The organism is Prochlorococcus sp. (assembly GCF_965655815.1).
Lineage (GTDB): Bacteria > Cyanobacteriota > Cyanobacteriia > PCC-6307 > Cyanobiaceae > Prochlorococcus_A > Prochlorococcus_A pastoris.
In genome coordinates, this window is record NZ_CBFHHZ010000006.1 from 1 (window position 1) to 57,148 (window position 57,148).

At 29.0% G+C, this 57,148-nt stretch carries 68 protein-coding genes and 3 tRNA genes (1 of these 71 cut by a window edge); 30 read left to right on the forward strand and 41 right to left on the reverse strand.

All coding sequences use genetic code 11. From position 1 onward, the window contains the following. Positions 1-320: 320 nt before the first annotated feature. Genes ACTF45_RS07595 through ACTF45_RS07610 form a run of 4 tightly spaced genes read right to left on the reverse strand, consistent with a single transcriptional unit; the run spans position 321 to position 1,165 of the window. Positions 321-473, reverse strand: a complete 153-nt coding sequence (locus ACTF45_RS07595; protein WP_438949695.1) for a hypothetical protein — start codon at positions 471-473, stop codon at positions 321-323. Continuing rightward, the gene (locus ACTF45_RS07600) at positions 463-603 is read right to left on the reverse strand and encodes a hypothetical protein (protein ID WP_438949696.1); all 141 of its coding nucleotides are present in this window, start codon (positions 601-603) and stop codon (positions 463-465) included. The genes ACTF45_RS07595 and ACTF45_RS07600 overlap by 11 nt, the downstream gene beginning before the upstream one ends. After that, positions 600-899 (reverse strand): DUF1651 domain-containing protein, encoded by a 300-nt coding sequence (locus ACTF45_RS07605; protein WP_438949697.1) that lies wholly within the window; start codon positions 897-899, stop codon positions 600-602. The genes ACTF45_RS07600 and ACTF45_RS07605 overlap by 4 nt, the downstream gene beginning before the upstream one ends. 59 nt (positions 900-958) lie before the next feature. Beyond that, positions 959-1,165 (reverse strand): hypothetical protein, encoded by a 207-nt coding sequence (locus ACTF45_RS07610; RefSeq protein ID WP_438949698.1) that lies wholly within the window; start codon positions 1,163-1,165, stop codon positions 959-961. Positions 1,166-2,140: 975 nt separating this feature from the next. Between ACTF45_RS07610 and ACTF45_RS07615 the strand changes: the two genes are divergently transcribed. Continuing rightward, positions 2,141-2,527 carry a hypothetical protein gene (locus ACTF45_RS07615; RefSeq protein WP_438949699.1) on the forward strand — a complete coding sequence of 129 codons (387 nt, stop codon included), beginning with the start codon at positions 2,141-2,143 and terminating at the stop codon, positions 2,525-2,527. A 384-nt stretch (positions 2,528-2,911) separates the two neighbouring features. Here the strand turns inward: ACTF45_RS07615 and ACTF45_RS07620 are convergent, their stop codons facing one another. The 6 genes from ACTF45_RS07620 to ACTF45_RS07645 all read right to left on the reverse strand — a co-directional run bounded on the left by ACTF45_RS07620 (position 2,912) and on the right by ACTF45_RS07645 (position 6,148). After that, positions 2,912-3,226: a hypothetical protein gene (locus ACTF45_RS07620; RefSeq protein WP_288348026.1), complete on the reverse strand. Its 315-nt coding sequence runs from the start codon at positions 3,224-3,226 to the stop codon at positions 2,912-2,914. Positions 3,227-3,582: 356 nt separating this feature from the next. Next, positions 3,583-3,659: transfer RNA gene (locus ACTF45_RS07625), tRNA-Met, on the reverse strand. 45 nt (positions 3,660-3,704) lie between these two features. Further along, positions 3,705-4,670 (reverse strand): asparaginase, encoded by a 966-nt coding sequence (locus ACTF45_RS07630; RefSeq protein WP_288348025.1) that lies wholly within the window; start codon positions 4,668-4,670, stop codon positions 3,705-3,707. A gap of 1 nt (position 4,671) precedes the next feature. Continuing rightward, complete coding sequence (locus ACTF45_RS07635) at positions 4,672-5,166, reverse strand: CGLD27 family protein (protein ID WP_288348024.1); 495 nt, start codon at positions 5,164-5,166, stop codon at positions 4,672-4,674. A 9-nt stretch (positions 5,167-5,175) separates the two neighbouring features. Then, entirely contained in the window at positions 5,176-5,520 is a 345-nt protein-coding gene (gene rsfS, locus ACTF45_RS07640) for a ribosome silencing factor (RefSeq protein ID WP_011132457.1), read from the reverse strand. Further along, positions 5,510-6,148 carry a DUF3318 domain-containing protein gene (locus tag ACTF45_RS07645; protein ID WP_288348023.1) on the reverse strand — a complete coding sequence of 213 codons (639 nt, stop codon included), beginning with the start codon at positions 6,146-6,148 and terminating at the stop codon, positions 5,510-5,512. Before ACTF45_RS07645 ends, rsfS begins: the two co-directional genes overlap by 11 nt. 108 nt (positions 6,149-6,256) lie before the next feature. Here ACTF45_RS07645 and carB point away from each other — a divergent pair, with 108 nt between their 5' ends. Further along, positions 6,257-9,556, forward strand: coding sequence for a carbamoyl-phosphate synthase large subunit (carB, locus tag ACTF45_RS07650; protein WP_438949700.1), 3,300 nt, complete (start codon positions 6,257-6,259; stop codon positions 9,554-9,556). Positions 9,557-9,562: 6 nt separating this feature from the next. Here carB and ACTF45_RS07655 read toward each other — a convergent pair whose 3' ends face one another. Together ACTF45_RS07655 and ACTF45_RS07660 are read right to left on the reverse strand one after the other, a co-directional pair. Then, positions 9,563-9,739 carry a DUF6447 family protein gene (locus ACTF45_RS07655; protein WP_353884902.1) on the reverse strand — a complete coding sequence of 59 codons (177 nt, stop codon included), beginning with the start codon at positions 9,737-9,739 and terminating at the stop codon, positions 9,563-9,565. 73 nt (positions 9,740-9,812) lie between these two features. Next, positions 9,813-11,519: an ABC transporter ATP-binding protein gene (locus ACTF45_RS07660; protein WP_288348027.1), complete on the reverse strand. Its 1,707-nt coding sequence runs from the start codon at positions 11,517-11,519 to the stop codon at positions 9,813-9,815. Between the two features lie 56 nt (positions 11,520-11,575). Here ACTF45_RS07660 and ACTF45_RS07665 point away from each other — a divergent pair, with 56 nt between their 5' ends. From ACTF45_RS07665 to folP, 3 genes are read left to right on the forward strand one after another with little or no spacing between them, the layout of a single operon-like run. Continuing rightward, positions 11,576-11,752, forward strand: a complete 177-nt coding sequence (locus tag ACTF45_RS07665) for an RNA-binding S4 domain-containing protein (RefSeq protein ID WP_288348021.1) — start codon at positions 11,576-11,578, stop codon at positions 11,750-11,752. Positions 11,753-11,803: 51 nt separating this feature from the next. Then, positions 11,804-12,529, forward strand: a complete 726-nt coding sequence (tpiA, locus tag ACTF45_RS07670; protein WP_288348020.1) for a triose-phosphate isomerase — start codon at positions 11,804-11,806, stop codon at positions 12,527-12,529. Beyond that, entirely contained in the window at positions 12,513-13,355 is an 843-nt protein-coding gene (gene folP, locus ACTF45_RS07675; RefSeq protein ID WP_438949701.1) for a dihydropteroate synthase, read from the forward strand. Before tpiA ends, folP begins: the two co-directional genes overlap by 17 nt. Before the next feature lie 15 nt (positions 13,356-13,370). Here the strand turns inward: folP and ACTF45_RS07680 are convergent, their stop codons facing one another. Then, positions 13,371-17,378, reverse strand: a complete 4,008-nt coding sequence (locus ACTF45_RS07680) for a magnesium chelatase subunit H (RefSeq protein ID WP_438949702.1) — start codon at positions 17,376-17,378, stop codon at positions 13,371-13,373. Positions 17,379-17,480: 102 nt separating this feature from the next. Here ACTF45_RS07680 and dapB point away from each other — a divergent pair, with 102 nt between their 5' ends. Genes dapB through ACTF45_RS07710 form a run of 6 tightly spaced genes read left to right on the forward strand, consistent with a single transcriptional unit; the run spans position 17,481 to position 21,541 of the window. Beyond that, on the forward strand, positions 17,481-18,329 hold the full coding sequence (gene dapB / locus ACTF45_RS07685; RefSeq protein ID WP_288347759.1) for a 4-hydroxy-tetrahydrodipicolinate reductase: 849 nt from the start codon (positions 17,481-17,483) through the stop codon (positions 18,327-18,329). After that, positions 18,329-18,973, forward strand: coding sequence for a hypothetical protein (locus tag ACTF45_RS07690; RefSeq protein WP_288347757.1), 645 nt, complete (start codon positions 18,329-18,331; stop codon positions 18,971-18,973). Before dapB ends, ACTF45_RS07690 begins: the two co-directional genes overlap by 1 nt. Before the next feature lie 23 nt (positions 18,974-18,996). Beyond that, positions 18,997-20,151: an FAD-dependent monooxygenase gene (locus tag ACTF45_RS07695; protein WP_438949703.1), complete on the forward strand. Its 1,155-nt coding sequence runs from the start codon at positions 18,997-18,999 to the stop codon at positions 20,149-20,151. Between the two features lie 5 nt (positions 20,152-20,156). Further along, positions 20,157-20,351: a DUF2949 domain-containing protein gene (locus ACTF45_RS07700; protein ID WP_288347753.1), complete on the forward strand. Its 195-nt coding sequence runs from the start codon at positions 20,157-20,159 to the stop codon at positions 20,349-20,351. Between the two features lie 31 nt (positions 20,352-20,382). Further along, positions 20,383-20,919 (forward strand): DUF3038 domain-containing protein, encoded by a 537-nt coding sequence (locus ACTF45_RS07705; protein ID WP_288347751.1) that lies wholly within the window; start codon positions 20,383-20,385, stop codon positions 20,917-20,919. A 1-nt stretch (position 20,920) separates the two neighbouring features. Further along, complete coding sequence (locus ACTF45_RS07710; RefSeq protein WP_438949704.1) at positions 20,921-21,541, forward strand: DUF4335 domain-containing protein; 621 nt, start codon at positions 20,921-20,923, stop codon at positions 21,539-21,541. Between the two features lie 416 nt (positions 21,542-21,957). Here ACTF45_RS07710 and ACTF45_RS07715 read toward each other — a convergent pair whose 3' ends face one another. Continuing rightward, the gene (locus ACTF45_RS07715) at positions 21,958-22,119 is read right to left on the reverse strand and encodes a hypothetical protein (RefSeq protein WP_173027988.1); all 162 of its coding nucleotides are present in this window, start codon (positions 22,117-22,119) and stop codon (positions 21,958-21,960) included. Positions 22,120-22,191: 72 nt separating this feature from the next. Next, positions 22,192-25,707, reverse strand: a complete 3,516-nt coding sequence (mfd, locus tag ACTF45_RS07720; protein ID WP_438949705.1) for a transcription-repair coupling factor — start codon at positions 25,705-25,707, stop codon at positions 22,192-22,194. Positions 25,708-25,781: 74 nt separating this feature from the next. Between mfd and ACTF45_RS07725 the strand changes: the two genes are divergently transcribed. After that, a complete protein-coding gene (locus ACTF45_RS07725; RefSeq protein WP_438949706.1) occupies positions 25,782-26,492 on the forward strand; it encodes a TerC family protein in 711 nt (236 codons plus the stop codon). On the opposite strand, the gene fmt is transcribed toward ACTF45_RS07725, so the two are convergent. From fmt to ACTF45_RS07775, 10 genes are all read right to left on the reverse strand, one after another. Next, positions 26,489-27,475 (reverse strand): methionyl-tRNA formyltransferase, encoded by a 987-nt coding sequence (gene fmt, locus ACTF45_RS07730; RefSeq protein WP_438949707.1) that lies wholly within the window; start codon positions 27,473-27,475, stop codon positions 26,489-26,491. The two genes, ACTF45_RS07725 and fmt, sit on opposite strands and share 4 nt — an antisense overlap. Further along, positions 27,472-28,824 (reverse strand): TldD/PmbA family protein, encoded by a 1,353-nt coding sequence (locus ACTF45_RS07735; protein WP_438949708.1) that lies wholly within the window; start codon positions 28,822-28,824, stop codon positions 27,472-27,474. Before ACTF45_RS07735 ends, fmt begins: the two co-directional genes overlap by 4 nt. A 2-nt stretch (positions 28,825-28,826) precedes the next feature. Continuing rightward, entirely contained in the window at positions 28,827-30,251 is a 1,425-nt protein-coding gene (locus ACTF45_RS07740) for a TldD/PmbA family protein (RefSeq protein ID WP_288347738.1), read from the reverse strand. A gap of 37 nt (positions 30,252-30,288) precedes the next feature. Further along, the gene (acsF, locus tag ACTF45_RS07745) at positions 30,289-31,461 is read right to left on the reverse strand and encodes a magnesium-protoporphyrin IX monomethyl ester (oxidative) cyclase (RefSeq protein ID WP_438949709.1); all 1,173 of its coding nucleotides are present in this window, start codon (positions 31,459-31,461) and stop codon (positions 30,289-30,291) included. An 83-nt stretch (positions 31,462-31,544) separates the two neighbouring features. Beyond that, entirely contained in the window at positions 31,545-32,096 is a 552-nt protein-coding gene (locus ACTF45_RS07750) for a DUF2996 domain-containing protein (RefSeq protein ID WP_438949710.1), read from the reverse strand. Positions 32,097-32,172: 76 nt separating this feature from the next. Continuing rightward, the gene (locus tag ACTF45_RS07755) at positions 32,173-32,628 is read right to left on the reverse strand and encodes a hypothetical protein (protein ID WP_438949711.1); all 456 of its coding nucleotides are present in this window, start codon (positions 32,626-32,628) and stop codon (positions 32,173-32,175) included. Positions 32,629-32,690: 62 nt separating this feature from the next. Beyond that, positions 32,691-34,910, reverse strand: coding sequence for an RNB domain-containing ribonuclease (locus ACTF45_RS07760; protein WP_438949712.1), 2,220 nt, complete (start codon positions 34,908-34,910; stop codon positions 32,691-32,693). A 73-nt stretch (positions 34,911-34,983) separates the two neighbouring features. After that, complete coding sequence (locus ACTF45_RS07765) at positions 34,984-35,283, reverse strand: TMEM165/GDT1 family protein (RefSeq protein WP_438949713.1); 300 nt, start codon at positions 35,281-35,283, stop codon at positions 34,984-34,986. Next, positions 35,284-35,610: a TMEM165/GDT1 family protein gene (locus ACTF45_RS07770; RefSeq protein ID WP_438949714.1), complete on the reverse strand. Its 327-nt coding sequence runs from the start codon at positions 35,608-35,610 to the stop codon at positions 35,284-35,286. After that, positions 35,607-35,954 (reverse strand): YkgJ family cysteine cluster protein, encoded by a 348-nt coding sequence (locus tag ACTF45_RS07775; RefSeq protein WP_438949715.1) that lies wholly within the window; start codon positions 35,952-35,954, stop codon positions 35,607-35,609. The genes ACTF45_RS07770 and ACTF45_RS07775 overlap by 4 nt, the downstream gene beginning before the upstream one ends. Before the next feature lie 180 nt (positions 35,955-36,134). On the opposite strand from ACTF45_RS07775, the gene ACTF45_RS07780 reads away from it, so the two are divergent. After that, positions 36,135-36,884, forward strand: coding sequence for an HAD-IA family hydrolase (locus ACTF45_RS07780; protein WP_438949716.1), 750 nt, complete (start codon positions 36,135-36,137; stop codon positions 36,882-36,884). Between the two features lies 1 nt (position 36,885). Continuing rightward, positions 36,886-37,212, forward strand: a complete 327-nt coding sequence (locus tag ACTF45_RS07785; RefSeq protein WP_438949717.1) for a DUF565 domain-containing protein — start codon at positions 36,886-36,888, stop codon at positions 37,210-37,212. A 5-nt stretch (positions 37,213-37,217) separates the two neighbouring features. Here ACTF45_RS07785 and rpmF read toward each other — a convergent pair whose 3' ends face one another. Continuing rightward, entirely contained in the window at positions 37,218-37,394 is a 177-nt protein-coding gene (gene rpmF / locus ACTF45_RS07790; protein WP_011132487.1) for a 50S ribosomal protein L32, read from the reverse strand. Positions 37,395-37,529: 135 nt separating this feature from the next. On the opposite strand from rpmF, the gene ftsH reads away from it, so the two are divergent. Then, positions 37,530-39,284, forward strand: coding sequence for an ATP-dependent zinc metalloprotease FtsH (gene ftsH / locus ACTF45_RS07795; RefSeq protein ID WP_438949718.1), 1,755 nt, complete (start codon positions 37,530-37,532; stop codon positions 39,282-39,284). A gap of 823 nt (positions 39,285-40,107) precedes the next feature. On the opposite strand, the gene ACTF45_RS07800 is transcribed toward ftsH, so the two are convergent. Then, on the reverse strand, positions 40,108-40,692 hold the full coding sequence (locus ACTF45_RS07800; protein WP_011132490.1) for a peroxiredoxin: 585 nt from the start codon (positions 40,690-40,692) through the stop codon (positions 40,108-40,110). Between the two features lie 318 nt (positions 40,693-41,010). On the opposite strand from ACTF45_RS07800, the gene ACTF45_RS07805 reads away from it, so the two are divergent. Continuing rightward, complete coding sequence (locus ACTF45_RS07805; RefSeq protein WP_173027990.1) at positions 41,011-41,169, forward strand: hypothetical protein; 159 nt, start codon at positions 41,011-41,013, stop codon at positions 41,167-41,169. Between the two features lie 6 nt (positions 41,170-41,175). On the opposite strand, the gene ACTF45_RS07810 is transcribed toward ACTF45_RS07805, so the two are convergent. Then, complete coding sequence (locus ACTF45_RS07810; RefSeq protein ID WP_438949719.1) at positions 41,176-41,394, reverse strand: hypothetical protein; 219 nt, start codon at positions 41,392-41,394, stop codon at positions 41,176-41,178. Positions 41,395-41,456: 62 nt separating this feature from the next. After that, positions 41,457-41,627 (reverse strand): hypothetical protein, encoded by a 171-nt coding sequence (locus ACTF45_RS07815; RefSeq protein WP_173027992.1) that lies wholly within the window; start codon positions 41,625-41,627, stop codon positions 41,457-41,459. Between the two features lie 232 nt (positions 41,628-41,859). Here ACTF45_RS07815 and ACTF45_RS07820 point away from each other — a divergent pair, with 232 nt between their 5' ends. Continuing rightward, positions 41,860-42,027: a hypothetical protein gene (locus ACTF45_RS07820; protein WP_438949720.1), complete on the forward strand. Its 168-nt coding sequence runs from the start codon at positions 41,860-41,862 to the stop codon at positions 42,025-42,027. A 68-nt stretch (positions 42,028-42,095) separates the two neighbouring features. Next, the gene (locus ACTF45_RS07825) at positions 42,096-42,251 is read left to right on the forward strand and encodes a hypothetical protein (protein ID WP_438949721.1); all 156 of its coding nucleotides are present in this window, start codon (positions 42,096-42,098) and stop codon (positions 42,249-42,251) included. 400 nt (positions 42,252-42,651) lie between these two features. Here ACTF45_RS07825 and ACTF45_RS07830 read toward each other — a convergent pair whose 3' ends face one another. Beyond that, a complete protein-coding gene (locus ACTF45_RS07830) occupies positions 42,652-42,804 on the reverse strand; it encodes a hypothetical protein (RefSeq protein ID WP_438949722.1) in 153 nt (50 codons plus the stop codon). Between the two features lie 72 nt (positions 42,805-42,876). On the opposite strand from ACTF45_RS07830, the gene ACTF45_RS07835 reads away from it, so the two are divergent. The 7 genes from ACTF45_RS07835 to ACTF45_RS07865 all read left to right on the forward strand — a co-directional run bounded on the left by ACTF45_RS07835 (position 42,877) and on the right by ACTF45_RS07865 (position 45,411). Then, positions 42,877-43,245, forward strand: coding sequence for a hypothetical protein (locus tag ACTF45_RS07835; protein WP_438949723.1), 369 nt, complete (start codon positions 42,877-42,879; stop codon positions 43,243-43,245). A gap of 369 nt (positions 43,246-43,614) precedes the next feature. Beyond that, positions 43,615-43,755, forward strand: coding sequence for a hypothetical protein (locus tag ACTF45_RS07840; RefSeq protein ID WP_438949724.1), 141 nt, complete (start codon positions 43,615-43,617; stop codon positions 43,753-43,755). After that, complete coding sequence (locus tag ACTF45_RS07845; RefSeq protein WP_438949725.1) at positions 43,755-43,991, forward strand: DUF1651 domain-containing protein; 237 nt, start codon at positions 43,755-43,757, stop codon at positions 43,989-43,991. The genes ACTF45_RS07840 and ACTF45_RS07845 overlap by 1 nt, the downstream gene beginning before the upstream one ends. 218 nt (positions 43,992-44,209) lie before the next feature. Beyond that, positions 44,210-44,359 (forward strand): hypothetical protein, encoded by a 150-nt coding sequence (locus ACTF45_RS07850; protein WP_173027997.1) that lies wholly within the window; start codon positions 44,210-44,212, stop codon positions 44,357-44,359. A 212-nt stretch (positions 44,360-44,571) separates the two neighbouring features. Then, positions 44,572-44,736 carry a hypothetical protein gene (locus ACTF45_RS07855; protein WP_348660233.1) on the forward strand — a complete coding sequence of 55 codons (165 nt, stop codon included), beginning with the start codon at positions 44,572-44,574 and terminating at the stop codon, positions 44,734-44,736. 202 nt (positions 44,737-44,938) lie between these two features. Continuing rightward, on the forward strand, positions 44,939-45,088 hold the full coding sequence (locus ACTF45_RS07860; RefSeq protein WP_193741253.1) for a hypothetical protein: 150 nt from the start codon (positions 44,939-44,941) through the stop codon (positions 45,086-45,088). 251 nt (positions 45,089-45,339) lie between these two features. After that, positions 45,340-45,411: transfer RNA gene (locus ACTF45_RS07865), tRNA-Thr, on the forward strand. Positions 45,412-45,645: 234 nt separating this feature from the next. Here ACTF45_RS07865 and ACTF45_RS07870 read toward each other — a convergent pair. Continuing rightward, complete coding sequence (locus tag ACTF45_RS07870; RefSeq protein WP_438949726.1) at positions 45,646-45,894, reverse strand: DUF1651 domain-containing protein; 249 nt, start codon at positions 45,892-45,894, stop codon at positions 45,646-45,648. A 265-nt stretch (positions 45,895-46,159) separates the two neighbouring features. Between ACTF45_RS07870 and ACTF45_RS07875 the strand changes: the two genes are divergently transcribed. Further along, on the forward strand, positions 46,160-46,345 hold the full coding sequence (locus tag ACTF45_RS07875) for a hypothetical protein (protein WP_438949727.1): 186 nt from the start codon (positions 46,160-46,162) through the stop codon (positions 46,343-46,345). Between the two features lie 7 nt (positions 46,346-46,352). After that, the gene (locus ACTF45_RS07880; protein ID WP_438949728.1) at positions 46,353-46,541 is read left to right on the forward strand and encodes a virion host shutoff-like protein; all 189 of its coding nucleotides are present in this window, start codon (positions 46,353-46,355) and stop codon (positions 46,539-46,541) included. 479 nt (positions 46,542-47,020) lie between these two features. Here the strand turns inward: ACTF45_RS07880 and ACTF45_RS07885 are convergent. The 4 genes from ACTF45_RS07885 to ACTF45_RS07900 all read right to left on the reverse strand — a co-directional run bounded on the left by ACTF45_RS07885 (position 47,021) and on the right by ACTF45_RS07900 (position 48,968). Beyond that, positions 47,021-47,094: transfer RNA gene (locus ACTF45_RS07885), tRNA-Met, on the reverse strand. A gap of 515 nt (positions 47,095-47,609) precedes the next feature. Beyond that, the gene (locus tag ACTF45_RS07890; RefSeq protein ID WP_438949729.1) at positions 47,610-48,092 is read right to left on the reverse strand and encodes a tRNA (cytidine(34)-2'-O)-methyltransferase; all 483 of its coding nucleotides are present in this window, start codon (positions 48,090-48,092) and stop codon (positions 47,610-47,612) included. 3 nt (positions 48,093-48,095) lie between these two features. After that, positions 48,096-48,644, reverse strand: coding sequence for a bifunctional adenosylcobinamide kinase/adenosylcobinamide-phosphate guanylyltransferase (locus ACTF45_RS07895; RefSeq protein ID WP_438949730.1), 549 nt, complete (start codon positions 48,642-48,644; stop codon positions 48,096-48,098). A gap of 9 nt (positions 48,645-48,653) precedes the next feature. Next, complete coding sequence (locus ACTF45_RS07900) at positions 48,654-48,968, reverse strand: fusion glycoprotein F0 (protein WP_288346909.1); 315 nt, start codon at positions 48,966-48,968, stop codon at positions 48,654-48,656. Between the two features lie 111 nt (positions 48,969-49,079). On the opposite strand from ACTF45_RS07900, the gene ACTF45_RS07905 reads away from it, so the two are divergent. After that, on the forward strand, positions 49,080-49,706 hold the full coding sequence (locus ACTF45_RS07905) for a cofactor assembly of complex C subunit B (protein ID WP_288346908.1): 627 nt from the start codon (positions 49,080-49,082) through the stop codon (positions 49,704-49,706). Here ACTF45_RS07905 and lptC read toward each other — a convergent pair. From lptC to rpmG, 5 genes are read right to left on the reverse strand one after another with little or no spacing between them, the layout of a single operon-like run. Then, complete coding sequence (gene lptC, locus ACTF45_RS07910; RefSeq protein WP_438949731.1) at positions 49,703-50,329, reverse strand: LPS export ABC transporter periplasmic protein LptC; 627 nt, start codon at positions 50,327-50,329, stop codon at positions 49,703-49,705. The genes ACTF45_RS07905 and lptC overlap by 4 nt on opposite strands. Beyond that, on the reverse strand, positions 50,322-51,857 hold the full coding sequence (metG, locus tag ACTF45_RS07915) for a methionine--tRNA ligase (RefSeq protein ID WP_438949732.1): 1,536 nt from the start codon (positions 51,855-51,857) through the stop codon (positions 50,322-50,324). The genes lptC and metG overlap by 8 nt, the downstream gene beginning before the upstream one ends. Before the next feature lie 60 nt (positions 51,858-51,917). Beyond that, positions 51,918-53,102, reverse strand: coding sequence for a ribonuclease catalytic domain-containing protein (locus ACTF45_RS07920; RefSeq protein WP_438949733.1), 1,185 nt, complete (start codon positions 53,100-53,102; stop codon positions 51,918-51,920). A gap of 39 nt (positions 53,103-53,141) precedes the next feature. Then, positions 53,142-53,363: a 30S ribosomal protein S18 gene (gene rpsR, locus ACTF45_RS07925; RefSeq protein ID WP_002806014.1), complete on the reverse strand. Its 222-nt coding sequence runs from the start codon at positions 53,361-53,363 to the stop codon at positions 53,142-53,144. A gap of 8 nt (positions 53,364-53,371) precedes the next feature. Continuing rightward, positions 53,372-53,566 carry a 50S ribosomal protein L33 gene (rpmG, locus tag ACTF45_RS07930; RefSeq protein ID WP_011132503.1) on the reverse strand — a complete coding sequence of 65 codons (195 nt, stop codon included), beginning with the start codon at positions 53,564-53,566 and terminating at the stop codon, positions 53,372-53,374. A gap of 101 nt (positions 53,567-53,667) precedes the next feature. On the opposite strand from rpmG, the gene pheT reads away from it, so the two are divergent. Together pheT and ACTF45_RS07940 are read left to right on the forward strand one after the other, a co-directional pair. Next, positions 53,668-56,133, forward strand: coding sequence for a phenylalanine--tRNA ligase subunit beta (gene pheT, locus ACTF45_RS07935; RefSeq protein ID WP_288346904.1), 2,466 nt, complete (start codon positions 53,668-53,670; stop codon positions 56,131-56,133). 105 nt (positions 56,134-56,238) lie between these two features. Continuing rightward, positions 56,239-56,487 carry a hypothetical protein gene (locus tag ACTF45_RS07940; RefSeq protein ID WP_288346903.1) on the forward strand — a complete coding sequence of 83 codons (249 nt, stop codon included), beginning with the start codon at positions 56,239-56,241 and terminating at the stop codon, positions 56,485-56,487. A 436-nt stretch (positions 56,488-56,923) separates the two neighbouring features. Here the strand turns inward: ACTF45_RS07940 and ACTF45_RS07945 are convergent, their stop codons facing one another. Beyond that, a protein-coding gene (locus ACTF45_RS07945) for a molecular chaperone DnaJ (protein ID WP_438949734.1) crosses the window boundary here: on the reverse strand, positions 56,924-57,148 show its 3' end. Its footprint extends 789 nt past the window's final position; the window shows 225 of its 1,014 coding nt (coding positions 790-1,014); its start codon lies off the right edge, out of view; the stop codon is at positions 56,924-56,926.

Here is a 57,148-nt window from a genome sequence, read left to right on the forward strand (position 1 = left end):
TAAACAAATATAACACAACTATTAATAAATGTAAAGAAACTGAACTCAATTAACGTGTAAACAATATTTTCTATACATTAGTGATACATTTATGTATACATACAAGTAACTTTTATCTTTGTTGGTTTTTAAAACAAGTTTTATGATTCAAAATAATACTCCATAAAAAATCTCTAACAAAATGAATTTAAATCATAAGACTTTATTTTGTTTCAAATTAAGGAGGTTGAAAATATTAGCATTTATCTGTGACATTCGCTCGGGACTATAAAATTATTAAATAATGATCTAAAGGGAAAAGGAATCTGATTCTTTTTTTATTAAGCATCTTCTTTAAGTATCAACTTAAGTTGATTACTATCTAATTTCTCTAAATAATTTCTCATTGCAAGCCATGATCTTTCGCTTTGTATCTTTCCACTTTGTTTAATTAAATTTGCGGAAACTTGATCTACTAATTCTTTATGAGTCATATGCATATGCTTCGTCATTCTTTATTACAACACCATTAAAAAATTCTGCTAATAATTTTGATGGATCTTGGACAGATATATTCCTGTCTTCTTTGGATAGTTTCTTTTTAATTAAATTTACTTTCTTCATGCTGATTCAGGCAATTCTAGTTCTTCAAAAGTCCAACCTTCTAATTGAAGGTCATGCCATTTATCCCAGGCATTGTCCAAATGCATTTGACTTGATGATTTAATTGCTGAGGGCTCACCAATGTCATTTGCATAATATGTATGGGCATAAATCCTAATATTATTACTGTTAGATTTTTTATTTCTTGTAAATAAAATTAGTCTGCTGCGGTCGGGGTTAAGAAGCCAACCACTTGGGGACTCATTACGATAACCATAAGAAAAATTAGACCAAACATTAGCTCCTCCTAGAGTCATTGCTTAACAATACATGTGTACTACTAATATAAACCAAGGGTAATTAAATCGTCAAGTATTTAATTATTAACTTTGCGGTTCTCTCTTAATTCTGGAAAGCAGTTAGCAATATGGATTAACTCATAAACCTCTTCACTCTCATATTTTTTATCTGGAACTCCACTTCCTACTTCTATTCCTTTAGCTTTCATCTTTTTTAGGATCAATTCTTGTCTTTGCTCTGTTGTCAAAGATTTAAACATTTTTATTCTTGCTTCTTTTTTCATGAGAATTTAATTGATTCTATTAATTTTAACTTCTCAGAAAGTCTTTGGAAGGAAGAGCAATTTGAGCTTTCTTATTTGGAGTTAACCTATATTATTTTTTAATAAATTCCCATGAGCTAAGGAATTGAGTTGGATGAATTCATTGAGGTTGAGTCACTTTAAGTAGTCAACCTCTCTCTTTGCTCTAGTTGAGTTTAAAAATAAGGAGTATATGGAACTTCAGAATTTAGTGAGTCGCCATAATAGCTTTCTGCTGACTTCACTAATAACCAGTACAAGAAATTAACAAATGGTTTCTGCATAAGAATCTATAATACTTAATTCATTCAAATTCAGATTTCGAATTTAAACAACGTAAAAAATACTTATTTAGAAAAAGATCGAATTGAATTAGAAGGAACTTTTACTGGAACCAAAGATTCACCGTAGTGTGATTCGGCTGATCTCATCAGCAACCAGTAAAAGAAATTTACTAAAGCTTTCTCCACGAGGATTTAGTAACTGACCTAAGAAACCTTATTCGAAGTGTATTAGTAATATACAAAACCTTTATATCCACTTATCAAGAAATTTGTATCAATATGAACAGTTTATGAATGTCTTATAAAAACTTATACACACTCATTAATGAACTAAAAGGAACTTGAAGAAGAACAAAGACTAAGAGCAGAACTACAACTAAAATCCCTTTCGGAGCGGACTAAATCCTCGTGGAGTTTACAGACTTTAGTCCGCTTTATATCTATAGCAAAGGAAATTTAGAGCGGCAACACAGGTCTAGTTTGAGACAGCCAAGAGAAATTGGAAAGTATTTTTATGTCTCTTTCTCACTATCAGTTTTAGGATTTTATACATTGAGAAATTTAGTTGCTAATCCTTTATCCGTATATGGTAGTATCTCAAACCGTACATTTATATTAGTCGGATTATTAGTCTGCCTCTTTAGTACGTAGTAGTAGCAGTCATGAGTTCAAAATGTCTTCAACGCCAATCAAATCTTGTAAAAAATATGTACTTAGTTACAAAGATTCATCAAAAAGTACACATCAATTAGTTTTCTATGCTCGCGATGCTTACGATTGTTTGATGCTTGCAAAGGAATTTAATTCTTACGTCCATGATCATCCAGGATCTGTGGTCAGAATCCAACAAAAATTTGAGGTTATCAAGAATTTAAAAACATCACCATTCGCAATTCAAGATAAGAAACTAAGGGATCTTGATCTTGCAAAAGAATATCCGACTATTAAAGATTTAATGAAAGATCAAGGAGTATCAACAGACCTATCTGATTATTTGGATAAAGAATGTGAATTAAATCCATCCAACTCACGTTGTCTGGTATATGAAGGTTATTTTTGAGTATACTGTTATTACTTATGTTTTGTGATTTCAATAGATTCAGTACATTTACTTATTGATATTTATCAATTTGCGGAGTTATATTGATTTTCTAAATTTGTAATAGGTTTACTAATAGATGATTAGATTATTTAAAATACTTAAAAGAAGAATTGATATTTATAGAGCAGAGACTCAATTGAAATTTATTTTAGAAAGTCAAGAATGCTAGATAGATATGCAATTTAATTCTCAAACTTTAAGCTTGTTGTTAAACATAGCTTTCTGTTTTTTGGTATTTGTTATTTAGTTATTATTGTTGATGCTCTTGTATCTTCTTGAGTCTTTCGTATTCAACGTGAAGAACAACATATCTGATACTGCTTAATCTATGACAAATATAGGTTAATCCTTTTTCATATCTTTCTTTTTCTTCTTCTTCTTATCTTTCTTTTTCTTTTTTACCTTTTCATAAACCTCATCTGCCTTTTCTTCAATATTATCCAACTTATTTGAGAGTTCCTTTATCGTTTTTTCTTTCTCTTCTTTAACAATAGTATCTTTTACTTCAATAATTTTAACTGTCTCTTCTTTAACTACAGTATTTTTTACTTCTTCAGGTTTAACTTCAAACTTACCTTTAATGAAATTAGCTATAAAAATAAGTATAGGAACATGGATTAAACCACCCATTACTATTCTTGTTTCTGAATAACCCATTTATTAATTAAAAGAACTGAGATATTTAAGCATAAATTTAATTTTTACAATCCTTTTATGAAGCCAATAAACATTAGTGGTTTTTATTAGTTGGGTTATTTATCCAACGCTTTCTAAGAAATAATGAATAAAAAATTTTACCTGTCGCTGCATAAATACCAAGAACTATGGCAATAATCTTGAGTGACATTTACAACCTTACACTGATATTTGTCACTTAAAAGGTCACTTATAAGGGTGTATATGTACGGCAAAAGAGGTCTCATCATGTCTCACCTAGTCATCTTAACTAATATTACTGAATCTTCAGATCATTTGCTGTCATTAAAAAACCCGCAAATGGCGGGCTTTCTCATTGGTGGCGGGGAGAAGATTTGAACTTCCGACCTTCGGGTTATGAGCCCGACGAGCTACCAGACTGCTCTACCCCGCGATACATACATAGCATACATCTGAACGGGTTCTTTTTTATATTTTTTTAGGATTCTTGGAATTTTAATTGACCTTTTACTTCAATTTGAACCCCTTCAGGTAATTTTATGATCTTGTCCTCTATATCTTGTATTCTTAATTCGGAAATCCATTCTAGTTGTTTCAAAATATGTAGACCCACAGATTGTTTTGCTCTTTTTGATCCATCTTCAACCTTTAAAGCTAAACCCATTCCTTCATTTACTTTACAAAAACACTGTATTCCTTCAGCTCCTCCCTTGCTTATTACATGCCCATGTGATGCCTGTATAACCTCCGTATCAAATCTATTATGGTCGCTTATCATTGTTGGATTAGTTGTCATCGCTCTACTTATTTGCTCTAATTCAGCATTATCTGAACTGCTTAATAATGAATATAATTTTGCCATTTCGAGTATCTTCATATAAAGAGTTGGAGCTCCACAGTCATCTCTCTCTGCATATATCTGCTCCAATGGGATTTCTAGAAGTTCCGATATTATCCTAAAGATTTCTACTTGTAGAGGATGATCTCCCTTTAAATAAGTTTCCAAAGGCCAATTTAATTTTTTACATGTTGCAAGAAATGCTGCATGCTTACCAGAACAATTATGTTCTAAGGGACTTGTTTTTTTTAAGGGACATTTGAGATTATGTATGTCTATATTATATTCCCACAAAATTTTAAAAGCTTCTCTTGCATGTAATTTAGATCCACTATGAGATCCACAGGATAAGGCAATTGACTTTGATGAATTCTTGATTTTCGATGAAGCTCCACTACTCACAAATGGAATTGCTTGAAAAGGCTTTAAGGCAGATCTTATGAAGCTTCTATATTCTGGATTACCAGCACACATTAACACTCTTCCTTTTTTATCACTAATTACTGCATGTACTTTGTGAATCGATTCTAATTTTGAACCTCTCATTAATATCATCTCTAATGGAGGATTATTTGATGTATATAAATTTTTAAAATTAGTACTCATTTTAGAAATTATTGTTTTGGAATATTAAAATTCCAATTAAAGCAACGATAATAATAATAGATAAAATTTGAATTAAATTTTTTAAAATTGGTTTTACTTCTAATGATGCTATTAATGATTCTTTTTCCTTTAATTTAATTGGTTTGATCCATATTTGTCCGTCATACCACCCTGATTCTTCATATTCCACTTTTTCAGAAGTTAATCTTTTGAATATATGATTCCAACCTAGATATAACCTTATAGAGAAAAGAAATGGTAAAGATAAACTACTAAAAAAGCTTAATAAAATATACCTTAATGTAGAAGTTTCAAAATATACACTCCCTGAAGAAATTAAAACAAATATAAAAAATGTTCCTATCCAAAACTTCAGTAAAATAAATGAAAAAGCTTTCTTCGATTTTGGCCAAGTAAATATTTTAGATTTTGATAATTCTATAAATTCATTTGTAGGCTGTTGATCTTTAGGAACTGGGCAGTTAAATTGATTCATCAATATTTATTATGGAAAATTGAGGTCATCTCCATTACTCCAAAATGATTCAAGGTCGTAGAACTTTCTTATTTCGGGTTGAAAAATATTTACTATTAAGTCACCATAATCAAGTAGTGCCCATTTTGCTTCGCTAACTCCCTCTTTTCTAATTGGTTCAATCTTTGCTTTTTCTCTAAGTTCTATCTCGACAGAATTAGTAATTGATCTAACTTGAACGTCTGATAAACCTTCAGCAATAAGTATCCACTCACTAATATATGAAACTTTGTCAATTTTAATCAATTTTATCTCTTGAGCCTTTTTTATATCACAGGCTTTGGCCGCCATTAAAACTAACAATTTATTGTCCATAAACGTTTTCACTTGAAACTGATTTGTCTGAACCCTCTTGTTGTGATAATTCTGACCTAGCTTTTTCAGCACTTTTTCTTAATGCTTCTAATCTATCTTCAAATATTATTCTTTTTTTCTTTTTTCTAGTTTTATCTATTAGCTCTTTTAAAGCCCCGCCAAGGCTTTTATAAGCATTTGGGATACTATACCCAAATCTACAGGCAAGGTCTATGGCTCTTTCATCTGCAAAAATAGCATCTTGTAATCTTTTCTCAGAATTATTTTTTATGTAAAGTCTATATCCTGCAAAACCTGATAAGCCAAGAGCAAGTATTAAAAGTAATCCATCTTGTACCCATAGTTCACCTATCGCTCCACCAAGGCCTATTGCTAAAGCTGCCATTTCCCATCCGTCCCGTGGAATTGCATCATTTTGAATCTTTCCTACTTCATGCCAAAACAATAAATTTCTGTGATCAATTGCATAATTATCCCATTCTTCTAAATCTATTTGAATTTCAACTTCGTCACGACCAATTTCTTCTAATGTAATCAATGGAGGATCAATGGCAGCGGCAGCTTCAATAAAAACCCAACTTTCATTCTCTGGAGGCAACAAACTTTTAAGTCGCTGAAGTTCGCTCATAAATTATGTTTTATTATCAATACTATAGAAACAAATGTTGCTTTTCAAGTAACTTGATTAACAACTGATGATTTGTAAGTAGCATTAAATAAATGAATTTTTCTAATTATGCCTCAAAGAGGTGATCTTAAAAGAATCCTAATTCTTGGTTCAGGTCCAATCGTTATAGGACAAGCATGTGAATTTGATTATTCAGGTACTCAAGCTTGTAAGGCTTTAAGAAAAGCTGGATATGAAATTATTTTAATTAATTCTAATCCAGCTTCAATAATGACTGATCCTGAAATTGCAAATAAAACCTATATTGAACCATTGACTCCAGAAATAATTTCTCAAATAATTTTAAAGGAAAAACCTGATGCGATTCTTCCTACAATGGGTGGTCAGACTGCCTTGAATCTGGCTGTAAAACTTTCTGAATCTGATTTTCTGAAAAATAATAATGTTGAATTGATAGGAGCTGATTTAAAAGCTATTAACAAGGCTGAAGATAGAAAGCTATTCAAAGAATCGATGGAAAATATAAATGTAAATGTATGTCCTTCAGGAATCGCTTCTGATTTATTCGAAGCAAGAGAAGTATCTAAGCAAATAAATTCGTACCCGTTAATCATAAGACCAGCTTTTACTTTAGGTGGAGTTGGAGGGGGAATAGCATACAACCTTGAAGAATTTAATGATCTTTGTAAATCTGGTTTAGATGAAAGTCCTAGTAATCAAATCTTAATTGAAAAATCTTTAATAGGTTGGAAAGAGTTTGAATTAGAAGTTATGAGAGATACCGCTGATAATGTTGTTATAATCTGCAGTATTGAAAATTTAGACCCTATGGGTGTTCACACTGGGGACTCAATTACAGTGGCGCCTGCTCAAACGTTAACTGACAGAGAATACCAAAGACTTAGAGATTTATCTTTAAAAATAATAAGAGAGGTAGGTGTTGAAACAGGAGGAAGTAATATACAATTTGCGGTAAATCCAAAAAATGGTGATGTAATAGTTATCGAGATGAACCCAAGGGTAAGTAGATCCTCTGCTTTGGCTAGTAAAGCTACAGGCTTCCCCATAGCTAAGATTGCGGCTTTGTTATCTGTTGGGTACACACTTGATGAAATTATTAATGATATTACTAAAAAAACGCCTGCATGCTTTGAACCCTCAATTGATTACGTAGTAACAAAGGTACCAAGATTTGCTTTTGAAAAGTTTAAAGGTTCTTCAAACATTTTAAATACATCAATGAAATCTGTTGGGGAATCAATGGCAATTGGCCGATCCTTTGAAGAATCTTTTCAAAAAGCTTTGAGATCTTTAGAAATTGGTATTTTCGGTTGGGAATGTGATTCTATTGAAGATTTTAATAACGATAATGATTTAAAGAATAATTTACGAAACCCAACTGCTGAAAGGATATTAATAGTTAAAAAAGCAATGGAATCTGGTAAGACTAATTCATATATTAATGAAATAACGAATATAGATTTGTGGTTTATTGAGAAGTTACGAAATATTTTTAATTTTGAGAATGAATTTTTAAAAGGGAATGAACTTACTCGAATTGATAGAGATTTAATGTTAAGTGCAAAGCAATTGGGCTTTTCAGATCAACAAATTGCAAAATTAACTAACTCTGAATTTTTTGAAGTAAGAAATTATCGAAAAAAATTGAAAGTTTTACCACTTTACAAAACTGTAGATACTTGCTCAGCTGAGTTTTCATCTGAAACTCCTTACCATTATTCAAGTTACGAAGAAGCTTTTTTAGATAATAATTTAAATATAAATGATAATGAAATTTATTCCGATAACGATAAATATTTAAAAAAAATTATGATATTGGGAGGTGGACCTAATAGAATTGGCCAGGGTATTGAATTTGATTACTGTTGCTGTCATGCCTCGTATCAAGCTTCAAGTAATGGTTATCAAACGATAATGGTTAATAGTAATCCTGAAACTGTTTCAACCGATTATGATACGAGCGATATATTATATTTTGAGCCTGTTACTTTGGAAGATGTTCTCAATATAATTGAAGCTGAAAATCCATATGGATTGATAGTTCAATTTGGAGGACAGACACCTCTTAAGTTGTCTTTACCTTTATCTAATTGGTTGGAGTCTAATGAAGGTATTAAATGTAAATCAAAAATTCTTGGAACATCTCCTCATTCAATTGACATAGCTGAAGATAGAGAAGAATTCACAAAGATTCTAGAAGAATTAAATATAAGACAACCGCTCAATGGAATAGCACGTGATGAAAAAGAGGCAATTTTTGTTGCAAATAATATAGGATTCCCTTTAGTCGTAAGGCCCTCTTATGTCTTGGGTGGAAGGGCTATGGAAATAGTTAAAGATAAAAATGATTTATCTCGATATATAAAAGAGGCCGTTAAAGTTTCACCAGATCATCCGATTCTTTTGGATCAATATTTAAGTAATGCAATAGAAATTGATGTTGATGCGTTATGTGATAAAACCGGTTCGGTTGTTATCGCAGGTCTTATGGAGCATGTAGAACCTGCTGGAATCCATTCTGGTGATTCTGCTTGTTGCCTACCTTCAATTTCTTTATCCCAACAAACAATAGATACTGTTAAAAAGTGGACAAAATTAATTGCAAATAGATTAAATGTTGTTGGCTTAATTAATTTGCAATTTGCAATTAGAAATCATAGTAATAAAGAAAATCAATTATTTATTCTTGAGGCTAATCCACGAGCATCAAGAACTATACCTTTTGTTTCCAAAGCTATCGGTAAACCTGTTGCGAAATTGGCGACTCAATTAATGCAAGGATCCTCTTTAAAAGATATAAATTTTACTGAGGAACTAATACCTAAATATCAAGCGGTTAAGGAAGCTGTTTTACCTTTTAAAAGGTTCCCTGGCTCTGATGCTTTACTTGGCCCTGAGATGCGTTCAACAGGTGAAGTAATGGGATTGGCCGATAATTTTGGTTTGGCATATGCAAAATCTGAATTGGCTGCTGGAAATGGTGTCCCTTCTGAGGGTGTTGCTTTTTTATCTACTAATGATTTAGATAAAGAGAAATTAGAGTACATAGCAAGAGAACTAATAGTTTTGGGTTTTAAATTAGTTGCGACAAAGGGTACTGCTAAATATTTATTTAATTTGGGAATTGAAGTTGATGAAGTTTTAAAGGTTCATGAAGGAAGGCCTAACATTGAAGATTCAATTCGTTCTGGTCTTATCCAATTAGTTATCAATACTCCAGTTGGATCGCAGGCTCTCCATGATGATGCTTATCTCAGAAGAGCATCCTTAGAATATAATATTCCTACTTTTACTACTATTCCTGGAGCAAAAGCAGCTTTGCAGGCAATTAAATCATTACGGCTAAATAAAATTGATACTTTATCACTTCAGGAAATTCATAATTAAAAGAATCTATTCATAAATTTTAAGATTCTCTCTTAATTGGTTTGTTAGGGAGTTTCTACCAATGGATAACAATTTAAATGTGTCTTTATGAATTTTTAGCTGAGTTTCAGCTATTTGTAATCCTTTAATTAGTTCTTTTGTTTCACTAGTTAAATCATTAAGATTATATATTCCCCCCCTCAAAAGTTAGAACTGGATTTTTATTTTCAATGTTTTTTTTCAGACGTGATTTTATCTTTTATTAAATTAAATACAATCAAGTAACCTTTATCAACTGTTTTTCACATAATTCTTTATAAATTCCATCTTTATTAAACAAATCTATATGTTTCCCACTATCTATAATTTTACCTTTATCAAAAACAACTATTTTATCTGCTCCTTGAGTCGTGGATAATCTGTGAGCGACAATTATAACTGTCCTATTATTCATTGCTTGATTTAGGCCCTTTTGAACTTCTGCTTCTGAATCCGAATCTAATGCACTAGTAGCCTCATCTAATAAAAGTATAGATGGGTTCCCTAATATCGCGCGAGCTATTGCTAATCTTTGAATCTGACCTCCTGAAAAGTTAGATCCTCTTTCGGTTATGTTTGTTTCGTATTTACTAGGGAGTTTAAGAATAAATTCATGAGCATTTGCAATCTTGGCAGACTTGATTACATCGTCTTCACTAAAGTTCCTTCCCATTTTTATTACATCAATTATTCTTCCAGAAAATAAAAAAGGTTGTTGTTGGACTAAGGCAATATTTGATCTTATATCTATTGAGCTTATAGATCTTATGTTTTTATCATCTATATATATGTCCCCTGTTTTAGGGCTTATGAATTTTAATATCAAAGACATCATTGTGCTTTTCCCGGCTCCTGATGATCCTACAAATGCAATTACCTGTCCTTTTGAAATTTTTAAAGTGATATCTTTTAAAACTTCATTATCCTTTTTATATTCAAAACTAACATGATTGAATTCTATATTCCCATTTATTTTTGCTATTTTGTCTAAATTTCGCTCATCTTTTTCCATGGGTTGCATATTTATTTTTTTTAATCTTTTTAATGAAGCCTCTGCTTGCTTATATTCATTAAAGTTTGTACTAATGTGACTAATTGGGTCTATAAGCATTAATATTGCAGCAAAAAAACTGCTAAATTCTTCGCTATTTAAAAGACCTAGGTTAATTCTTAATGCTCCTAAACCTAATATTGCCAATATTCCAAAAGCTTCAATAAAACCTACTATTGGATGTTGTATAGCAAGTAATTTTAGTGTCTTATATTTTGCTTGTTTATTACTTCTCAATCTTGTATTGAATCTACCTTTAATCCAATTTTCTGCTGCAAATGATCTTATTGTCGAAATTCCGTTTATAGATTCTCCTATTAAGCCGGCTAAATCGCTTGTTGATTCTTGACTTTTTTCAGATGCTATTAAAACCCTTTTCCCAAAGTTATTTACTGATAAAACAATTATTGGAGCTAAAATAAATGTTGATATCGTCAAGGACCAGTCTAGATAAAACATATAGATAATTACTGCTAATAATTGCAACACGCATGGTAATGTATCTTGAAATGTTTTATAAATCACTTCACTGACTCTGTCCGCATCCTCGGTAAGCCTATAAGTAATATCTCCTGCAGAAATGTTGTTGATAAAATTCATTTTTATTTTGTGAATTTTACTAAATAAACTTTGTCTCATTACTTCACTTATTTCTAATGAAGGCTTTGCAATATAAACATCTTGCCCATATTGAGCAGTTTTTTGAATTAAAAATACAATAAGAGAATTTATTATGATATTAGTTACGGTTGATAATTCTCCAGATCCAATAGCGGGTATTAATTTTCCAGCTAAAAAAGCTAATATTGGCCAACATGCTACATAAATTATCATGCATATAAAACCTTTAATAAATCTATTAATATATGGAGTGATTGATGGAATTAATTGCAAGATATTATTTTTAATTACTTCTTTTACTTTATCAATAGCTGTGGATTTATAAAACAATGAAATTAAATCAATTTTTAAAATGGCATAACGTTGTTTCTTCTGGAGGCGAGGCAAAAATTCTCATAAATTCTGGTCAGATAAAAGTTAATGGAGAAATAGAGAAAAAAAGAGGAAGAAAATTAGTTAAAGGAGATAAAGTTATGTTTCTAAAAAGTGAATTAATTTTTGAATGATTAGCCTAAAAACCCAGGCTATATTAGTATATTTTTCTTAGACAACATATTTTGAGAAAATCTGTAATCGCTGGTAATTGGAAGATGCACATGACTTGTGCTGATACAAAAAAATATTTGGAAGAATTTCTTCCTCTTATTGAAGAAATTCCTAATGACAGGAAAATAGTAATTGCTCCTCCCTTTACAGCTATTTCTACTTTTTCTAGTTATACAAATTTTGATTATTTAAATATTGCAAGTCAAAATATCCATTGGGAAGATAAAGGTGCTTTTACTGCAGAAATCTCTCCCAATATGCTTATTGAACACAAAGTAAAATATGCAATTGTTGGTCATAGTGAACCTCGGAAATACTTTAGTGAAAGTGATGAACAAATTAATAAAAGAGCTGTCTTTGCTCAATCAAGTGGACTAACTCCAATAGTTTGTGTTGGTGAAACTCTTGAACAAAGAGAAAGAGGTGAAGCCGATAGAGTCATCACCAGACAAGTTGAGCAGGGATTAGAGAATACTGATCCATCTAATCTTATAGTCGCTTATGAACCTATATGGGCAATTGGTACAGGTAAAACTTGTGAAGCAAGTGATGCAAACAAGATTTGTGCTTTGATAAGGAGGTTGATTGGTTTTAGTGACGTAATCATCCAATATGGAGGTTCTGTTAAACCTAATAATATTGATGAGATCATGTCAATGAGTGATATTGACGGTGTCTTGGTAGGTGGTTCTTCTTTAGATCCTATAAGTTTTTCAAGAATTGCAAATTTCGAATAATAATTTTCCTTGGCCTGATTATTGGGGTAGGAAAACCTCAATAATGGGTATTATTAATTTAACTCCTGATTCATTTAGTGATGGAGGCGATTTTTGTTCGATAGAAAAAGTTTTAAATCAAGTAAATCATTTTGTTTCTAATGGAGTTGATGTAATTGATCTTGGTGCTCAAAGTACTAGACCCGGGGCGATTGAAATCGGAGCGAAAAATGAATCAAAAAGATTGATACCATATTTAAAAAAAATTAGAAGTGAATATCCTAATATTCTTATTTCTATAGATACTTTTAATTCTGAGGTTGCTCATGAAGCTCTCTCAAATGGTGCTAATTGGATTAATGATGTCACAGGAGGCAGAAGGGATGATGAGATTTTAGATGTTGTCTCAGAATTTAAATGTCCTTTCGTAATTACTCATAGTCGCGGTAGTAGTATAAATATGAATAATTTGACAAATTATGATGATTTTTTAGTTGATATTATTCATTCTCTAGAAAGGTTGACAAAAAAAGCTATAAACAAAAAAGTTAGTAAGGATAAAATAATTTGGGATCCAGGTATTGGATTCTCAAAAGATACTAAACAGAATATAGAAATCCTAAGAAACATTCCTCTCTTTAAAAAATTTGAATTTCCACTCTTAATTGGGGCCTCAAGAAAAAGATTTATTGGAGAAATCTTAAATGTACCTAATCCCAAAGAAAGAGATATAGGAACACTAGCTATTAGTTGTCTTTGTTCTCAACAAAATATTCACTTAGTAAGAGTTCATAATGTAAAAATAAATTATCAAGTTTTAAAAGTGGCAGATCATATTTTTAGATAAAGAAATTAATTTTTACTATTTAACTCCCTCAATTTTATCCTCTACCTCTTGATAAAGTTCTTTAAGTTGCTCTATATTTTCATCGGATGTTTCCCAATAACCTCTCCCATTTACTTCGAGCAATGTTCCTACTATTCTTCTGAAACTATTAGGATTTAAATCCATGAGTCTTTTCCTCATTTCTTCATCATTAATGAATGTTTCATTAGTTTCTTCATAAACAAAGTTATCTACTTGGCCACTTGTTGCACTCCATCCAAGTGTGTAGTTAAGTCTATTAGATAGTTCTCTAACCCCTTCATATCCTGACTTAAGCATTCCTTCGTACCATTTTGGATTCAAAAGCTTGGTTCTAGAATCTAGCCTAATTGTTTCACCTAATGTCCTGACTTGAGCATTAGATGTAGTAGTGTCTGCAATGTAACTACTTGGTTCTTTCCCATCATCCCTTAACGTTTTTATTAATTTAGTAGGATCAGAATCAAAATAATGGCTTACATCAGTTAGAGAGATTTCAGAGGAGTCAAGGTTTTGGAATGTTACATCAGCAGTTTTCATGACAGACTCGAAAACATCCCTTTTTTGATTCATTTCTCCTGGATTATCGGCATTAAAAGCATAAGTTTTTCTTGATAAGTACATTTCTTGCAATTCATTTTCTTCCTCCCAGGTTGAATTCTCAACAGCTAAATTGACATTTGAACTATAGCTTCCACTAGCATTTGAAAATACTCTTGCTGAAGCTTCCCTTATAGAGGTACCCTCTTTTTCTGCTTGTTCTAAGGAATGTTTTCTAACAAAGTTGGACTCTAATGGTTCTTCTGCTTCTGCGGCTAATTTTACTGCTTGGTCAATTAGTGCCATTTGGTTTATAAATAAATCCCTAAAAACTCCAGAACAATTTACAACGACATCAATTCTTGGTCTACCAAGTTCCTCTAACGGGATAAGTTCTAATTTATTTATTCGGCCAACAGAATCAGGTTTTGGTTTGACTCCTACAAACCATAAAATTTGTGCAAGAGATTCACCATAAGTTTTGATATTATCAGTACCCCATAAAACACAAGCTATTGTTTCAGGCCAAGTTCCTTGCTCTTCTTTTTGTCTTTCAATTAATTTGTCTACTACAGTTTTTGCTGCCGCTACTGCTGCAGTGGTAGGAATTGATTGTGGATCAAGTGCATGAATATTTTTACCACTTGGTAAAACACTTGGGTTCCTAATAGGATCTCCTCCAGGACCAGGTAATACATAATTCCCATCCAAGGCTTTTATGAGGCTATCCATTTCTTTGTCTGCACAAACCTGTTCAAGGCAGAATAATAAGTAGTCAAATAATTTATTTAATTCTTTTTGATTTACTTCATTAAATCCATTTAATCTACATACTCTTAGCCAAGGGGTAGGTAAATTTAAACCAAATATTTTCAAGAAATCTAATAGTTTTGAAAATAGAGATTTCTCTAAATAGACTCTTCCGTTAACAATTTTTAGACTGTTAACCATTGCAAATATAGATTCTCTAGCAGTTTTAATAATTTTTTCATTAAGTTCAACAAACTTAAGTTCTCCCTTATTATTACCGTCGTAAACTTCATCAATTTTTAAATTTATTGATTCTGCTAATAAACCTGGTAGGGATCTAAGACCTTCTTGTTCTCTTTCTAACGAAGCTATATTGACTAATGTAGCGACGGCTTCCTCAGCAGTAGGAGCCTCTCCAATTGTATGGAGTCCACATGGTAGCAATCTACTTTCTATCTCCATTAATTGTTTATATATATTTCCTACGAACAGATCTCTTTCTTCAATAGTTAGTTCCTCTACCTCACCAATAGGTAGTTCTACATCTTTGTCAAGATTACATTGCTTTGAAGTCTCTACAATTGCATTAACAATTTGAATACCTCTGCTACTTTCTCTGAGTTGTTGATAAGAACCTACAAGTTCGCTCAATTCTTTAAGGCCCTTATAGAGTCCAGCATTTTCAGCTGGAGGAGTTAGGTAACTTATCGTTGATGCGTAACCTCTTCTTTTTGCAATTGTTGCTTCTGATGGATTATTTGCTGCGTAATAATATAAATTTGGTAGAGATCCTATTAAAGAATCTGGGTAGCAAGTTTCACTCATGCCCATTTGTTTCCCAGGCATAAATTCAAGTGAACCGTGTGTTCCAAAATGTAGAACAGCATCAGCTCCCCATATTTTTTCTACGTAAGTGTAATAAGCGGCAAATCCGTGGTGAGGACTTGCACTTCTTGAGTAAAGCAATCTCATTGGATCTCCCTCATATCCAAATGTTGGTTGTACTCCTATAAATACGTTTCCAAAATGCTTTCCATAAATAAGTAAATTTTGTCCATCGCTGTTCAAGTTTCCAGGAGGTTTACCCCAGTTTTCTTCTAATCTCTTTGAATAAAGTGTAAATTCCTCATATTCTTTCACAGTCATCTTATGAGCAATATTTAATTCAGGAGAACCATCCATAGCCTCTGGATTATTAATGACTTTCTCCATTAATTCTTTGGAGTTTTTAGGGAGATCATCAATTTGATACCCTTTAGCTTTCATTTCTAAAAGAACTCTATAAATAGAACCAAATACATTTAAATAAGCTGCTGTTCCAACATTCCCTTTGTCAGGTGGAAAACTAAATACAGTTATCGCTAACTTCTTCTCCTCCCTTTTTTTTACCCTAAGAGTGGACCACTTTATTGCTCTTTCAGCAATAACATCTACTCTGTCTTGGAGTGTATGAGCTTTACCAGTAGCATCATCACGACCTGAAAGAATAATTGGTTCAATAGCTCCATCTAATTCTGGTATAGCAATTTGGAGTGCAACTTGAACAGGGTGCAACCCTAAATCACTTTCCTCCCATTCTTGAGTTGTTTGAAATACCAAAGGTAATGCAACCATATATGGTCTATTTAGTTTTTTAAGTGCATCAATAGCTTTTGGATGATCTTGTCTTGCAGGACCACCTACCAATGCAAAACCTGTTAAAGATACAACTCCATCAACGATTGCTCTTTCCTTATCAATTGAATCATAATAAAATTCATCTACTGGTTTAGAAAAATCTAATCCACCACAGAAAATAGGTAAAACACGAGCGCCTCGATATTCTAATTCTTGTATTACGGCTACATAATGAGCATCATCACCAGTAACTATGTGACTTCTTTGTAGAACTAATCCAATTGTTGGAGTTTTATCATCTTTTGGTTTTATATCTTTTCTATTATTTTCCCAATCTTGATATTCATTTAAACTTTCAAACATATTTGGCGCTAATGGATGCCATATGCCTAAATCTGGGAATGTTTGAGGATCTTGTATTTTAAATTCTTCTAACTGATCTTTTATATTTTCTGACACTACATATTTTTCTGAAATCATTAATAAGAAGTTCTTCAGATTCTCTGTAGTACCGCCAAGCCAATATTGAAAACTTAATATAAATGTTCTTGCATCTTGTGCTTTTTCTACGGGTAAATATTTAAGTATTGAAGGTAAAGTATTTAGTAACTTCAACATTGAATCTTGGAAACTAGCACCATCAGATTCTTTTTTCTTTTTAATAAGATCACCAATAATACTTTTAGATTGTCCAAGTTGAGCCATGCTAAATGAACCCAATTTGTTTAATCTCATCACCTCAGGCATTGAGGGAAAAATTATAGAGGCTTTAAGATTCTCTTTATATGGTGTAACCGCATCTACAACTTTTTGTGCTAAATCTTCAATAAATATTAGGGAGGCAACAAAAATATCGGCACTAGCTATATCAACTTTAAAATCTTCGAAGTTTTTATCGTTTCTAAGTTCTTCTATAAGATATCCGCTAAGATCTATCCCTATAGGGCCATTGATTTCATTTATTGATTTTGCAGCTTCTGTTAAGGAGTTTTGATATTGTGGCTCAAGGACAACATAAACTGCTTTTATTACAATTTTATGTTTGTTATCCTCAACAGGAGAAACTCTGCGATTTGCTGAGCGGACCTGCGTAAACATTGATTCTCTTTAAGTATTTTTACCAGCCTACGGGTGAATTGCCGTTATTGTGTGCAATATAAATAGCGTGTAACAACCTTTAAAAAAATTTTTTAATTAAAAATGACCAAAAATTCTAAAAAATCTATACCTGTACTTGTTTCTGGTGCATTAGGCAAAATGGGAAGTGAGGTTGTTAATTCCGTCCTAAATTCTTCAGATTGCGAACTTGTTGCAGCAATTGATACAAATAAAAAAAATAATGGTGAAAACATTTCACAATTGTTAAATCTTAAAAAAAGTGATGTTTTTGTTTCAAATGATCTTGAGGGGTCTTTATGTTCAATTAGTCAAGATTATCGAAATGAGGAAATTAAACCAGTATTAGTTGACTTTACTCATCCTGATTCTGTTTATGAAAATACTAGATCTGCAATTGCTTATGGTATATCGCCAGTTGTAGGGACTACAGGCCTTACACCCTCTCAAATAAATGATTTGGCTATTTTTACTCAAAAAGCAAACATAGGTTGTGCAATAATTCCAAATTTTTCCGTAGGAATGGTTCTTCTTCAACAAGCTGCTTCTGTAGCAGCAAAGTTTTACGATAATATTGAATTAATAGAAATGCATCACAATCAAAAAGCAGATTCTCCTAGTGGAACTTGTATTAAAACTGCTGAAATGATTGAAGAATATCCAAAAAAATATAATCAGAGCTTAGTTAAGGAAACTGAATCATTAAAAGGAGTAAGAGGAGGTCTTAGAGATTCAGGCCTAAATATTCATTCAATAAGATTGCCTGGGCTTTTGGCTCATCAAGTAGTTATTATGGGTTCTCCTGGAGAAACTTACACAATTAAACATGACACTATTGACAGAAAAGCTTATATGCCTGGCGTTTTGCAGGCAATAAGAAAAATAGGTAAATTTGATTCGTTAATTTATGGACTTGAAAAATTAATATTTTAATGCTTATACCAATAAAACAAAATCAAATATCTAAACTTATCCCTTCTGTAGGGACAGGTGGTCAGTTTAAATATACACTTGGAGATCCCAGAAAAATTTTGCAGAGACTGATTATTTCCTCTATTGGAGGAGTTTTAAATCTCTTACTTTTTATTAGTCAATCATCAACTCAGACTGAAAATCTTTGGTTATTATTATGTGTGATTTTTTTTCTTTACATAATATGGGGACCAATTCTTGAATCAAGCAGAAAAAATATTAAATATAAAAAATCTAAGTTCTTTTCTCTCTTCGATGGTTATGTTTCTGATATCTATAAAACTGAAAGAATTGAAAGTTCACGTGAGCAATCAAATAGGCAAGGTCGTTTAGAGCTAATTGAAAAAAAAAGAACTTGGTTAGTTATTGAATTGGAAGATGAGGATGGTTATTTAGATAAAATAAGTTTTCCAATGGAAAACAAACATAGTCTAATTAGAGTTGGTTCTAATATTAGATGCATCATTTCATCTAATTATAGAAACTTTGAAAGAGAGATTTCATTGACTGATGCATGGTTACCTGACTCAAATATTTGGATAGGAGAATACCCATATTTGCTTCGACCAGCATTTGAAGAAATTTGCTATATTTATCTGAAGTAAATTGTAGTTATATATTTTAATTAATGAATAATTATTTAAATTTTAAGATTGTTGGTTCTGGACCCTCTGGGTTACTTTTAGCAATATCTTTAGCTAAATTAAATTTCAATATTTATATTACAGATTTACTAACAAGAGAGAAACTTATAAATAAAGACAAAACATATGCTATTACTCATTCAACAAGAAAGATACTTTCAAAATTTAATCTTTGGAGTAAATTAAAATCTTATCTTTATAAATTTGATTCTCTTTCAATTTCAGACAGTGTAACTTCAGATTTTACAATTTTAACTACTTCGGACTTAGATAAAGATATTTGTTCTTTAGATACCATTGGTTGGGTAGTTAAACATTCTGATCTAATGAATGTATTTTTTGATGAGGTCGATAATATGGATAATATATGTTTTAAATCTTCTCAAGATCTATCTTTCGATGATATTAAATTTGATTATGAATTTGTATCAACTGGAGCAAATTCAAATCACAAAAAAAATCGAAATTTAATAGATATCAGAAAATCATATAATCAGTCTTGTTTAACATTTGAAGTTTTAGTTAGGGGGAATGTTCCTAGGCGCGCATATGAAATATTTAGGAAGGAAGGTCCATTAGCTTTATTACCACTAGATAATAATAAATATCAAATTATTTGGACTGCTACTTCATCTAAATCAATGGATAGATTAAATTCAAGTAAAAGCTTTTTGTTAGATAATTTGTCAACAATATTACCTGATAATTTCAAGTTAGATCAGATCAATAGTGATATTAATATTTTTCCTGTTTCTCTATCTCTTAGTCTGCCAATTTTTAATTTCAAAAAGGTTGTATTTGTTGGAGATTCATTTCATACCTTCCATCCTGTTGGAGGACAAGGATTAAACACTTGTTGGAGAGATGTTAATGTCATATATGATATTTTTAATACAAATGTTCCTGTAAGTAATAGAGCTTTAAACATATTTAAATATAAATATTATTTTATAAGATTTTTAGATATTATTTCAACTATTGTTGTTACAGATTCTTTAATTAAATTTTTTGCAAATAATAAATTTTTCTTATTACCCTTTAGAAAATTCTCTTTTTTACTTTTAAATAAGTTTAATTTTATGAGGAGAATCATATTAAATCATATGACCAAGTCTTTAATCTTTTCATCAATTAAATAATTTATATGGATAATTATTCAAATAGAAAAATAATATTTTTTCTTATGGATGAAATTGGATTAAACGAGTCTTCGATTGAGCTAGGATTGAAGTTGGCAATCAAAAATAATACGCCACTTCCTATTCTTCTTTGGAATTATGGAATTTTAACAATCGAAGAACTGGATAAGTTTTATACATTTTTATTTCAAAGTAAATAACAAATATTCTGTTATAATTTGTAAATAGCATTTGAATTTGACTATTACTATTTTATCGAAAGGAAAACAGATATCTAGAGAATCTATACAAAGACTTGATTTACTTTTATTAGCTCTAGAAACTATTGATCTAAATGGTGCTGAATCTCTACATTCTTTATCAGTCAAACTTAATTTAAAGGAAGTCTTACCTAATAAAGTTACTATTTGGAAACTGAGGAATAATAACCCAATGAGGAATTCTTTTAATAATATCAATATTAAATTAGAGGAATTTGAAGCACTAATTAAACTTGCTGCTGAAATGGCAAAATTTTTATATCCTTATATAAGACAGATACTTCAATCCAGAGATGATCTTATTAGAAATCCTAATGCTTGGAATGAGTTTAAGAAAAGATATATTGAATTAATTAATGAAAGGTTTAATACTAATAGTATGAAGGTCAAAAGACTTCTTGATCCTAATTGTAATGACGAGGTTTTTAATAAAATTATACTTACTTTAGCTTTGTGCGTCTCAGACGATGGTTTTCTAAAATTAAGAACAACTTTAATTAATTATTGATATGTTGCAAAATAAATTTTTATTTAATCAATCTTCAGTAAGCCTTGAAATTATTGGATTACCTGATTATTCGAATAACGAAAATAAAGACTATATATCAATTATTTCGCAATGGAAACTTATGATTATTGATAAGCCTGTTATAGAGGGAAATCTTGAACACTTAAAGTCAGTTATGAAGGCTTTTTATACTTATTCTATTTCCCTTTTGAATGATGAAAATCCAAGATATGAATCGAATTTAATTGATATTACCTCTGAGAATTTTTATACACATATACTTCTTTTGAAGAGTTCCAAACCTGAGGTTAAGCCTTTAAATATAAGAATTGGAAATTCAGTTTTAGCAGATACTATAAATTGTTTTGACCAATTATGTTCTTCAAATAAAGTTAAAAATATTTATCAAAAAGAATTAACAAACTTTAAAAATAAAAATTATTTGAGTTTATTGGATAAAAAAAATATCTTTAATTTTCTATTGCCTCCATTATTCTCATTATGTTCTATTTTTCTCGTTTCTACTGCTTTAATTTATGTTTATGATGGAAATGATAATAACTCATTAATAAATAATAAAAACAAACTTATTAGCATTAAATCCTCAAACAAGTTACCATAAAAAATAATTCTTATTGAAGAGTTCTTTTTGATTTGTTAGTTTGATTTTTTTATAAATGGCTGATTTAAAAATACCAAATTTGAATAAGAATTCTGATAAATATTTTTTTAAAAAAAAGTTATCTTTGAGGAGAAAGTCTAAAAGTAAATTGATAAATGAATCTTTTATTATGATATTTTTTAGTGTCTTAATAATTTATCTAATTTATTTAATCCCAAATAAAATATCAATTTTTAAAAACCTATTAACTAATTTCAGTAAATTGTTTGCTAACGTTTTGGACTCAATCTCATATATTTATGAAATTTGTTTATTTATATTTATTATATTTTCATTAATATTTGCTTTGATTTTGATTATAGGCTCTTTTTCAAGAATATTAAAAGTAGTAAAAAGAAAAACTAACCGATTAACCCTTAAATAGGATTCATCAAACCACCGCTTCCAGAATCTGAATCATCGTCATCATTCTCAGTTTCAAATCCTAATAAAGCATATATACCAACTGCTACAGATGAAATTAGTAAAGTAAAAGGTAAAATCGAAGTTTGTAATCCGACATCAATGTATTCACCCATTTAACAAAAAAATTTTTATTAACCTAACCGAAATTTAACTTATCCGCGGTTATTAAATATTTATTTAATGTTTTAGATCTTTGTAACGGAAGTTTCTTTATCAAAGTTATTTATTTCATTTACAAAAAGTCCTAACCAATAGATTAACTGATCAATTTGATTTTGAATATCTGTGACACCTAATCCTCTAATAATTATTTTTGAGAACTGATCATCTTCTTCATAATTAAATTTTGATTGAATATTTGATGGTAAACCTTTTTTAATAAGTTTAAATGTAGAGTTTTTTAGCCTAGTTTCTATTATTACATTTGGTTTTTTAAGTTTAATTTTATTAAAGCCACACTTTTTTGCTAATAATTTCAACTTCATTAACAGTATTAAGGATTCTACAGGTTTTGGTAAAACTCCATACCTATTTGTCCAGTCAGTTGCTAGCTCTGTAAGCTCTTTATGGTTGGTACATTCTGTAGCAAATTTATAAGCATCTAGTTTCTCTTCTCTGTTTAATATCCATGTTGCAGGTATAAAAGCATTAACCGGCAAATCAACTTGAGTATCATTTACTTCTGGTATTTCTTGACCATTTATTTCTGAGATTGCTTCATGAAGCATTTCAATATATAAGTCATATCCTATGGCATTAACTTTTCCACTTTGCTCTTCGCCTAATAAGCTCCCAACACCTCTTATTTCCATATCTTTCATGGCGAGTTGATATCCACTTCCTAGTTCAGAGAAATCTTTGATAGCCTTTAGCCTTTGCTTAGAGGCTTCATTAATTTTGTTTATATTTGGATAAAATAGCCATGCATGAGCTTGTATGCCACTTCTTCCGACTCTTCCACGTAATTGATAAAGTTGTGACAGACCAAATTTATGTGAGTCTTCGATTACTATTGTGTTTACTCTAGGTATATCTAATCCACTTTCAATAATTGTAGTGCAAATCATTAGATCAACCTCGCCATTATTAAATGCAATCATTGCATTTTCAAGATCTATTTCATTCATCTGTCCATGAGCGACAATGTACTTTAAATCTTTAAACATATTTTTTAATTTATTAACCGCTTGATCAATATCAGATATTCTTGGAAGAACATAGAATATTTGACCACCTCTATCAAGTTCTTGACTTATCGCAGTTCTGATTACATCCATATCAATTTCAGATAAATACGTTTTAATCGATCTTCTAGAAGGAGGTGGAGTATTTAATAAACTCATTTGTCTAAGGCCAGACAAACTCATATATAGAGTTCTTGGGATTGGTGTGGCTGAGAGAGTTAAAACGTCAATATTTGTTTTTATATTTTTAATTTTTTCTTTTTGCCTAACTCCAAATCTTTGTTCTTCGTCAATAACAAGTAATCCTAAGTTTTTAATTTCGATCTCTTTTCCTAAAATTTGATGAGTAGCTACAACTAAATCAATTTTATTATTTTTTAAACCATTATAAATATCTTTTTTCTCAGTATTTGTTTTAAATCTGTTCAGTAATGAAACCTTTATTGGGTAAGGAGAAAATCTATTATGAAAAGTTCTCCAGTGTTGTTGAGCTAAAATTGTTGTTGGAGCAAGTAAGATCACCTGCTTTCCAGATGTAATTGCTTTAAAAATTGCTCTTACTGCTACTTCTGTTTTTCCGAACCCGACGTCTCCACAAACTAATCTATCCATTGGCTTATCACTTTCCATATCAATTTTTACTTCTTTAACAGCTGTTAGTTGATCTGGTGTAGGTTGATAAGGGAATGACTCTTCTAACTCTTTTTGCCATGGACCATCTTCTGGAAATATATGACCTTTAAGTTTTTCCCTTTTTGCATAAAGTTTTAAAATGTCTAAGGCAACTTTTTTTATTATTTTTCTATTTTTATCTTTAATTTTTAACCATTCTGTACCGCCTAATTTATTTATTCTAGGCTTTATTTTTCCACTAGTTCTATATCTGTTTATACTCCCAAGTTGATCAGCTGCAACACTAATTTTTCCATCAAGATAACGAATAACTAAGTAGTCTCTTGATTCACCAGTAATGTTTATTTTTTCTATTTTTAAAAATTGTCCGATACCATGGTTTTTATGCACTATATAGTCTCCTGGATTTATTTTATTTACGTTTATATTTGAATTTACACTCCTTTTTCTTTTTCTTATAAATACATTATTAAATAAAGCTTGCTGAGAAAACATTTCCTTGTCTGTTATTAGAATTACTTTCCATATCGGTAAATAAAATCCTTCTATTTCATAATTATTTTTATTTTTAATAATTACTGGTGTCGAATTTTCAATTAACCTATAAGCGCTTTCAAGGTCGTTGGGCTTTTCTAAGTAAGTTGTATTACATTCATGCTCAAAAAATAAACTTCTTGTTCGTAGTGGCTGCGCCGATAATATCCAGACTTTATCTTTATTTAATATAAATTTATTTATTTCTTTTGAAAGTTTGCCAATATTTTTAGAAGAAGTATTTATGCGTTTATCTGACAAAAGAAATCTATTATCTATATTTCTTTTTGACTCAAATTCATATAAATTTATTACATTTTTATTACTAATAGTTTTTATAACTGATTCAAATTTCTCATGAAGATTTGATCTAACTTTTATATTTATATTATTAGATTTTAAGTTGTTGGAGATTTCATCTTTATATAGTTCAAAATTATTATCTGATTCAAGACACCAATTGTTAGAAAATTTATTACATTCCTCTTTTTCATCTATGACAATTAATGTTTCTTTATTTATATAATCTAATAGGTTTGATGGATAATCTTCAATTATACCCAAGTATCTATCAAGATTATTTTTAGTTGTTATTTCTTCGGAATTAAATGTACCTTTTCCTGATAAATTTTCTAACTTTTTTCTTATTAATAAATTAAATCCGACTTGTACAATTTCAACTTTATTAATACTATCTAATGTTCTTTGTGTTACTGGATCATATTCTCTTATTTTTTCAATAATATTATCAAAGTATTCTATTCTTATAGGTAGTTCATTATTAACTGGATAAATATCAATAATTTCTCCTCTTCTACTCCATGAACCTTCCTGAGATGTCATATTTTCTTTACTATATCCAAGTAAAACTAATTTTGTTGTTAACTCTTTTATCTCTAATTCACTACCCTTAATAAGTGAAAATATATTATCCTTAAATATATTTTCTTTAATTAAATGAGGTTGAAGTGATCTTTCAGTTGTTATTATTATATTAATATCTTGTCTTTCTTTTTTAATAATTTTAGAGATAACTGATAACTGAGAATATTCAGTTTCCTTTGACTTATTAATTGATGCATATGGTAAATTTTCACTTGGGGGATAATATAATACATTTTTATTATCTATACTATCGAAATATCCATACCATTTATATGCAATTTCCTCATTAGGACTTATAATTAAGATATCTTTATTTTCTTTCTTAGCAATACTATTTATTATAATTGACTTTGCATATCTACTAGAGCCAATGATATTTAGTTCATTATTATGTTTAATTCTTTTTACTAACTCTGTTATTATTTGTGAATTTGAAATATAACTAATTAATGAATTTAAACTCATTTATATTTAATTAACTTGATTACTACTTAAGGTTATATTATATTATATTTTACAAAGATTGTGAATAATAATTAATGGATTCTGCTGCAATAAATTCCTTTATACCAACGCTTGATCAGGTTGATAGTTGGTCAGAAATTCTTACACTTCTACCTATATTGATTATTTTAGAGTTGTTGCTATCGGCAGACAATGCGATTGCTTTGGCATCGCTTACTAAATCTCTTGATAGTCCTTTATTAAGATCTAAAGCTTTAAATATAGGCATTACTATTTCTTTATTATTCAGAATATTTCTTATTCTTTTATCTAATATACTTTTAAAATTCATCTTAATCCGTATTTTTGCAGGTTTATATCTTATTTATTTATTTATTTCAAATGTTTTTTTTAGCAGCGAATCAGATACTCAAGAATCAGACAATGACAAAAACAATAATAATCTTAAATTTCTAAAGATTGTTGCTTTACTTTCTTTGACTGATTTTGCATTTTCAATTGATAGCATTACAACAGCTGTTGCAATAAGTGATCAATATATACTTATTATTTTTGGAGCAATTATAGGTGTATTAGCATTGCGATTTACTTCAGGTATATTTCTAGGACTTCTAGAGAAATTTTTAAGATTAGAAACAGCTGGTTACATTGCTATTCTAATTGTTGGGATAAAGCTTCTTCTAAATACATTAATAACTGAGACAATTCTTCCAGATTATTATTTTTATGTTTTGATATTAATTTCTTTCATTTGGGGGTTGTCTAAAAGGGATCAAATAACTTAGTCAGAAAATTTTTCTCCAATTACAGGATTTAATTGTTGTATCAATTGATTTTGACTTGATACGTTTTTACCTTCTAATTTTGCTTCTAATAAAAGAATCGGATCAGTTTTGGTTGTTATAATAATCCCTAAGTTTTCTATAAGTCCAATAATGTATCCTGGCTTTAATACATTACTTAAAATTTTATAATTCTTATTTTGTATTTCATCAATTGTTAGGATCTTTATTTTTATTATTTTGAGGTTTTTGCTTTTATAAGTTGAATTGGCTCTTGGGTATAAGGCATTTATTTTTCTATAAATATCAGTTGAGGAATTTTCCCAATTTATAATGTAATCAAATTTGTTTATCATTCTTGCATATTTTAATTCTCTTTGAAAATCAGTTTGTTTTTTAAGTAAAAGATTAATATCTCTATTTTTATTTTGTTCTATGTCTGATATCGCTGTCAAAATTAATTCTGATGATAAATCACTTAATTTTTTCGTTAAGGTTTTAAGATTATCCTTATTCTCAATTTTAATTTGTTTTTCAACTAATACGTCCCCAGTATCTAATCCTTCTTCCATTTTCATTATTCCTACACCAGTTATTTTGTCTCCCTCTAATATTGACCATTGAATTGGTGCAGCGCCCCTCCATCTTGGAAGTAGTGATGCATGTGCATTCCATGATTTGTATTTAGGAATATCTAATATCGCTTTGGGTAATATCTTTCCATATGCAATTACAATAAAAAGATCACAAGATAACTCTTTAAGTCTACTAATAAATTGAATATTTTCTTTTATTGTTTCTGGTGTAAATACTAGAATATTTTCCTTAGTAGCATATTCCTTCACTGGTGAGGATATTAACTTATTACCTCTAGATCTTTTTTTATCTGGTTGGGTAATTACAGCAACAATATCATGATCTGATTTCTTTAATACTTCAAGACTTTTAACTGAATATTCAGGCGTACCCCAAAATATAATTCTCACTCGTCACCGGTTATAGATAATTCATTAATCCATACATGTGGAGAAATTCCACTTGTAGTTAATTCTTTTTCATTTTCAATATTTATTATATTTTTTAGAAGATACTTTATATCTCCTGCTACAGTTGCTGATTCAATTGAACGTTTTTTCCCATTTCTATAAAGCCATCCTTCAAAAGGAAGAGAGAAGGAACCTTGACTAGCTTTAACTCCTGCATGAATTGCGTTTAATTCTTCAATATATACAAAATCTCCTTGATAATTTGTGTGTACCAAAGACTTGTTTAAGTCCGAACATTCATTAGATTTTTCAATTACTAACCAATCTGGAGAAACTGATACTTTTGAACCAAGTCCAGCATGGCCTGTGGGTATGGTATTAAAAATTTTTGCAGTTGATTCCGAATGCAGAAAGTTTTCTAATTTACCTTTATTAATTAAGATTAGTTTTTTTGTTGGAGTCCCTTCACCATCGAATGGTGCAGAAGATATATTTTTATCATTAAGCCCATCATCATAGATATTCAAAGCTGGAATTGAAATCAATTCACCAATTGAGTTTTTATCTGAAAGACTTACACCGTCAATAATACTTCTAGCATTGAAGATGGAACTAAATGCATTCATTATCGTTAGAAATGCTTCAGGTGATAGACAGATTAAATACTTATCTGTTTTTATTGATGAGTAATCTAAATGTGCAATTGTTTTCTTTGCGGCCTCTTTGATACAGGATTCAATATCAATGTCTTCAACACCGTATCCTAGTTTAACTGAACCTGAACTACGAGGTTTTTTATCTTTTTCTTCTGCTCTCGCATATAAATATATAGCAGCTTGACTTTTACTATAATTTCGAAATGCCCCATCACTGTTGGCATAAATTCTTTCATAAAAACTTTCTGACAATCCGTTGTAAGGAATAGATTTAATAGCCTCATGACTATCGATTAGCTTCGATTCAGCCTCTCTGAGAATTTTAAGCAGCTTTTTTATTCCTAACGGATTTTTTTTATCAACTTCTTTTATATGTATAGGATCTTTGGCTAAGGGAGAAAAATCAGTAAATTCATTTTTGTTCCCAAATTCTGAAGCAATATTTGCTTGTCTTAAAGCTTTTTTAATACCTGCTTCACTTAGATCACTTGTAGTCGTGATACCAACTAAGTTGTCTTTATTCCAAACTCTTAAAGTTATGACCTGTTTTTGAGATGCTTTTAACTGTTTCGCTGCTCCTCTATCAACTTGAACAGAATAATCATTAGAAAAACTAGCACCGTAATCCCATTTATCAATGTTTAATATATTTGCAGCGGTTGATATTTGAGTTGTTATTTCTGTAGGATTCACTTTTATCTCCCACCTACTGTTATGGAATCGACTTTGATATGTGGCTGACCTACTGTTACATTAACGCTTCCGCTGACTGAACCACAAAAACCAGGAGCTAACTCTAAATCATTTCCACACATAGATATTTTTGGCATTACTTCTTTTGCGTCACCTATTAATGTTGCTCCTTTTACTGGTTTAGTTAATTTACCGTTCTTTATTAAATAACCTTCCTCAACAGCGAAATTAAATTGGCCTGTTGCTCCTACACTTCCACCACCCATTGACTTACAGTAAAGGCCATCGCTAATACTATTTATTAATTCTTCTTTAGTGAATTCACCTTTAGCTATATAAGTGTTTCTCATTCTTGATGCAGCAGCGAATGAATAATTTTGCCTTCTACCACTACCGGTTCTTTTGTGACCAGTCCTTAATTCACCAGCCCTGTCAGAAAGAAATTTCTTTAATATACCATCTTTAATAAGTATTGATTTCTCTGGTTCCATTCCTTCATCATCAATAGATAATGATCCGAAAGACCCTTCAGAAATGCCCTCATCTATTGCCGTCACAGATTCGTGAGCTATTTTTTCATTCAACTTATCACTAAATGGAGTTGTTCCACGTTCAATCTGAGTTGTTTCAAGTAAGTGACCACAAGCCTCATGAAATATAACACCACCGAATTTATTAGCTAATACAACTGGCATTTGTCCAGCTTGAACATAGTCTGCATATAACATATTCATTGAACTTTCATAAACTTCATTTGAAGCTTTTTCATGATCCCATAATCTAAATTCATTAGGGATTCCATGCGATCCAAATCTTCTACTACCGTTCGATCTATATTGAGCGTCATTAGCAATTATGTTAAGTCCTACCGTTTGATGCAATCTTATATCAGTAGCGTAAGTTCCATCACTTGAAGCTATTATTACTTCCTGCCAATTTCTTGCATAACTACCTTTTCTAACGACTACTTTCTTATCCTTTTTTAATGATTTAGTGCTAAGTAATAATTTTTCGCTTACTTCATTTATTGTTGGCACTTCATTCAGCCAATTAATTTTTGACTTACTATAGTCTTTAAGTTTTTCAAGTCCATTAAAAATTAATTTATTAGTTTTTTTAGAGATATCTAACATTTCGATTGCTTGAGAAATAGATCTCATTAATCCATGTCTCGACAAGTCATTAGTACTCACAAACCCATCCCTCTTGTCTTTAAATATTCTTATTCCAGCTCCTTTGCTGAATGATGGACTTACATTTGTAATAAAATCTTCTTCTGCGAGAACACTTGAATTATCAGAGTTTTCAATAAATAATTCTACAAAATCAGCACCTAGGGATATGCCATAGAAAATGACTTCTTCAAGAAGTTTTTTATTACATTCACCAAATCTAATTTCGGAAGATTTAATACTCGCAGATACCATTTGAATCTTATAACTTTAGCTCTTTGTTAAGATCAGATTATCTAATTGATGGTTGAAAATCATCACTTTCAAGAGGTTTTAATAAGTATAGTCTTATCAGTTGATAACCGTTTGAAATAAAGATGGGTAATTTAGATAATACTTTAATTACATTTGGATTTTCTTTCTTATCTATCTCTGATAATCGAGTACCATTCTCAACTATTCTGTCTAATCTTTTGTAAAAGGATTTATCATATACATTTAAAACAACAGGAAATACTTTGGCAGAAGTTTCATTTGTTTTGTTAATGACAAATTGGTCATACTCTCTAGCGTTTAAACCTAGTGCTCCATAAAAATCTCTTTTGGTCCCAAGATCTCTTATGTACATAGTTGCAAAAACAGCTAGTAGAAAAAACCTAGACCATAATTTAGAAACTATAGGATGATTATTTAAAAAATATCTAAATCTATGGTAATAATCAAAAATTGGATGTTTCAGGGTATAACCAAAGATCTCAATTTTCTGGCTTAAACTTTTAACCGTTCGAGGTTGTGCTCTCATTAATGCATCAAAGAAATCACCATGCCTATTTTCATCTTGACACCAATTTTCAAAGAAATTAAATAATGGAAAAATTTTTCCACTAGGATTTTTTTCAAGGTGCTTATAAATTGCTATATATCTCCAATATCCAATTTTTTCAGATATGTAAGTAGCATAAAAAATTGCTCTTGGAGCAAAATAAGTGTAATCCTTGTTGGCTGTTAGAAATCCCAAATCTAACTGTAATCCGAAGTCATTCATTGACTTATTCAAAAATCCTGCATGCCTTGCTTCATCCCTCGCCATATGAGCAAAACATTCAGCAAGTAGTGGATTCTTGTCTTTTATCCTTTTACTTAATTCTTTGTATAAGAGAAAGCCTGAAAATTCTGAAGTACAACTTCCTTCCAGAAAATCTACAAAAAGTTCTCTGGTTTCAGCATCTAATTTATCTGCCGCCCCCTCAAATTCTTTATTTCGTACAAAGTGATGCCTATTATAATCTTTTCTAAATTCTTCACATATTGCCTCCAATTCATCTTCATTAATGGATAAATCCATTTTTTCCATCGCTTCAAAATCAGTCGTGTAAAAATTTGGAGTTAATATCGTATCTTTTGCAATATCCTTTCCTCTATTAACAGTTTTTTTATTATTTGATTCAATAGTTTGTTGTGCCATTTTCTCTATTTCACTACTACTATTATTTACTATTTATTGTATTTTTGAGTAAAAAGTTAACTAGGTGTTATTCTTTCATTTTTTTAATTAATACCAATTAATTTTTGTCCATTTAATCTTTGCAAAATTCTAGAGATAATTAATTTAAGGGTTATTCTTTTTTCATCTATTAAAAACGATTCAATTACACTTGGTTTTTGATCAGATTTGCATAATGAAATACTTTTTAACGAGCTTATATCGTCTTTTTCAAATGATAACCAAAAGCTACAAATGTCTTTTATTTCGCAAAAAATAACCCAGCATTTGTCGCCAGCAATTGGTCTTGATGTGTTTTTTAAATTTATATCTGCAACTTCTAATCCTCTTACTTTAAATTCCTGAATTATAGAAGGTAATAAATGATCATTAATAAATACATTAAAAGGTTTTTTTTCAATAGGAAGTTCCTTTTTTGGTTTTATTTTTGACGGTATTGAATTTTCGCCCCCAACTTTTTGTTTATTAGAATCTTGTGAATTTGTATTAATTAATGTAGATGCTTCTTTTGGACTATCAACATCAATAAAATTCTTTTTTAAAGGATCATCTTCCCTTTTAATACTTTCTTCTTTCGATTCTACATTTTCTTCCATATCAACAATTTAATATTATGTTAATTATAAATATAATCTAACCTGTTTTTATCAATATTTAAGATTAACCATACTTTTACCACTCAGATTCATTATTGTTCCAATCATCATAATATTGTGAATTATTAATTTTCTGGTTACTATCTTTTAATTCATTCTCATCATTATTTTTAATAACACGATAATTAACAGAAATTGTGGGTTGAGGCTCTCGTAAATCTCTCTCAGGAGCAACCTCAAATAGTTCATCATCTTCTCTCTTTTCTGAATAATCATTATCATCGGTTCTTTTATCATCACTTTCAGATATAGTTTTAAATTTATTGTTATCGCTTAGTGTTGTGTTTAATATAGAACTCATAAATAAACCTGAAATAAAGGATATAAATATTAATCTACCTATTGTTACTTCTTGAATATTCCAAATGAAATATCTAAAAGAAGTTTTTTGTCTGTTATTTATTAATAATAAAATTTGAATACTAACAATTAAAAAAATAATTAATATTAAACTCTTTTTTTTATTATTCATTTTTAAAGTAAATTATTTTTGATATTTGAATAGAAATTTGATAACTAATATATTTTCGATCACTAAACTATTTCAAGATCTATTTGATATTTTAGAATATCTACTTTAATAATTTTGATATCTATTTCATCACCTATCTTGTATGAGTTTTTTGACTTTCTTCCAATTAATGAATTTTGCCTAGATCTATATTCGTACCAATCATTACTAAGAGTACTTACATGTACTAAACCTTCAACATATAATTCTGGAATCTCTACAAAAAATCCATAACTTTGAACTGCCATTATTAAGCCACTATATTTATTTCCTATAAATTTTTCGGCTTTTCTTATTTTTTTTATAGTTATCATATTAGATTTAAATTGTCTAACTTTATCCTTATACTCATTAATCTTATCTATCATTACATTATTAAATAATAAATCTAATGATTTAATAATTGATGAATTATATAGACGCCAATTAACATTTTCCCAAGATTCCCTTTCCATAATATTTATCAAGTTTCCACCACTATTTTTATTTCTTTTCCCATTAATTATCATATTATAAATATTATATTGATTAATTAAATTAGTAAAATCAAAGGAGGGTAATGTCCAAGGTGAAATAATATTTTTAGAATCATCTATAGAATTATCTTTAGAAATTAATGTTACATCATTATCCCTAACAACATTAAATAATATTTTATGCAAGATCCTTTTTTTATTATCATTAGTGCATAACTCAACTAATTTCTTAAATGATAGAGTACCATTATCATTAAGTTCGATATTACTATCAATTAATTCTGAATTTTTTATAATTTCAGTGACATTTATATAATCTAATTTTTGAGAAATATATGATGCATTATTTAAGCCATAATTATTTGAATGATTGAACCATATTGAATTCGCTTCGTACAACAAAGGAGTAAGATATGTTTGGATGTCATTATTATTTAATGGTTCAAAATATTCCTTTGAGAAATCAGCTGGGTTGTGAACTAATAATTCTTTTAATGATTCAATATTATTATTCGACTTCGGTAATTCAATTTTCCCATTCAATAATTGTTTCTTTCTGAATTCATTTGAGATTTCTATTATTTTATCTAAATCTTCTATGTAGTCTTTAATTGGTTTAAGTATTCTTGAGGTGATTCGAGCTTTACTTTTTCTAGTTAGAAGAGCATCTATATGTTGATTTTCAACTAGGAGTGAACATTTTACCTTTGTTAAGTGGAACGACCAATTAATTATTTCATTTTCACTATTCATTTCTATACACAAACTAATAGCATCATTAATTTCGTTTATATTAAATTTTGCAGCGTTACAAATTTCATCACTAAGATAGTTTTGCCATTTTTCTAGTAAGGGAAATGACTCAAATCTATCAAAGAAAATTTGTAGGGATTTTTTATTACTTAGATCTAATCTTTCTGCAATTGTATTGGTATGTATCCAAAGTTTATAGGTTTTGTTTTTAATTTTTTCTATTTGAAAAATTGGCAGTATTGGCGAATTTTCAGTTTCCCAACTTTTGAACATATATGAATTTTTACTTGATAGATCTAGTCTTTGTTGTTGTTTGGCAACAGTAAGCTTTGGATTTTGAAAGTTAGCAATTCTATGAATATTGCTTTTAGATAATACGAAATCTGTATCTAGCTTTTCGTTATTATTTAATGTTAATTCCTTTATGACATGACCAATACCTTCTTGTTGGGCAATCGGAAATAAGTCAATTTCAATTTTTACTATATTTTTATTAATAGAATTATATTTATATTTTTCATCTTTTTTGGGAAGCTTGATTTTAGCTAGAATTCTGTCATCAATAGGTATTCCAAAAACTTCGTCTTTAATTATTTCGACTTTTGCTAACAGTATTTGATTAGTTCTTTCAAGTATGCAATCAACAACTCCTTCAGGTGATCTTCTTCTTACACCATCTTTGATTATTCTTACTAAAACTTTATCTCCATTCCATGCATAGTTAAGTAAATTTTCTTTTATGTAAATATCTTCATTGTTATTTTCTCTAACTGCAAAGCAATAACCCTTGCTACTGCATCTGATTTTAGCAATTAAGTGATTACTCTCTTTGACGTTAAAATATTCATTATCTTTATTTTTATTTATTATTTCAAGTTCTTCTAATGCTCGCAATGCTATATCTAATTTGGCCTTGTCAGTTTTTTTGGATAAATTTAATAATCTGCATAATTTCTTATATTCCAAACCTTCTTCCTGGTTTAAATTTTCAATTATTGAAGAAGTTGAAAACATAATATCTTTTAATTAGCTGATAACATATATTCTTATTATATCTTGCTTTCTAATCAAAAATCGATTTAATATTTTATTGATTATTATCATTTTCTTTTGATGTAAATGAATTTATGAAAAGTCTAATACCAATAATAAAAAAGGTTATAGATGCTATCGATTTTAAAATGATTTCAGGTAAAAAATTTGATATTGATCCACCTGCTAGGGCTCCTACTAAACTGGCTAAAACTAGAGCTGATGAGGAACCTAAAAATACTGCTAGAGGTTTATTGGATGTCCCACTCATCGTTAACGTAGCTAATTGCGTTTTGTCACCTAGTTCGGCAATAAATATTGTTATGAATGTTGATAGTAGTAAACTTAAAATCATTTATAATACAGGTTTTAAAATGTCATAAGCTAAAAATATACTTATGATCATCATTAATAAACCTGTAAAAAACGCAAATTTGTTTGGAGATATTTTATTTGACAACCATTTTCCAATTAATACACCTACTAGGCTAGAACTTATTAAAGCTATTGAACTTCCGATAAAAACAATAATTGGTTTTCCAGACTCTGCAGATAACATTAGTGTCGCTATTTGAGTTTTATCTCCCAATTCAGCGATAAAAATAGTAGTAAATGTTGTTATAAAAATAGATGAAAAATTCTTTTCAACATTTTTGCCTTCTTTTTCTAGGTTAATATTCATTTTCTTGAAATAGCAGATTTAAAGTCCTTCATTTGTTCACTTTTGCTTCCATAAATAGAAGTTATATGTTGTGTACAACAATTAATTAAGAATTTATCACCATTTTTTAAATACTTTTTGAATGATAAAGAAAATTTATTTACACGGCAGAAATGTGGTCTTGATTCATAAATCATGCATTTTCTGCTTGATCTATCAAGATATTTACACCATCCGTCTTTGCTTTTCATGGAATTTATTAATGCTATATCTTTATTACTAAGTACACCTGATAAGTTATCTCTATCAGTTAAATCTAAATGACAACAAGCACCACAATTTTCTATACAACTCCATGACTTCATAATTTAATTCAATCTTGTAACGTATTGGTACAGTTGAAAGGTTTATTTGTAAAAATAGTAACACATCATTTAATTATTCACATGGCAACCCTTATTCCTTTAGCCGTCGTTGCATTAGCTGGACCTGCAATAATTGCGCTTGTTTTTTTTCGCAAATAAAAATATATTCTTTACCTCTTAGTGACTTACCTTGAGGGTGTTTATTGGGATTTAGATGGAACAATTGCTAATACTGAATTAGAAGCTCATTTGCCGGCTTTCAATTTTGCTTTTAATGATTTCAATCTTAATTGGAATTGGGATAGATCTACATATTTAGACCTTTTAAAAATAAATGGAGGTAAAAATAGAATTTCTTATTATTCAAAGTTAATAAATAATTCTTTGAATATTAAAGAAGTAAAAGAAATTCATGAACGAAAACAACATCATTATATTAATTATGTAAAAAAAAATAATGTGATATCACTTAAAACCGGAGTTTATAGATTAATTAAGGAATTAAAGAAAAAAAAAGTAAGACAATTTATAGTTACTTCTAGCTCTAAGAAGCAAGCCACACTAATAATTAATCAATTATTTATAGAATTTAATCCATTTGAATTTATTATTTCAAGTGATGATGTTCACTTTCATAAACCAAACCCTATACCTTATTTAAAAGCGATGAAATTAAGCGGTATAAAATTTAATAAATCTATAGTTTTTGAAGATTCTATTCCTGGGCTTAAATCATCTTTAGCAGCCAAATTACCCACTATTTATGTTCCTTCAAATATACCTGCGGTTATTGAGAAGGATATGAATTTAGACTGCTATGTAGATAGCCTGGGAAATGAAAGTTGTAAGGCTAATGTTATTAAAGGACCTAAACTTGATAGTAATTATGTTGATTGCGCTTATTTGGAAAAATATTTGATGATATTTTAAAATGCAAAAAACAAAATTTTCAAAAATTAATGATCAATTTAATAAATTATTGTTTGGTTTTTTAAGCTCTTCTTGGAAATCAAAATCTATTAATGTTATTTCTGTATTGACAGGTTATTTTTTATTTGCAAATTTTGCTACAAAATTCATATCTGAAGGTAAAAATGAATTAATAATGGTTCCCATAATAATAATAATTATTGAACTTATAATTAGAATTAAGCCACCTGCTGGTTCTAGTTTATTTAACATGTGGTCAATAATTGATAAGGCTCGAATTGGAGCAACTTATGCTGTGATACTTGAGGCCTTTAAACTAGGTTCTTAGCTAAATTATTCTTCACTTTCCTCTTCTTCGTCAATCGGATATACAAATCCTTGTGCTTTACCTGTTAAAACAGATTTACCTAGTGACATTGCTTTTTGAGCAGCTAATGCTGCTTTACCTTTCCAAACAGCATGTCGATGGTTTCTCTTGCTCTTTGATTTTTTCTTCTTTGGAACAGCCATACTAATTTCTTATATCCTTTTATTAATATAACCTTTCAGTGGTTATCTCTCAAATATTTGAGTATATTTGTTTTAAATAATGCAATTCTTAATCTGAGCTTTTAAGCTTTACTTATTATATTTTATTGAAGATTAGTGTTCTTTAAATCAAATTTCTCATATTCAGATTCTAATAAGAGTTATTCTGATCTCTTATTAGAATTAGATTCGGGGAATATACAATCTATATATTTCTATCCTAGAAAGAGGGAAATTGATGTTTTGTATAAGAATGGGAACAAAGAAAAAGTACCTATACTTTATAACGATCAACTAATTCTTGAAAAAGCATCAGAAAATAATGTTGACCTAACCATTAATAACAGTCGTAAAGAATCTTCAGCAGCCAATTCGTTTGCATCAGTTGGCCTTTTTTTGATTTTTATAATAGCCATTGTTTTAATATTGAAAAGTACTTCAAAACTTGCCTCAAAAGCTTTAGGCTTTGGTAAAAATAAATCTAAATTTGTCACTATTGATGATGTAGATACACGATTTGATGATGTCGCTGGTGTTCCTGAGGCCGCTGAGGAATTAAAAGAGGTAATTAAATTTCTTAATGAACCAAAAAAATTTACTGATCTTGGAGCAAAAGTTCCTAAGGGTGTTCTTTTAATTGGTCCTCCTGGAACTGGTAAAACATTACTAGCTAAGGCTATTGCTGGTGAGTCCGGTGTTCCTTTTCTCTCTATTGCCGCTTCAGAATTTGTTGAACTATTTGTTGGTGTTGGTGCAAGTAGAGTTAGAGACTTATTTGAAAAAGCTAAAGAAAAGTCTCCTTGCATAATATTTATAGATGAAATTGACTCTATTGGAAGACAAAGAGGTTCGGGGATCGGAGGAGGTAATGATGAAAGAGAACAAACCCTTAATCAACTTTTAACAGAATTAGATGGATTTGCAGATAATTCTGGAATAATTGTTATTGCCGCCACAAATAGACCAGATATCTTAGATTCAGCTCTTTTAAGACCTGGACGATTCGACAGAAAAATTGAAGTCATGTTGCCTGATCTAGATGGCAGAAAAAAAATACTCTCAGTTCATTCTTTATCAAAACCTCTTGCAAAAGATGTAGATTTGTCATATTGGGCTACAAGAACAGTAGGTTTTTCTGGCGCTGACTTAGCAAATTTAATGAATGAAAGTGCTATACATTGTGCTAGAGAAGATTCAAAATTAATTACTTATTCTCATATAGAAAATGCTTTAGATAAAGTTACTCTTGGTCTTCGTACTTCTATTATTTCTTCTCAAAATATGAAAAAGATAATTGCATATAACGAAGTTGGACGTGCAATTGTCTCAGCAGTTAAAAATGGTGTTGATTCAGTAGATAAAATAACAATTCTTCCGAGATCTGGATACATAGGAGGATATACGAAAATTAATCCAGACGAAGATATCGTATCAAGTGGATTAATTTCAAAGAAACTATTGTTATCTAAAATTGAAATAGCATTGGCAGGAAGAGCTGCTGAAACAATTGTATACGGTAAAAATGAAATTACTCAATGTTCATTTAATGATATATCTTATGCAACAAGCATTGTTAGAGAGATGGTCACTAAATATGGATTTTCTATAATAGGTCCTATATCTCTTGAAGATGGAGGAGAAATATCAATTGGAGATGGTTTTGTAAGTAATAAATCAATAATAGCTGATAACACTTACTCCAAAATTGATAATGAAATTATCAATATTTCTAAAATTTCTCTAAATAATGCCATAAATATCATTAGTAATAATCGCGTTTTATTAGAAAAATTAGTCGAACTTTTATTGATCAAAGAAACTGTTGAGAATAATACTTTTAAAAAAATAACTTTTGATTTATTAAAAGTGTGATTAAATATATTTAATTTATATAAATCATTTTTCCTTGATAATAAAATTTAGTCTATTAAGATTATCCATAATAACTTTATTATTAATACTTTTTCCATTGGTTCAAAAACAATGGTTAAATTTATACTTGTTTGATATTAATAATTTATCTATTTATAAACTTTTATATTATTTAAGCGGATTAATTGTCCCTATTCTTGTAATAATAAATTCTTTAGATAAGTTTACTTATTATAAATTTAATTTTCATAAAAAGAATAATAATAATTTTGATATTAGTGGTAAATTTTTATTCTTAATAACTCTAGTAATATTAAGTATACTATCAATTCTTATATCAAATTATATTTTTATAAATTTAAAAATTATTTTGAATTTATTAATTAGTAATAATGAATATTTAGTTCAATTTGATATTGATAAAAAAATCTTATTTGTTGTTATTATTTCTATTTTCTTAATATTTAAAAAAACTAAGTTTCTTCTAAAAAAAATAACATTAATAAATTTTTTTATATTTTCTATTATTAATTGGTATTCACAAATTAATAATTCTTCTTTAAATGATGTGATTCCATTTTATATTTTTAAATTTGGAAATATAAACTTTGTAAATATTGTCTTCCTTCTAGCTATTGAAACAATGTTTTATCTATGGTCATACATCTCATATAACTCTTATCTAAGTGATTGGAACGTCCCAAAACCACATATGAAGGAGATCACACCAATCTTAAATATTATTATGTTTTATTTATTAGTTATATTATATTATTCAATACTTTTTAAATAGAAAAGGTCCTGAATTAATTACATTTTAGACTTAAAGGGCAGAGAAATACTCTTTACTTCCTTTTGGATCTTCTAGCATTGTTTTCTCCCCTGGAGTCCAATTTGCAGGACAGACCTCATCAGGATTAGCTGCTACATATTGATAACCCTGAAGTATTCTGAGTGTTTCATCAACATTTCTACCTACAGGAGCTTTATTCACTGTCGTGTGCATTACAATTCCTTCTGGATTAATTAGAAATAAACCTCTATCAGCTTCACCATCATCATTGAGTACGTTGTAAGCTTGGCAAATTTCTCTTTTCAAATCAGATACCAAAGGATAGTTAATATCACCGATACCTCCTTCATTTCTTGGTGTTTGTATCCAAGCTAAGTGACAATGTTTACTATCAACAGATACTCCAAGGACTTCAGTGTTTAAGTCAGAGAATTTATTAAATTCATCACTGAATGCGGTAATTTCTGTTGGACAAACAAAAGTAAAGTCTAATGGATAGAAAAACAAGACAACCCATTTCCCTTTATAACTTGAAAGCGTAATGTCTTTGAATTCTTGATCATAAACTGCCGTTGCAGTGAAATCTGGTGCTTCTTGACCAACTCTTAAACTCATGAATTTCTATTCCTTTTTTGAAAAAATTAAGGCCTTAGTACACCTTAAATTTATTATAATTTTAACGTTTATAATATAGCAAGAAAATCTCTAATATGAATTCATGAAATGGCATCATTCCTTAACAAGGAAATTTACGATAATGAACTATTCTAAATTAATAAAAAATCTTAAAAGAGAATTTATCAAATACCCCATTAATAGAGATATTGATAAAAAGAGTAATTAATAATTAAATTTTTTCTCTTTAAAAAAATAATAGATATAAAAAACATTATTAACACTTTTTATTTAAACTTCTAAGACATTTTTAAAAGTATGACAAATTACATAGATAGGTTAAAAGCAAAACTCAAAATTAAAAAATTTGATCCTGACCAACCAATAAATGCCTGGTTATTTGTCTTGATATTAAATATTGTCGGTTTTGCCGGTTACTTTTATTTAAAAATAAATGATATTCACTTAGGAGACTGACTATTTTTATCTAATCTCTTTTTTAATTGATCTACAAAAATTTTTATATCTATCGATTCTTGTTAAGTCAGGTAAAGTCCAAATTAACTCTTTATCAAATGAGGGATCATTCCATTCCTTAAACTCCTCTCTAATTGAATCACTATTTAATTTGGAAAGTTTTTTAGTTCTTTTCTTTAGATCTTTCTTAATTACTCTAATGTTTGTGTTTATATATTCTCTCATAATAAATATATGACTTTTTTAAATTTAACATTTAATAGGTAAATTAAACTTATTAGTAAATTTTAAACGTTCTGAACTGCTTGAAATAATCCAAATGAATATCCTCCTATTAAAATCCAACCTAAAACACTTGATATTATAGTGGACCTCCTATTATGTCTTCGTAATGCATTTTCAATCATCTCGTTCACTTCATCTCTGCTTATGGAATCAGAATTTGAATTTTTATTCATTATTTTTATTTTTTAGTATAGTGAAAATAAATATGTAGTGAGTTTGACCCAATGAATTATGTTTAAATATTAGCTAATGGACTTTGTTATTGATATCTCAAAAACTAGTAATAGATGTATTTTTATTCATTTAATTAATTATTCTATTGAAGATTTAATTTCAAAAGTACACACACGTAAATAATTAACTAAAATCAAGTTTTAATTGTTTAATTAAATTAGGGCCCAAAATATGAATGTTAATGATGAATCTGTTCTTGAAATGATAAACAGACTTATTGCTACCGATAGATTAAATAAAAACCAAATTCTCCATTTAGTGAATCTAGCATCAATTTCTAATAGTATTAATGAATTAGAAGAAAATATGAAATGGGAAACTTTAAAATCTAAATATTAAAAAAATATAAAAAATAATATAATTAGTTTTCATAATAAATATCATTTATCCATAAGCAAAACTTGAAGATGAATTCTAAAAATATACAAAAAAAAATATCTCCGAATGAATCATTAGACGCATTGAAGGAATTAACTTCTTGTGAAGCAAGCAAAGCTAGCGTTGAAATAATGCTTGAACGTTTTTGCAACGGTAAAGAAATTGATTTTCCTTTTTCTCAATAATTAGGATTTATTAGTAGTCAAGATTTCATTCGGAGCTATTTGAAAATAAGATTGCTTGTCACTGTCTTTAACTTTATTAATAATAAAAACTGTTGATATTACAAAAATTATAATTATCATTAGATCCCCTACAGTTAATCCTCTCTCCTTTAAATTCATAAAATTAATTTTAATTATTTTTATTATAACTGAGTTGTTTATCTAATTTTACTTGAATTATCGATAGTTTACTTAAAATAAATAATCAATATAAGATGAACTATAAATACATAACATATTTATTGATTAATATATAACAGAGCACGAACTTTATATAACAAAATAATGATAGTTGATTTGTAATTAAGATCCCAGATTTAATTCATGGTTAAAAAACTTCAACTATGTATAAATAATTCTTTTAATAACTTGCTTTTAGAATATTTAATAACTTTGTCCTTTTAACATAGTTTTCTTTTTCCCAAAAACTTGTTACTTCATCATTATTAATTGGTTTTGATTCATAAGCAAAATACCAGAGTATAAATCCAATTGGAATTATTAATATTTGCATTTAATTTAAGTTGACTCAGGTTTAATATAGTGCAACACTAATAATATGCAAGTGTTACAATAAAACTTTTATATGCCCACGCAAAGAAGAAGAATTGGGTTTTTACCAAGCTCTGAAGTTCAGAATATAATAGATAAAGTTTGTAATCATAATAAATTAAGCCAATCAAAAGTAACTGGGATATTAGTTGAAGAAGCACTTAGGTCTAGAGGTGTTTTAAATACTTCTATTAAGGAACTATCATTCAAATTTTGTAGTAATAACGACGATTCATTATCAATACCTAATAAAACATTTAACAACGAAATACCAAAGGTTGAAGATAACAATCATTTAGATGATGAATCTATAAATGATGAAGTTCAAATGATTAACGACTATATTGAATTTAAGTTTTTTAAAAATATAATGAATAGAAATAAAAGAAGGATAAAGGAATAGTGTCACACTTTATTAGAAAAACTTGAGCATTACTTGAACATGGGACTTGAGGCCTAAGAACCCTCAATCACTTGGAACAATTTTGCTATAGCCAATAAAGAAGGAAAGTTAAAAAATAAATTCGTTGAATTCGTGATGTTTTATTCTTTGGATGATTGACAGTAGAACTAAAATAAAAAAGTAATTAGGATCTTTTTATGGATAAAAGATTTATAGCTGAAAAGATAATGACTCTTCTCATTTCTTTAATCTTCTAATGAATATTTCTCCCCACTTATTAATAGATGTTGGAATACTAAGTACTGCATTGACTATAACTCTTGTATTGAGAGCTAAAGGTAACGCATCAAGAAAAGAGCGAGAAACTAAATGATTACTAAAAAAGAAGAAACAGAATACGAAAAACCTAAATTATTTAGGTTTTGGAATTTTCTAATCTATGGAAGTTTTTTTGCTATTGGTGCTTTCTTAGTTTATTTATATTCGGCTTATATTTTTATAAATAAATAATGGAACATTGGTTGATAAATTCAAGTAGATCAGAAGTTAAGAGATTTATAAAGAATGATAAGAGTATTGATGAAGTATTCGAGTATATGTTCATTGATTCTGGAAAAATAGTTGGAGTATTAGGGAAAGAACCTCCAGTTATTACTACAACAGTTTCTGTAGATATAGATTTAGCTAGAGAAATTTATGAACGATTACTTTCTCAAGGTTGGCGTAAAACAACAGTAGTTTGGTAATAAATAATCATTTACTTCCTTTAATAATTGTTAATAAGTGGGAGTTTATAGATTTGTGAATTGAACTTTGTACGGGTTAAGGAACGACATGGTTCGGGAGTAGGTACGTATAAATACTTAGTGAATAATTAAGACTTTCTAGAGTAATTGCATGGTTGTCATGAGACTGCCGCGGAAGCTGTAGAAATCAACCATACTTTTTATATAAAGGAATAAATATGACAGACCCAATTCTCTATCTTTCAATGATTTTAGGACTTACTGGAGTGTATGTTTTAATCTCATCTTTTGGAGATGATGACGATGATAGTAATGATGATGGTGAAAGATATATCTACAACCTTGAATACGTAAAAGTAGGAAAGTAGATTGTATTAATTAATGATTGATTCATTAATAAAGGCATAACTTATCGTTCATTGAACTGACATAAATTGCTATGAAGAGGTAGTGATATTTAGGGATTTCTGCTCTCACGGCTAGATAGACCTAGTGTTATTATTAATAAACGTTCATCCTAGTAATATCTGGACGCATGACATGGAAATAGGGAACGGGATTTCCATTAACTGCAAAGGTCATGAATAACCTAGTACTCATTAGAGAAAAAATCAAAAGAGCTGAAAGGCTAAATAAAGCCCAACTTCTTGCTACAAAAAATGGAGAGATTACTCCTTATAATCCTACTATTTTTGAGCTAAGACAAAAGCAAGCTCGCAAAGATATGGAAGCATTAAATTCTTAATTTGAATTTATTACTATCATTCGACTGGAAGGGGTTTTATAACCCCTTTTTTGTTAGGAATGTTGCTTGATAATAAATCAAATATTGTAAAGCTTATTACTTGCAACACTACTCCTATTAATATAAATTCTAGAAAATTACAATTAATTAGAGAATAATCTTAAGATTGCTATCCTTATTGAAGGATGACACTACTGTACTAATGAAGGAATTACAAGAAAATACTATTGATCAAATAAGAACTCTTCTGAGGTATTTGAGTGAAACAGATCTATTAAAAAATAAAGATATTCTTATGTGTTTAGATGTAATAGCGAGAGAGTATGGCGGAGAAGTCGTAGATAAAAATTAAATATTAATATCCGATTTTATTTTTTGGATCAGTTATGAAAATAATAAGATTAAGAACTAGATTGGCAGGAAAATTAAGTGGCTTTAGAAGAAGTAAAACCATTCCCTGAGTTACATTAAAATCCATACCTTTTTTGGTCATATTTGTATGATCTCCAAGAATATAGGTTGTATTTAGCTGTTCTTATTAAAACTATAGATTTAGATTATGTTTGTAATACATAATGCAATAAAATATTAGATATGTTAGATGCCGATATAGCTCAGCGGTAGAGCAACTGTCTCGTAAACAGTAGGTCATCGGTTCAATTCCGATTATCGGCATTTAAATTTCAGGTATTAGTAGTAATTAAAATTCGATATAAAATAATACTTAATTAGCTCTTTTTTGTTAATTTCAAAAGCTGAATCTTTTATCAGCATTACGAAAAATAAAATAATCAATAAACGGCGGAGGTCTAATGACACTTAGAACTACTTAAGCTCATGCCATTTTAGGAGCTTTTGTTTTTATGATTGCCAACTCTTGGAGTCATTAAAGTAGTATTAAAATTTGTTTTAAAAATAGCTTTTAAATATACTGGTCTTCTTCCATCCGTCCTCCAATAATTTCTTATATTCCTTTCTTGCATCTTCAATGGATTCTACTCTTGAACCTTTGATAACTGGTTTACTTGATCTTTTATATACACAAGCATATTTAATCTCCATTGCATTAATAGTTGGAGAAGGTTTACTAACATCCTCGAATGGCTTAAATATTTTTATTCGATCTCTCTTCTTATTTATTAAAGTAAATTCTTCCATATATAAATTACGGCAATTAGCACTCTTTATTTTTATAGCGATATATTTTTAGAGTGGCAAGACAAGTCCAGTTTGAGACAATAAAGGTACTCAAAAAATAATTTTTTTCTCGCTTTCTCGCAATAAGCTTTTACATCTTATCCATTTAAAAATTCAGTTGTTGGTCCTCTATCCGTATATGGAAGTACCTCAAACCGAACATTTATTTTAGTCGGATGATTAGTCTGCCTAGTTAGAACGTAGTGGTAGCAGTCATGAGTTCAAAATGTCTTCAACGCCAATCAAATCTTGTAAAAAATATGTACTTAGTTACAAAGATTCATCAAACAGTACACATCAATTAGGTTTCTATGCTCGGGATGCTTACGATTGCCTGATGCTTGCAAGAGAATTTAATTCTTATGTCCATGATCATCCAAGATCTGTGGTCAGAATCCAACAAAAATTTTGAGGTTATTATGAATTTAAAAACATCGCCATTCGCAATTCAAGATAAGAAACTAAGAGATCTTGATCTTGCAAAAGAATACCCAACTCTTAAAGATTTAATGAAAGAGCAAGGAGTTTCAACAGACTTAGCTGATTACTGGGATAAAGAATGTGAATTAAATCCATCCAACCCACGTTGTCTGGTATATGAGGATTAGTTCTGAGTATACTGCTGTTACTAAAGTTTAGTGATATCAATAGATTCAGTACATGTACTTATTGAAATTTATTAATTTGCAGGGTTATATTAATTTCCAATATTTGTAATACGTTTACTAAAAATGATCAGATTTTTTAAACTAATTAAAAGAAAAATTGATATTTATAGAGCAGAGACTCAATTGAAATTTATTTTAGAAAATCAAGAATGCTAGATAGACATGAAATTTAGTTCTCAAACTTTAAGCTTGTTGTTAAACATAGCTGTCTGTTTTTTGGTATTTGTTATTTAGTTATTACTGTTGCTGCTCTTGTATCTTCTTAAGTCTTTCGTATTCAACATGAAGAACAACATATCTGATACTGCTTAATCTATGACAAATATAGGTTAATCCCTTTTCATATATTTCTTTTTCTTCAAATAAATGTATGAAAAAATCTAAGATTAAAACTATTAATATCAAAAAATTCAAAAAAATGTCAATGGGCGGATTTGAACCGCCGACCGCGACGATATGAATGTCGTGCTCTAACCAACTGAGCTACATTGACGTGAATTATATCTTACTATTTTATTGCATTATTGAGCAATGATTTAATTAATGTCGACTGAATCAAAATGTATATTTTTCAATTAATTTTTTTATCCATCTTTGATATTTCTTTAAATATACGTCCATATCATTTCTAATATTATTCGCTGCTTTTACATTGTTTAGATATTTCCATTCTTTGTCTAAAGCTTATCCCATATCCCATGTATGACATAAATACATAATGCTACATGAGTACCGTTTTCGTACTCTCTCAGTTTATCGCAGGTTCAGAAGCAATCTAATCTTGAATATAACTCCTATTCCTTTAATTAAACAATCCACCAATTGTAGTCTTATTTACGTGAATTCCTAAATAAATTTTTCTGTTATCAAGATTCCATTGAATTGTATTATTTAATTAGCACATTAGATTTGCCTTAGATTTCTAAAATAATACTTATGATATTTATGGATTTTATCTAGTAAATGATATTTGTCTAACCAACCTGAAAAATTCAAGCGTGAGTTACCTTAATTAGCATTTTTAGAATTTATCTGTTTATAAGCTTCATATATAGCTATTCCACACGCTACTGATAAATTTAGACTCCTTACACCTTTGGGATCATTATTCGATAACTCTACCTTGGGCATAAATATTGATATTAATGAATTACTAGCGTTAATAATATTATTAGGTAATCCAGTGTCCTCCCTACCAAATAATAATATATCGTCTTCGTGAAATCTAAAGTCTTTCAAGTAAACCCCATTTTTTTTGCTAAAGGCAATAATTCTTTTATTTTTTTTGGAATCTTTAAAGTTATTAAAGTTAGGATAATTTTTTAATTTCACTAACGGCCAATAATCTAGACCAGCTCTTTTTAAATATTTATCTTCTAATTTAAAACCTAAAGGCTCGATTAAATTTAATGTGATATCAAAAGCAGCACAAGTTCTGGCTATACTCCCTGTATTTTGAGGAATCCTTGGTTCAAAAAGTGAAATTTCCAATTTCTAGGTAGGTATTTCAATACTTATGTTATCTAGTTTTATAGCTCTACCATTCAAAGTAAGCCAATTCTCTAGAGAAATCTTAGTAATTCTTTTTTGAAGATCTCCAAGCCTCTCTATATATTTATTACCAATTTCATATTCTGAAACTAGACTCCAGCCTACTTGCTCTCCAACAATTAATGTTGTTTTAACCCTCATTACTAAAAGATCTAAAAGTGAATTAATCATTTTTTCCCATTCCTCATCATTTTTATTGATGCTTTCCATTATAAAACCGCCAATAGAATCAATTAGTATTGGACCCTTTTCATTTTTTAATGTATGAATTAGGTTATTTGTCTCAACTAATCCCCACTCCTTTGGCCTTCGTTTACGATGATTACTAATCTTTTTCTGCCAATTAATATCTTCGGGTCTTGATTCAGATAATGCTATATATGTTACTTTACTAATTTTTTTACCTAAATATTCTGCAAATTCGCTCTTCCCACTCTTTGTACCACCGGTAATAAATATGATATTAGACGAGATATTATCCTTGACTTCCATAAAAAAATGTTATTTAGAGAAATACCACCATGTTGCAAGTGGTATTATCGTAGCCGCTATTAATAAGCCAATAACAATATAAATTGATGTTGATGAACTCTCGGCGTCAACATCCCTCATAGCATTAAAATTTGGATCCACCACTGGGTTATCAATAGAAGAAGGTTGACTTTTTTCGTAATTTATAATTGTTTTTTGCTGACCAACTATAAACAGATCACCAATGTTATTAAAACTTTCTGCATAAGTACTTATTGGAAGTGCAATGAAAAGAAAACCTATCATTACTATTGAAAAAAAAGGTTTATAAATAATGTTTTTCATTTTAGTTTTAAATCATTTATATAATAATAAACTATAAGCCTGAATTTCTTTGATATAAAAATCAAATATAATTATTAGAACTAATATTGAAATTTTGTATATTATTTTTTTATGTATTTTAATGGTAAAACGTTAATCATTATTGGTTCTATTCTTTTTTTCTTTCAATTAGGGAATTTTTTTTCAATAGATTCAATTTCCCCAGCATTAGAAAGAGCACAAGTATTATCAGCAATATCATCTGTAATTATTGTATTAATAGGTTTTTTATTTAAGCAATTTAATCCAAACTTAGGAGATAAAGTTGAATTAAAAGGTGAAAATAAATTTATATTCGAGCCTGATATACCTAGGGATATTTTAGATGAATTGGCATGGGGAACAGAAGCAATATTAACTTCAACCGCAGCAGCTACAGTATTAATTCATAATGATGGTAAAAACATCTTAAAAAGAGGTATCACAACGAATAATGTTTTTAAACCTGGTGAAACTTGTAATAGATCTTTAAAAGATATGAAATTAATTTCATTAGCAAACACTAAATTTTATCCAGGAAGAGATGAATTTTTCAGTTTTTGCCCAAACGTACCTTCCATATTAATAATTCCAATAAATAGTAAATCTTTCATTTTAATAGGAGGATGGAGTTATAGATGTTTTACTAAGTCAGATGAAAAATGGATTAATAATTGGTCTAAAAAAGTAAATAATATATTTATAAAAAATAGTTTTTAAAAATATATTTTAGAACGAACTCTTTCTTCTTTTGATTTGAAATTTACAGATTTATTATCAATATTATAATAAGCATTCTCAGAGTTAATTTCATATCCACTATCTTTCATATTGTCCTTAAATTTATATTTTACAGGATTAAAAAATTCAATAATATTTGTACTTTTTTTTAAAATTGCTTTATTTGAGCTTAATGTTACAAGACTATTTTCAAATTTAACATTTCCTATTAATAAATACTCAGAATTTTGAATATTCCAGGTGAAACTATTAGCTGTTAATTTATCATCTTGTTGAATAATAGTTTTGACTGATACATTACCATCTAATTCTAATAATTTATTATTATTAGATAATTTTGAATTGTCTGAATTTATTATATATTCAAGATTATTATCTTTGAATAAATTTATTGTTGTTTCTTTAAGATCAAATTTATTTGTCTCTTTATCGTAGTTAGAATGGGGACTTTTAATTGAAATCAATTTTTCTCCCTCTTTAGAGAATATATTCATATTCAAACTATTAATACTTTGACTTAAATATTTCTCATCTATTTCTTTATTCTTACATCCAATAATTATTAGTGGTAATAACAGTAAAAGTTTATACAATCTATTCATATTCGAGCTTTTCTATTACTGGATTTGGTGCTGGTAAAATTGATTCATGTATTAATTTACCCCAATCTAATTGGTTTTCCCAAGATTCTTTTTCGTTATATAATAAACCGAGTTGTTGATCAATTTTTGAAGATAAATTAGGTAATATAGGTAATAATAATAAGCCAACAATTCTAGTACTTTCTAAAACATTATAAATAATATTACTTACAAAAGGTATATTTTTTTCGTCTTTAATTAATGTCCAAGGTTGTTTTTCATTAAGATACAAATTTGTATTAATTGCAAGACTAAGGATTACATTAGCTGCTAAATCTAATTCATAGGAATTAAAATGTCTAAAATAATTCTCAACTGTCTTTTTTGCATATAATTCCAGAGTATTATCTTTACTTAACATCTCATTACTTGGAACTCTATTATTAAACCATTTTCTAGACATCGAAGAGGTTCTATTTAATAAATTTCCTATCGTATTTGCCAAATCGTTGTTGATGATATCCACAAATCTTTTATTTTGAAAATCACCATCTTGCCCCAATGTAATATCTTTAAGTAGATACCACCTAACGGCTTCTTTACCGTATTTTGATAACAAAATATCTGGATCTAATACATTTCCTAAGCTTTTACCCATTTTTTGTCCTTCCCTAGTTAGAAAACCATGACCATAAACCTTTTTAGGCACTTTCATGTCCGCGGAAATTAGCATTGCAGGCCAATAGACTGCATGAAACCTGAGAATATCTTTACCTATTAAATGAATATCAGCAGGCCAACCATTATCAATTGATTCATCTAATGAGGGTTGATTCATATCAAGGCTTATCGCACTGACATAACCAAGCAAAGCATCAAACCACACGTAAAAAGTATGGTTATCAATATCAGGGACTGATATACCCCAAGATACATTTGTTCTTGATATTGAGAAATCTTTTAAACCTTTAGATACGAAATTGATAATTTCATTTCTTCTTTCTTTTGGCTGGATAAATGTAGGCTCTTTAATAAGTTCCTCTATTTGTGATTGGTATTTTGACAACTTAAAAAAAAGATTTTCCTCATTTTTCCATTCCAAAGTTTTTTGATGAATAGGACATTTATGTGTTGGTGAATTATCTGGATTATCTTTAAATTCTTCACAACCAACGCAATACCAACCCTTTTGCACTCCCATATAAATATCATCTGATTTTTTTACTCTGTTGTAAAATTCTTTAACAATATATTCATGTTTTTGGGAACTTGTTCTTACAAATTTATTGTGTGTTATGTCCCAATCCTTCCAGTTCTGCTTAAAGATATCTGAAATTTCATCGCAATGAAATTGAGGTTCAACGCCTTTATTTTTTGCTGTTCTTTGTATCTTTAGACCATGTTCATCTACTCCGGTAATAAATATCACATCTGCTCCTGTAAGCCTCTTATACCTTGCTATTGAATCGCAAATCAACGTAGTATATATACTACCCAAATGAGGTTTATCGTTCACATAATATAACGGTGTAGTAATTACAAAACTCATAATATTTTTTACTTATAATAACAACTATAAATTGTACAATAGGTCAGCAAAAATTTTTATCTAGTGAATAAACTCTAATAAATTATTATTACTTATATTATATTTAACTTTATATATTTTATTAGTATATGTTTCTACAGAAATAAAGAGTACAATTAATAGTTCTAATGAATATTCTGGAAAGTATACTAAAGCGATACTTTTTTTATTATTTATCCATTTTATAAATATCATTTTATGAGATGTTTTTATTTCATTCTTAAAGAATATATTTAAATATTTTAATTTATCATTTTTGTAAATATTATTATTTTCTATTTGTTTTATTTTTGTGATATCTATTAATTCATTAATCTTATTCTGACTTAATCTCTCAATATTATTTATATTATTAAAAACTTGTCTTTGAACAATTAAATCTAAATATCTTCTTAGTGGTGAAGTACATTGAGTATACTTAAGGAGACCTAAGGATTCATGTTTATTAGCCTTTGTAGTAATATAACTTTTACCCATATATTGCTTTAAAATTGAATATTTTATATCACTGTCTTTGTATTTATCTAATATCTCATTTGCATCACAATTAATTTTATGTGTTCTGTAGGGGGCAGCTATATTATTTTCAAATAAATATAAACTAGTAACATAACCCATTAGTATCATTGATTCAGATACAATCGAATGCGAAATACATTTTTGTATATTATTAATTTCTACGTTACCATTTTTAATATTAATTTTATAACCTGGCGTATCAAAAATAATTGCTCCTTGTTTTTTTCGATAATTAATACTTTTAAGTAATAAATTTTTAATTTCAATTATCTCAAATTCTTCTTTAGGTTCTAATTCAATAATTTCTTCTGCATCTTCATATAATAATTGATATTTTGGTTTTATTTTTGCCTCTACTATTTGATATTTATTTATTGAACCATCATCATTAAAGATAATTGAGGCACTTATTGTATCTGAAATTTTATTTTGTTTTAAATTTGCTTTTTCTATAATTTCAGCAGGCAGCATAGGAATATATTGATTAATCAAGTAGAGGCTGCTACTTTTACTTCTTGCATCAATATCAATTTTTGAATCTATTAAAAATAATTTGCATGGATTGCTAATGTGTATCCATAATTTTTTTTTGTTTCCTTCAATAAATTCCAAGGAAAAAGCATCATCAACTTCTTTTGGATCCTTGGAATCAATTATAAAAGTTTTTAAATTAGTTAAATCTCTCAAATATTTAAAATATTATTCAAATAACTATTATTTATAAAATTATCCTTCAGGGTTAACAAATGGCAATAAAGCAACAATTCTTGCTCTTTTTACTGCCAATGTTAAATCTCTTTGTTGTTTGGAGGTCAATCCAGTCATTCTTCTTGGTAATATTTTTCCTCTTTCAGTTATGAATTTTTTAAGAAGCTCAACGTCTTTATAATCAATTGGGTCACCAGGTTTAATTGGAGATAATTGTTTTTTAAAAATGGAATTTGGCATTGTTTTTCTTATTTAATTTCTTTGTGAATTGTCATTTTGTTTAGATGTGGATTGAATTTTTTAAGTTCTAATCTTTCAGTAGTATTCCTTTTGTTTTTTTCAGTTGTATATCTGGAAACACCATTAGATCTCCTTGGTTCTGAACTTGTTCTAGCTTCAGTACATTCTAAGGTTACGACAACTCTTGTACCTTTTTTCGCCATTTTGATTAATACGTTGTTGTATAATTTTCTATTGTACAACTTCAAGAAACTATTTTGCATATATTTGCTTTTCTTTTAGTATCATTAGACAAAAATAATAAATGAAGGTCTCTCAGAATTGGTTGAAAACCCTTGTAGAAATCAATACTACAGCAGACGATTTATCTGAAAAACTATCAATAGGTGGTTTCGAAGTTGAGTCACTTGTTGATTGTTCAGAAAATGTAAAAGGTATAGTTCTTGGAAAGGTTTTGTCGGTAGTTAAGCATGAAAATTCAGATAAGTTATCTATATGCATTGTTGACATTGGAAGATCTAATCCTTTACAAATAGTTTGTGGAGCAAAAAATGTAAAGCAAAATATATATGTTTATGTAGCTACTGTTGGTACACATTTAAGTGCGATTAATTTAACTATTAAAAAGAGTGAAATAAGAGGTGTTTCTAGTGAAGGAATGATTTGTTCGCTGGAAGAATTAGGAATAGAAGATAATAGTGAAGGAATCGCCATTATTGATGAGGATATAGCTTTAAATCATAAATTAGGGACATCAGGAGCTGAATTACTTAATCTAAACGACTACATCTACGATTTAGCAATTACTGCAAATAGACCTGATGGAATGTCTGTAGTTGGCATCGCAAGAGAAATATCTGCTCTTTTGGAAACTAAGTTAAACTTTCCAGATTTAAAAAATAAGTATAAAACAAATGTTTATAAAAATTTTAATCTCTGCCCTGAGGCAATCACAAAAAATTGTCTTTATTCAATTAGCAATATTGAGTCTGTCAATGGGAAGCAATTATCTCCGGGATGGCTCAAAGATCGTTTAGCTAAATCAGGAATTAAATCTATCAATCTTTTGGTAGACATAACTAACTACATTCTTTTAGAACAAGGACAACCATTACATGCTTTTGATAAAGACAAATTATCTAATTTAATTGGCCGAAAGGTTTCATATAATGATTTCTCGGTTAGAAAGGCATATAACAATGAAAATCTTTTGTGTTTGAATGGTGAGAATTATAAATTAAATGAAAATATAACTATTATCGCTTGTGACGACAAACCAGTCGCTATAGCGGGTGTAATTGGTGGTTTGGAAACAGCTGTAAATGAGGATACTTCTTCAATATATCTTGAAGGAGCAGTTTTTAATCCCGTCACGATAAGAAAGTCATCAAAAGAAATTGGAATTAGAACAGAATCTAGTAGTAGATATGAAAAAGGAATTTCTTATAAAAATACATTAGATTCAGTAACCCGTGCTATTAACATTTTAGAAGAATACTTTAACGTTCTAAATCCAATAATTAATACTTCCAAAGAATTGGATTTCACAAAAATACTAATCCCGTTGAGAAGAGAAAGAATTAATAAAATACTTGGTCCAATTGTAATTAGAGATGAGAATTACGATACTAATAGTGAATTAGAAAAAAGGTATTTATCAGATAATGAAATTTCCGAAAAATTAAAGCTAATAGGTTGTACCTTAAACATAAAAGAATATGGATGGGATGTTGAAATTATTCCCAACAGGTCTCAAGATTTATTACGAGAAATTGATTTAATAGAAGAAATTGCAAGATTAATTGGTTATGACATGTTTGATTTGAATTTACCAAATCCCATAAAACCAGGAAAGCTTTCTTCATCTCAAATAGCATTAAGGAAGTTGAAAACAGGATTAATAGTAAATGGATTTAATGAAGTATTATCTTATTCTCTTGTTCCAGAAAGTAAGAATAATCTAATCAAGATTTCAAATCCATTACTTTTGGAAACAAGTTGTTTAAGAGATAATATTTGGCAAGAACATATTAAAATATGTAATCAAAATATTAAATCAGGACATGATTATTGTTGGATTTTTGAAGTTGGAAATATTTTTAGTAAAAAACCTGATTTTTCACAAGAAGAAATCCTAAATGGAGCTCTTTATGGAAAAAATAAATTTGAACAATGGTTAGATTCAAATAAAGATAATAATTTGACCTATTACGAGGCAAGAGGAAAGTTAAAGGAAGCATTATCAATATTAAATTTAAAAATAGAAGATAGATCAACAGATACGATAGATTTTCTTCATCCAGGCAGATCCTCTAAATTATTTACCGAAGGTAACGAAGTCGGATATTTTGGTGAGATTCATCCAAATTTAATATCTAACAAAATTGCATTAAAAAAAATGTATTTATTTAGTTTAAAAATAAATAGTATCTTAAAAGCCAGCACTAGACAAAATAAATGGATAACAGTTTATAAACAATTCCCAACAGTTCCCAAAATGGAACGTGATATTAATTTTATATTCAATAAAAAATACCTAGTAAGTGAGATAATTTCGCAAATAAAAAAATCTGGTAAAAAATTATTAGAAGATGTTAATTTAATTGATGTTTATGATGATGATAGTTTTGGTAAAGAATTAATAAGCTACACATTTAGATTGTCTTATAGAGATTCTGAAAAAACATTATTAGATTCTGACATCGCATTTCTGCACGATAGTATTGTTGAAAAAATTGAAAACAAATTCTCCACTAAATTAAGAGATTAATTGTATTACAATTCTCATTCTAGACTTAATACAAGTCTGTAGATAAGTCTTATATGAGACGATTAGTATTCGTGAAAATCTAAATCATCATATATAATATGAGTCATGATTAATATTCTTTCATTTTTGTTATCTTCAGTACTTTGGGTGCAAGTTCCTCAATGGTCTGATGATTGGTCTAAATGCGCTGTAGATGTACCAGATTCATCATGCCATTGGTACATCACAGCACCAGATAATACTTTTGGAGATGGATTTGATTGGGCAAGTGCCCCTTGGTTTGATGCAAATGGCTTAAGTGATGTTCCAAGCATTGAGAGAGAAACAGCTCTCCAAAAGCTTCAAACTCAGTAGTACTGTCTTTAAGGCAGCACTTCATAATTGAAACTTCTGTTATATCAGTGTTTGTAGTGCATCAATTCAAGACTGGACAAACATAGGACGATAAATTATAAAATTAGACTATATATATTGACTTTCTTATTTAAGATTCAACAATAGACTATTTATAGGTCTATTATGAGACTAGTAATACGAATATTTTTTGAAATTTATTTAACTCTTCTACATAGGGAGGGGTTGTAAACTGTATTTTATTACGTCTTATATAAGAAGGACAATTTAGCATTATTTTATAAGTATCCATCATTTATATGCATTATTCACTTTTAACTACCCTGAAAGCAAGAATTAATAATAAGAGAATTTTTTAATTTAAATTTATATCTTTTGAATCTTATATTAGACTTTTAATTGGACTTAGACTAAGTCTAATATAAGATTATTAATACTATCTTCTATACAAATTTTTAAGCAATTGATATGCATCATTTAATTTCCTCATCTCATCAGTAGATCCACCAGAATCTGGATGGGTTTCTAAAGCTTTAATTTTATATGCTTCTCGTATTTTATTTAATGTATGTGCTGAACCTGCGGCGGTAGATAACTTTAATAATTTTAGAGCTCCATGAACAGTCATTGTTGAATCAAGTGCTTCAAATGAATTTCCTTT

Coding starts and splice junctions, on each gene's coding strand:
- ACTF45_RS07895 (WP_438949730.1), bottom strand. CDS start 48,644: ATGGAAGTCAAGGATAATATCTCGTCTAATATCATATTTATTACCGGT.
- ACTF45_RS07620 (WP_288348026.1), bottom strand. CDS start 3,226: ATGGGTTATTCAGAAACAAGAATAGTAATGGGTGGTTTAATCCATGTT.
- ACTF45_RS07785 (WP_438949717.1), top strand. CDS start 36,886: ATGCAAAAAACAAAATTTTCAAAAATTAATGATCAATTTAATAAATTA.
- ACTF45_RS07665 (WP_288348021.1), top strand. CDS start 11,576: ATGAAATTAAATCAATTTTTAAAATGGCATAACGTTGTTTCTTCTGGA.
- ACTF45_RS07750 (WP_438949710.1), bottom strand. CDS start 32,096: ATGGAAGAAAATGTAGAATCGAAAGAAGAAAGTATTAAAAGGGAAGAT.
- ACTF45_RS07635 (WP_288348024.1), bottom strand. CDS start 5,166: ATGAATCAATTTAACTGCCCAGTTCCTAAAGATCAACAGCCTACAAAT.
- ACTF45_RS07820 (WP_438949720.1), top strand. CDS start 41,860: ATGAATGTTAATGATGAATCTGTTCTTGAAATGATAAACAGACTTATT.
- lptC (WP_438949731.1), bottom strand. CDS start 50,329: ATGAATAGATTGTATAAACTTTTACTGTTATTACCACTAATAATTATT.
- ACTF45_RS07880 (WP_438949728.1), top strand. CDS start 46,353: ATGAATTTAAAAACATCGCCATTCGCAATTCAAGATAAGAAACTAAGA.
- ACTF45_RS07805 (WP_173027990.1), top strand. CDS start 41,011: ATGACAAATTACATAGATAGGTTAAAAGCAAAACTCAAAATTAAAAAA.
- ACTF45_RS07940 (WP_288346903.1), top strand. CDS start 56,239: ATGATTAATATTCTTTCATTTTTGTTATCTTCAGTACTTTGGGTGCAA.
- metG (WP_438949732.1), bottom strand. CDS start 51,857: ATGAGTTTTGTAATTACTACACCGTTATATTATGTGAACGATAAACCT.
- ACTF45_RS07725 (WP_438949706.1), top strand. CDS start 25,782: ATGGATTCTGCTGCAATAAATTCCTTTATACCAACGCTTGATCAGGTT.
- ACTF45_RS07905 (WP_288346908.1), top strand. CDS start 49,080: ATGTATTTTAATGGTAAAACGTTAATCATTATTGGTTCTATTCTTTTT.
- rpsR (WP_002806014.1), bottom strand. CDS start 53,363: ATGCCAAATTCCATTTTTAAAAAACAATTATCTCCAATTAAACCTGGT.
- ACTF45_RS07860 (WP_193741253.1), top strand. CDS start 44,939: ATGAAGGAATTACAAGAAAATACTATTGATCAAATAAGAACTCTTCTG.
- ACTF45_RS07695 (WP_438949703.1), top strand. CDS start 18,997: ATGAATAATTATTTAAATTTTAAGATTGTTGGTTCTGGACCCTCTGGG.
- ACTF45_RS07760 (WP_438949712.1), bottom strand. CDS start 34,910: ATGTTTTCAACTTCTTCAATAATTGAAAATTTAAACCAGGAAGAAGGT.
- ACTF45_RS07870 (WP_438949726.1), bottom strand. CDS start 45,894: ATGGAAGAATTTACTTTAATAAATAAGAAGAGAGATCGAATAAAAATA.
- ACTF45_RS07755 (WP_438949711.1), bottom strand. CDS start 32,628: ATGAATAATAAAAAAAAGAGTTTAATATTAATTATTTTTTTAATTGTT.
- ACTF45_RS07770 (WP_438949714.1), bottom strand. CDS start 35,610: ATGAATATTAACCTAGAAAAAGAAGGCAAAAATGTTGAAAAGAATTTT.
- carB (WP_438949700.1), top strand. CDS start 6,257: ATGCCTCAAAGAGGTGATCTTAAAAGAATCCTAATTCTTGGTTCAGGT.
- pheT (WP_288346904.1), top strand. CDS start 53,668: ATGAAGGTCTCTCAGAATTGGTTGAAAACCCTTGTAGAAATCAATACT.
- ACTF45_RS07595 (WP_438949695.1), bottom strand. CDS start 473: ATGACTCATAAAGAATTAGTAGATCAAGTTTCCGCAAATTTAATTAAA.
- ACTF45_RS07630 (WP_288348025.1), bottom strand. CDS start 4,670: ATGAGTACTAATTTTAAAAATTTATATACATCAAATAATCCTCCATTA.
- ACTF45_RS07850 (WP_173027997.1), top strand. CDS start 44,210: ATGACAGACCCAATTCTCTATCTTTCAATGATTTTAGGACTTACTGGA.
- ACTF45_RS07855 (WP_348660233.1), top strand. CDS start 44,572: ATGAATAACCTAGTACTCATTAGAGAAAAAATCAAAAGAGCTGAAAGG.
- ACTF45_RS07765 (WP_438949713.1), bottom strand. CDS start 35,283: ATGATTTTAAGTTTACTACTATCAACATTCATAACAATATTTATTGCC.
- ACTF45_RS07775 (WP_438949715.1), bottom strand. CDS start 35,954: ATGAAGTCATGGAGTTGTATAGAAAATTGTGGTGCTTGTTGTCATTTA.
- ACTF45_RS07810 (WP_438949719.1), bottom strand. CDS start 41,394: ATGAGAGAATATATAAACACAAACATTAGAGTAATTAAGAAAGATCTA.
- dapB (WP_288347759.1), top strand. CDS start 17,481: ATGACCAAAAATTCTAAAAAATCTATACCTGTACTTGTTTCTGGTGCA.
- ACTF45_RS07710 (WP_438949704.1), top strand. CDS start 20,921: ATGTTGCAAAATAAATTTTTATTTAATCAATCTTCAGTAAGCCTTGAA.
- ACTF45_RS07840 (WP_438949724.1), top strand. CDS start 43,615: ATGATTACTAAAAAAGAAGAAACAGAATACGAAAAACCTAAATTATTT.
- ACTF45_RS07845 (WP_438949725.1), top strand. CDS start 43,755: ATGGAACATTGGTTGATAAATTCAAGTAGATCAGAAGTTAAGAGATTT.
- ACTF45_RS07690 (WP_288347757.1), top strand. CDS start 18,329: ATGCTTATACCAATAAAACAAAATCAAATATCTAAACTTATCCCTTCT.
- ACTF45_RS07605 (WP_438949697.1), bottom strand. CDS start 899: ATGACTCTAGGAGGAGCTAATGTTTGGTCTAATTTTTCTTATGGTTAT.
- ACTF45_RS07615 (WP_438949699.1), top strand. CDS start 2,141: ATGTCTTCAACGCCAATCAAATCTTGTAAAAAATATGTACTTAGTTAC.
- ACTF45_RS07680 (WP_438949702.1), bottom strand. CDS start 17,378: ATGTTTACGCAGGTCCGCTCAGCAAATCGCAGAGTTTCTCCTGTTGAG.
- ACTF45_RS07610 (WP_438949698.1), bottom strand. CDS start 1,165: ATGAAAAAAGAAGCAAGAATAAAAATGTTTAAATCTTTGACAACAGAG.
- ACTF45_RS07645 (WP_288348023.1), bottom strand. CDS start 6,148: ATGAGCGAACTTCAGCGACTTAAAAGTTTGTTGCCTCCAGAGAATGAA.
- acsF (WP_438949709.1), bottom strand. CDS start 31,461: ATGGCACAACAAACTATTGAATCAAATAATAAAAAAACTGTTAATAGA.
- rsfS (WP_011132457.1), bottom strand. CDS start 5,520: ATGGACAATAAATTGTTAGTTTTAATGGCGGCCAAAGCCTGTGATATA.
- ACTF45_RS07900 (WP_288346909.1), bottom strand. CDS start 48,968: ATGAAAAACATTATTTATAAACCTTTTTTTTCAATAGTAATGATAGGT.
- ACTF45_RS07700 (WP_288347753.1), top strand. CDS start 20,157: ATGGATAATTATTCAAATAGAAAAATAATATTTTTTCTTATGGATGAA.
- ACTF45_RS07600 (WP_438949696.1), bottom strand. CDS start 603: ATGAAGAAAGTAAATTTAATTAAAAAGAAACTATCCAAAGAAGACAGG.
- ACTF45_RS07715 (WP_173027988.1), bottom strand. CDS start 22,119: ATGGGTGAATACATTGATGTCGGATTACAAACTTCGATTTTACCTTTT.
- rpmF (WP_011132487.1), bottom strand. CDS start 37,394: ATGGCTGTTCCAAAGAAGAAAAAATCAAAGAGCAAGAGAAACCATCGA.
- ACTF45_RS07800 (WP_011132490.1), bottom strand. CDS start 40,692: ATGAGTTTAAGAGTTGGTCAAGAAGCACCAGATTTCACTGCAACGGCA.
- ACTF45_RS07835 (WP_438949723.1), top strand. CDS start 42,877: ATGCCCACGCAAAGAAGAAGAATTGGGTTTTTACCAAGCTCTGAAGTT.
- ACTF45_RS07740 (WP_288347738.1), bottom strand. CDS start 30,251: ATGGTATCTGCGAGTATTAAATCTTCCGAAATTAGATTTGGTGAATGT.
- ACTF45_RS07825 (WP_438949721.1), top strand. CDS start 42,096: ATGAATTCTAAAAATATACAAAAAAAAATATCTCCGAATGAATCATTA.
- ACTF45_RS07815 (WP_173027992.1), bottom strand. CDS start 41,627: ATGAATAAAAATTCAAATTCTGATTCCATAAGCAGAGATGAAGTGAAC.
- rpmG (WP_011132503.1), bottom strand. CDS start 53,566: ATGGCGAAAAAAGGTACAAGAGTTGTCGTAACCTTAGAATGTACTGAA.
- ACTF45_RS07830 (WP_438949722.1), bottom strand. CDS start 42,804: ATGCAAATATTAATAATTCCAATTGGATTTATACTCTGGTATTTTGCT.
- mfd (WP_438949705.1), bottom strand. CDS start 25,707: ATGAGTTTAAATTCATTAATTAGTTATATTTCAAATTCACAAATAATA.
- ACTF45_RS07875 (WP_438949727.1), top strand. CDS start 46,160: ATGTCTTCAACGCCAATCAAATCTTGTAAAAAATATGTACTTAGTTAC.